We start from the raw sequence: 57,671 nt of genomic DNA, 5'->3' as shown, positions 1-57,671 counted from the left end.
TGCTGCAGCTAAGCTGGGCCCTGCAAAGATCATTGGAATACTGCTGGTCGATCCTACCGACGAGAACTGCGGCCTGTATTTCGAAGAAAAAACAGAGCGGCATTACGGAAGAATGGACTTTCTGGTTCCGCTCATTATGAAGACCGGCCTGTATAAGCTGCTCGGCAGCAGACAAGGCAAGGTCCTGCCTGCGGATGTCTATGCCGATCACAAGCGGGAGGACTTCAGCAGGCAGGCGGGTACAACCATGCTTGCCGAGGGCAAGGATTTCATCAAGGACCTGAAGGCGCTTCGCGGCAAGCAGGTTCAGCCCGGCTCGATCCCGCTGACTATTCTCTCGGGCACCTACATATCCCGTATGGAACGCAAAATGAGACCGCTGCTGCATGCTGCCCATCGTAAATCAGCTGCCGGTCACCCGGATGGACGTCTCGTAGAAGCCCCGAAATCCGGTCATATGATTATGTATACCGAGCCGCAGCTGATTGTAGAGGAGATCCAAAGAATGGCTTCCCGGACGAACGGCTAAACGGCTAATCAGCTTGCACATTTACATACAAAAAGCCCGCATCCTGTGCGGGCTCATTGCTATTCATTTAACGCTCCCGGTTAACCACATATTGAAGCAAATGCTTTAAGAAGGAGGTCTTACGGGGAATTTCTTTTAACGCGTCGCTTGCATGGCAGTAATGCTGCCACATCTCCCTGCCGGCACCGTCAATACCGAGCACCGAGACAAAATTGGACTGATTGTTAACAGCATCATTGCCGGCCGGCTTACCCAGCACCTGCGCTTCACCTTCCACATCCAGCAGATCATCCCTGATCTGAAAGGCAATGCCCATATGGTAGGCAAACCTTTTGAGCGCAGCAAGCTCATCCTCCTTAACCTCAGCCAGCATCGCCGGCATAACCAGACAGGCCTCAAAGGCAACCCCCGTCTTATAAAAGCATACCCTGTTCAGCTCCTCCAGTGTAAGGACTCTGCCTTTTGAATCCAGATCCATCATCTGCCCCATGCACATATCTTCAGCCTTTTGCGCTGAATAGCGGATCAGGGCGAGCACCGTCTCCGGCTTGAACCGGTTCAGTGAGGCCTGCTGTCCGATTGCCCGCTGGATAAGATACAGTCCGGCTAATTCAGCAACCGCGCTGCCGTGCACCTCATGCAGTGTTTCCCGTCCTCTGCGGGTAGCCGCATTATCCTGCGAGGGCAGATCATCGAAGATCAGGGATGCCGTATGCATGTACTCCAGTGACCGCAGAAGCGGGGTGATGGCCGATGACTCCAGTCCGTATTCGTTCACCCCCATTACCCAGGTCAGGATCGGGCGCACCCGCTTCCCGTCCCCCTCCAGGCTGTAGTTGGCTGCATGGATCAGCCGTTCCTGCATGGCCGGAATATGATCGGGCTTCGCAAACGGCAGCTCATCATTAATCAGGGCTCTGACCTCATGAAGAGTGTGTGTGAATGCCTCCTGCTCTCTTGCATCCTCCTTCAGCTGCTCAACCACTCCGTCCCGCAGCAGCTTATCGAAAAAGTCTACGTCATCCGCCTTGCTTACCATTCTCTGCAGCAACCGGTCGAATTCCCTGATCCCGCCTGCAAAAATCCGCATTGTCTCCTTATACTTCTCCGCTCCCGCCCGTTCCTTATACCGCTTAAGCCCGTTGATTGCACGGTCGAGAATGACCTCGCGCGCTTTGGCATCCGAATGATAGACGGTATGAATCAGATTGGATACCACCGCCCAGTAGACCTCAAACGGATTGATCAGATCCGGCCGCTGCTGATGATGCTGCAGATAATAGGTGTAAGGAGTAACTGCACCGTCCTTCAAATCCTGCTCCATATCAGCGAAATCATCGGCCAGCTGGTTATAAATCCCGAAATAAAAGGTCCGCTCTTCAAAGCCTTCATCCTGCGCAGCGCTGAGCACAGAGCGGGCAACCAGACGGGACGAAGAGGACTTCAGGATAACGGGAACGTACAGCTCCTCATTCGTATATTCTGCATGCTCCAGTGACTTGATCCGGTCAATATCCTGGGCTTCGAAGAATACATACGACTGTGCAAAAAAGCTCTGCCGGCTCCCTTCCTCCTGATGCTCGCTGATATAGATAAAAGCTTCTGTAAGCTCTGCATGGATATACCGGATCAGCGCCTTATTATCCCCCTCCCAGACACCTAACCCGGGTACTTCCCCGGTTAGCAGCGCGGTACGGATCAATGCGGAATACTGCTCCTTTTCAGCGCCTGTCAGAATGCCGGAGTCCAGCAGATCATCCACAAACGGGTAAGTGAGGCCATAGGAATAACCGAGCCTTACCGCTTCATCCAGCCGCCTGGAGCGCTCCTCCGGTGCTGCGTCTTCCCCTATTTCCTCCATTACATGCAATACAACCCCAATGATAATTTTGATCAGCTTGCGCTGGGCATGCTCAGCATTCAAGCCTTCCGGAATATTCGCCGCAACGGCCCTTAATTTCTTGAACACCCAGATTACCGCAGATTCAATGCCTTCCTTCTGTGCCCAGCGGTATACCTCTGCCGGATTCATGAACTCAGGCCGGCCTTCAGCATTTTTACCCAAGGGCTTAAGCAGATACCCTGTCACATCCGATACCGTTCTTGCAATCCGCCGCTTGGTCTGCGGACTATTCAGATCCTTGCCCAAATCCCTCATATAAATGTAGGAAACACTGCGGTCCAGATAATCATTCAGCTTGCCCGTGACCTTAAGCCATTGGATATACCGGTAAAAGTCACGGGTGTCAGGCTTGCTCCCGGCCCGTGAGAACAGGGATAATCCGGTAAACCGGCGTATATGATTTTTTTTCCACAAATGAATGTCTCCGGTCAAATCTGCCAGATACGTTTTGTCTGTTACCCGGCTATGGAGTGCAGTATAGTAGCTCACTGCCTTCAGCTCCGCTTTCCGGTACTCCCTTGCAGCTGTATTCTCAAAGTTTTCTTTCATACGATGCACAACCCCTGGATCTTATTTGTTAATACTCAGCTGTATTTTTTGCTGCAGAACGGATTCAGCTCCGGCTTTTATCCTTATACGGGCAATGCGCAGGATGGTTACGCAATCACGGTGAAGCTTCAATATTCCATATCTATGAATCCGGTTACACTAGCAGCTCAAGTATGTGAGAGTTTGAACTTTTTAAATCATTTGATATAATACAAACTAATGAGATTGAGAATCACTATCACTTGACGATATTTCCGCAGCGCTATTAACCAAAAAGGAGCTGATGATTAATCTACATATTGCGCTTGAGGAAATATCAAGATAATGATCTCCTCAATACAATATTCTGCTTGTGACTCAAGCATATCTGACTAGGGGGATAAATATGAAAACATTCAAATTCACAGCATTAACGGCTATTCTGGCAGGAAGTCTGGCATTAACAGCATGCTCCAATACAAGCAATGAGCCAGCCAATGCCGGAGCAGCAAATTCAAATACTGCTAATACCAGCGCTCCTGCGACGGTGGAAATTACGGATGCCCACGGAACGGTTACAGTTCCTGTAAATCCGAAGAAGGTCGTTGCGCTTGATAACAGAACCTTTGAGACACTGAGCTCCTGGGACATTGAATTAGCGGCTGTACCAAAGGATGTAATGCCAGCGGATTCACCATATGTAGCGGATGAGGCTGTACAAAATATCGGAAATCACCGTGAGCCCAATCTGGAGCTGCTGGCCTCTATCGAGCCTGACCTCGTCATTGTCGGCCAACGGTTCGCCGGCTTCTATGAGGATATCAAAAAGCTGGTTCCCAACGCAGCCATCATTGACCTCAATTTTGATGTTTCCGCAGAAGCAGGAACACCCGGAGCAAATCTGGTAAACGGTCTTAAGGATGCTACAACCAATCTGGGTAAAATTTTTGACAAAGAAGAGGAAGCTGTCAAGCTGACTGCTGATTTTGATAAAGCGATTGAAGCGGCTAAATCCGCCTATAACGGAACTGATAAAATTATGAGCGTTGTCGTATCTGCAGGTGAAATCGGCTTCTCGGCTCCTCATTCCGGACGTGTCTGGGGCCCTCTGTATGAAGTATTCGGCTGGACATCCGCTTTAGAGGTTAACAATGCCTCTTCTGATCATCAGGGTGATGATATCTCCGTTGAAGCTATTGCCCAAAGCAATCCTGACTGGATCTTTGTACTGGATCGTGATGCGGCCGTATCCGCTGAATCGGATTCTGTGCCTGCACAGGACGTAATTGATAATGCACCCGCTCTTAAAAACACAACGGCTATCACTAAAGGACAGATTGTTTACGCTCCGAACGACACCTATACTAATGAATCCATCGAGACGTTTATGGAGCTGTTTGACGACCTTGCGGCTGCTCTAGCTAAGCAGTAAAAAGGAGTAAACCGCAGTGCAAAATAATTTAATACCTAATGTGTCCGGGGTTGAGCATGCTCAGCCCCGGCGTCATCATTACAAAAAGCTATGGACCCTGCCTTTTATCCTTGCGATTACAGCAACCCTCGTACTAAGTATCATCTCACTGTTTACCGGAGTATATGACATAAAGGGACAAGCGGACGGAATGGAGATGTTCTTCATCACCCGTGTCCCGAGAACCCTTGCATTAATGCTTACCGGCGCAGCAATGGCTTTGTCAGGACTGGTCATGCAGCTTATTACACAGAATCGTTTAGTCGAACCTACCACAACAGGTACTATGGAATGGTCAGGCTTAGGGCTAATGTTAGTTTATCTGCTTTTCCCCGCCCCGACACTGGTGCTGAGAATGACTGGTGCGATTATTTTTTCTTTTCTGGGGACGATGATCTTCTTTATGTTTCTCAGAAAAGTTAAGCTCCGTTCATCTCTGGTTGTTCCTATCATCGGCATGATGCTTGGAGCAGTTATTTCGGCATTTTCAACCTTCGTCGGCCTGGTATTCCAAATGACGCAAAATATTGAAAGCTGGTTTGTAGGCTCCTTCTCGCCGGTTCAAATCGGCAGGTATGAGTACCTATGGATTATTGTATTGATTACTGCGCTGATTTTTATTTTTGCTGACCGGCTGACGCTGGCAGGGCTGGGGGAAGATGTAGCTACTACTCTCGGTGCAAACTATAACCGGATTGTGCTCTTGGGCACTGGTCTCATATCTTTAGCCGTTGGTATTGTTGCTGCTGTAATCGGCGGCCTGCCGTTTTTGGGATTAATCGTACCCAACATCGTGTCCATGTTCCGAGGTGACGATCTGCGGAGCAATCTGCCCTGGGTGTGCGTGTTAGGGATGGCTACCATTACCGTGTGTGACATTCTGTCCCGGGTCCTGATTATGCCTTTTGAAATACCTGTCTCGATGATACTGGGTACAGTGGGGGCAATCGTATTTATCGTCATATTGCTAAGACAAAGGAGGTCAAAAAGGAGAATAAGATGAGCGAATTAGCCAGCAGAAATCCCCTCAATGTTAAACTTGATGCCAGCCGGCCCACCAAATTAAGATCTGCCAGAGCCTTCCGCACCAGAAAAGAAGAAAAGCAATACTGGATTTTGCTCACCGCCTTAATTGTTTTTGGCGTTATTTCTTCGTGCGGGCTGCTCCTATATAACAATCCGGTCCCGGTAAGCTCTCCTTCCTTTGTCCCGGTTGTTACAAGAAGAGTTGTTGCCCTCGTCTCCATGCTGATCGCTGCCGTTTGCCAAAGCTTATCCACGGTTGCTTTTCAGTCGATTACGAATAACAGGATTATCACACCGTCCCTTTTAGGCTTTGAAGCTATTTATTCAACCATTCATACAAGTACCATCTTTTTCCTTGGTGCGACGATATTTGTTAATTTCAGCGGGGTTGATTCCTTTTTATATCAGGTTGCCGCTATGGTTGTGATGTGTCTGATTCTCTATGGGTGGCTACTATCCGGAAAATACGGCAATTTACAGCTCCTTCTGCTAGTCGGAATTATTATCGGGACCGGACTGAGAAGTGTATCCTCCTTTATGAGAAGACTGCTTGCCCCGTCTGAGTTTGATATTTTGCAGGCGAAATTGTTTGCGTCAGTCAATAATGCGGATTCCGCCTATTTCCCGGTTGCCATCCCGATTGTTATCATTGCTGCCGCCCTCCTGCTTGCTAATGCCAAGAGGCTGAATGTGCTGGCGCTGGGCAAGGATGTCTCTACCTCCCTGGGCACGAGACATCAGAGCAGTGTGATTTATACACTCGTCCTGATCTCCATTCTGATGGCCATATCAACGGCTTTGGTCGGACCACTGACCTTCTATGGCTTTCTGGTTGCCACTTTGACCTATCAGGCCGCACAAACCTATGATCACAGATATGTATTCCCCATGGCCCTTGCCATCGGCTTTGCGATCCTGACGAGCGCATACTTTGTCATGAACCATATTTTCAATGCCCAAGGGGTTGTCTCAATTATTATAGAAATGGTTGGCGGACTGACCTTTTTAATTCTGATTTTAAGAAAGGGTTCTTTATGATACAGATAGACAAAGTCAAAAAGTCCTACGGGGATGAGGTTGAAATAGGCCCTTTGAATATTACCATTCCAAAAGCCGGCCTTACTTCCTTAATTGGCCCCAACGGTGCCGGTAAGTCTACGACACTGCTGATGATCGGAAGACTGCTGGATATGGACGAAGGGCTTATTAAGGTTGCCAATCTGGATGTTACGAAATCCAAATCAAGCGACCTTGCCAAAATCGTAACTGTTCTCCGGCAGGAAAATCATTTTGTAACAAGGCTTACAGTCAGACAGCTTGCAGGATTTGGACGTTTTCCTCATTCCAAGGGGAGATTAACTCAGGAGGATGAAGCAATCATTACTAAATATATTGATTTTCTGAACCTGACTGATCTTGAGAACAGATACCTGGATGAGCTTTCCGGCGGTCAAAGACAGAGAGCCTATGTAGCGATGGTTCTGTGCCAGGAGACCGAATACGTGCTGTTGGACGAGCCCCTGAACAATCTTGATGTTGCCCGCTCTGTGCAGATGATGGAGCATCTAAAGTACGCCGCCCATGAATTCGGAAGAACCATTCTGACCGTTATGCATGACATTAATTTCGCAGCCAAATATTCGGACCGGATATGTGCTATGAAGAACGGGCAGATTGCCGCATTCGGGCCGGTGGATGAGGTTATGCAGCCGGATATTTTAACAGATATTTTCGAAACCAAAATCGAAATCATCGCCGGTCCCTACGGGCCGATAGCAATCTATTAGTTACATAGGCTAGTAAATGATTAATATTAGTCACACAAAAAAGAAGATCCCGGAGGATCTTCTTTTTTGTGTGCTTTATTTATTTCTTCAAGCTCAGCAGGTAAGCATCTGCTTCCTCGTAGGTCGGAAAGTGTACCGCAAAGCTTCCGAACAGTCTCTTCATCTGCATTTTCCAGATTGGGGAATTAGCTACATATACCCAGCCGCCAAGGCCGTTGGCTACAGCCATTTCGCCTGTAGGAGCAAGCATTGCAGCAACTTCAGGCGAAAGGATCGTCGGGGAGCCTGTTACATCCGTAATCCCGGTGAAGCCCGGCTTCAGCTGTTTCATTGCTTTTTCGAAATCGGAGATGTAAGATGGCACGTCTGCTTCAGTAAGACCCATTGCTTTTACAACCACTTGATTTTTTACTGAGTTAACTTCCATTGTGTAAGGCATGCTGATTCCTCCAAGTATAATATTAAATCATATGTACATATGATTTATATCGGTTTTTACTTACGGTTTGTTGAGAGAAAAAGGAATATAATTAATGTATTTAATAATATACAGTTCCCTGTCAGGAAGAGCTATTATTTGGTAGCTGAATAGCCACCGTCAATAAGATGAACTGTACCTGTAATGAAAGCAGCCTCGTCACTCAGCAGGAAGCAGACGAAATTCGCCACCTCTTCAGGAGTCCCGTAGCGCTTAAGTGCTGTGCCGGAGGCGATAGCCGACTGCAGACCTTCTACATCATCCGACAGCAGGCGCTCATAGCGGCCCATCATCACCGTAGGCACTGGTCCCGGTGCAAGTACATTTGCACGGATATTCAGCGGGCCTACCTCTGCTGCAACGGATTTGGTCAATCCGATGATAGCGTGCTTGCTTGCGGAATAGGCGGCATCGCCGGCCATACCGATCGTACCGTGAAGGGAAGCGCAGTTAAGAATGGATGAACCTGAAGTCATATGCGGGAGTGCATATTTCATCATCATGAACTGGCTGTTGAGATTTGTAGCGATAACCCGTTCAAACGTTTCGACAGGGTAGTCAACTACCAGCGTGTTGTCACCGGTGATGGCTGCGTTATTGTACAGGCAGTCAATTTTACCGTAGCGTTCGATGGTTTCCTTGATAATGCCCTGTACAACAGGCTCCTTAGAAACGTCGCCCTGGATAAAGAGCGCTTCTCCACCCTGTTCAGTGATTTCACGGACAGTAGCTTTTCCCGATTCGGAAATGGTCACACAGACTACTGATGCACCTTCACTGGCAAGCTTGAGAGCTGTAGCCCGTCCTATACCGCTTCCTGCTCCGGTTACGACTGCTACTTTCCCATTAAATCTGCTACTCATCTAAACACCGCTTTCTGGATGTAATTTGCTGGCTTTGCCGTTTGAATCCCCGGAATGACAAGCATAAAAAGGGCTTGCCGGGCAATCCCGGATACTTCGGTAATGAAGCGGCAGCATCCCCGCTCTCTTACAATTCGCCCTCATGCGAGCTTTTTCGACAAATTAGTTAAATTGTACCATAGATTCTGCTTATCGAATACTGTTTTTTATAAAATAATGCACTGTTATCTGATTTTTTTATTAAAAAGCGTAAAAAAAGAGAGCCGGTTAGCGGCTCCCTGCATTTTCATGAAAATTATATGTGAATTCTCTTTATTTGGCTGTGTACAGCTTGGTCTTCATTAGTGCTTCAAGGAATGAGAATTTGCTGAACGCTGTTCCGCCCTGAGCCAGCGGATCTACCAGGTTAACATACACGTTGCCGCTCTTTACAGCCTTCAGGCTCTTCCAGATGGCATTCTTCTGCAGATCCTCCAGCGCTTTCGGGTTGTCCTTGTTTTCATCTGCGGAGAATTGAACAAACAGGTAATCCGGATTGATTGCGGCGAAGGCTTCCAGCGAAATGTTCTGCTGGGCTTTCACGGTCTGGATTTCTTTTGGCACGGCTGCACCAAGATCAGCATAGATGGAACGGTTGAAGAAGACATCCTTCGGATACAGGAACAGGCTGCCGCTGCGGATACGCACTGCGACTACTGACTTGTCCTTGAATTTAGGGGCAAGCTTAGCCTTGGCTACCTTCAATTCATTCTGGTATTTCACGATCGCTGCTGTTGATTCCTTTTCTTTACCGGTCAGCTTGGCAAGCAGCTTCAGGTTGTCCATCCAGTCTGTGGCGATATGGGATACAGGAATAGTAGTTGCAATCTTCGACAGCTTCTCGGTCGTTTCAGCCGGGAACTTGGTGGTGCCCAGAATAACATCAGGCTTGAGCTTTAGAATGGCTTCAAAGTCAGGCTCTGTTTTTTCGCCGATCCCCTTTACTCCGGTTGAAATTTTAGAGAATAAGGCAGGGAATTTACCCCCGACTGTAATCATGCCCTTTGGCTTAAAGTTCAGCACCAGCGCATCTTCCATCGCTTCCAGTGCACCGGCGATAACAATATTGTCAGTCTTGGCCGGAACCGTATAGACCTTACCTTTATAAGTAATCTTTTGCGTGGCCGCTGTGGCTTTTGCAACGTTGACTGGAGCCGCATTCACACTTGCTGCCGAACCGATACTCAGTGCCAAAACGCCGGCAAGCACCAAACCCATCATTCTCTTTTTCATAGCCTACTACCACTCTCCAAAATGTATTTTGTTAATAATGAGAATCATTATCATAGTAGTTATGATAGAGAAATCTGCCGGCTTTGAACATGGATTTTTTGGGCCAATAGCATGGACGAACTGCTTAACAGCTGCTGGACGATCAGCTTTTTACCGCCAGACAATAGTTCACATTATCAAATGCACTAAGGGGATGCTCCGGCTGGCTGTCATTGTAAGCCTGAAACAGCTCTTTGGTTATTTCCGGCGGTGTCAGATGCCTGTAGATAAGGAGCCCGCAATCTTCCAGCAGCTGCTCCAGCTCCGGATAAGTATAGCTTGCCTGCATCGGCTCGCCTGCCTGTGCGGCCATCACAACCTGCTTCTGAGTCCGTTCTCCGGCTTCCGGAGTAAATGTAAGTCCGTCGGGATAATCAAACACGAAGCTGCTTCCCGCCGGAAGCATATCTGACAGGCCGGACAGCAGCTGCCTGAAGGCTGGCTTAGGCAAATAATAGCTGATGCCCAGCAGGCTGCTGAAGCTGATGCGGGACGGATCAAATTCCGGAGCCGCCAGGAGGAGCTTCTCCCACCGTGCTTCTGCCAAATCAGCAGGCACCTCATGTACATTGGCAGGCTTCGGGGGAAGAAGCTCGGCTGTTCTACGCCGCTTGTCTTCAGCAGTTGCAGGATGATCAATCTCGAAGATCTGCAGTTGACTTGCCCACTCCGGCTGGCGGTAAGCAAACGTGTCATAGCCGGCCCCAAGGATCAGATACTGGCCTGCTCCCAGCATTACCGCATTATGCAGTGACTGCTCGGCAAAGGCTGCCCGGCCAAGCGGAGTCGGAGACAGCTGAAGGTCAACAACTGCCCGCAGCGCTTCCTCCTGTGAACCTTTGAATTCCGGCAAAAAGAACCCGATTCCTTGGGACATTTGAACTCCAATGTTATGGTACTCCTCATCTGTCAGCATAGCTCTTGCAAGACTATCATTAAATACGGGATGCTGGTTATGCTCTGCATGATAGGCTCTGGCAAACGCGCTGACCAGAGCAGTTAAGCTTCTATTTTTCATCTTTTATCACCTCACTCCAGTTGTATCATCCGGCAGCCCGGGCAAACAACACTTGATTTTTTTGTTATTTTATGATATAATAGAGGTATAAATTTTATAAGTTTCACATTTTCGCCATAAATAAGGCGTTTTTTTTATGTAAAAAAGGACTGAGCACTTCCCTTTCCGGGATACTGTTCAGTCCTTTTTCTTATGATTACGTCCTTTTGGATGATACAAATCTGTCTATTTCAGGCCGCTCTGCGCTTTATTCAGCAGCTTGCCGTCAGAAAAGGTGAGCACGGCATTGCCTCCACTATAGGAGGACCCCAAATAGGAGTACACGATCATCCCTGCAGATTCACTCAGTGCCTGGCCGTCTCCGCCGATTATCGCTCGCACCTCATCATAGGTCATGCCTATGTTGAGCTGCTGATATTGCGCAAAAGTTATAATTACGCCATCACCTTGACCTGCCGGCCCATTTCCGGAAGTTTCGGCGGATGGACTGTTTGCAGGAGAAGGCTGCGGGGCTGCGCTACCCTCTGCCTGGAGCACAGCAATCCGCTGCTCCAATTCCGCAATCTGCTGCTTTTGCATGGCAAGCTCCTGTTCCAGGACAGACGTGCGTTTCTGCAGGCTGTCTAAACCGGACTGCTCCGGTTCGTTAGCGGCGGAACCGCAGGCAGTAAGTGCTAAAATCAGAACTCCCGCGAGAAGCGGTTGTCCTGCTTTCCGTAAATAAGTATGTACTGACACAGACCGATACCTCCTGTTGCTGTTATTCTAAATCTTCTGAAATAATAAGTAATCTTATACCCTCGTCACGGCTGGCTGAAACAAATTATGCAGGACAAAATAGTAACTACCTGCACCACCGCCAGCTCTCCGCCTTCATTCATACCGTGAGCGGAGAGACAAAGATAAGCGGTAAAACATAGCCCTGCTGGCCACACCGCTGTTCATTGTGAACGGCTCAATTTCTCTGCCGCTGCGCGTTATCAGCCGGCAGCTTGGCGCCACCGTCAGCTGGCTGTCGCAGCAAGAGGAGATTGCGATTAATATGAAGGAATGCAGCCTTGCTCTGTTGCAGCTAGGGGCAACAAACAATAATGTCCCCATTCGAAACAGCCCCACAGCCCGTATCCCGCCTATTGGGCCGTAATGCGGGGCTGCTTCTTGATTATAACTGCACTTTCTACAACTATACGGCTCGAAAAGAGCTGATTTTTCATTTTAACTGCAGTCTGTACAATTAAAAATCCCCATTATACTCTTTAGAGCCGAAATGAGCATAATAAGTGTACAAACTACAGCTATTCACTCCAGCTCTATGGAAAAGAACAACGTTTCTTCACGTTCATCCCTCCTCTATTTTTCATCGAAGTTATCCACATTTTGGGGATTGTTTAATTTCCTAAACAATAAAAAAGCGGAACCTGCTCCCTCATGCTCCATCCAAAAGGGCAGCCCGTTAATGGGGCTGCCCTTTTTGGCCTTTTTAAAGCATCAGCGTTCAGTGTAGCTGTCTATCACTTGGTCCAGATAAGCTGAAACCTCTTCTGTATGCTTATTTCCGGAAGCGTCCAGCAGCGGGATCAGCCTGGCAATAATATTCAGCACTGTATTGTCTCCCGGCCCCTCCAGCAGAACATCATCATAGGCTCTGCGGAGCTCAGGGTCGAGTTCGTTGGTATCATAATCGTAAGCAGGTGTATTGTTCGCCCCGATCAGTACGCTCGGGACAGTATAGGAAAGCTGCTCACGCACTGCAGCTGCCCGGTTCGAATTCGGATAATCGTCAACATAATCACTCATAATTGCTGCTCTGCCGATTAGCTCATCCCAGGTAATTACAATCGCGGCGTCGAAAGCTGACGGTCTGTTGGTCTCGGTAGCCATGATATCAAAATAGGCGGCAATATCCTTGCCGATATGGGGCTTAAATACCTTGTAGCCCTCATAATGCATTACCGGATAATACATTCCCTCGCTCGTTTCCAGCTTGTAGCCCTTATCCCAGGTCTCTTCAATAAGCTTGCGTACACCTGAGTCCTTAACCCGCTTCAGCAGCTCTGTATAGGTGAGATCATTGGTAACCTTAGCATCCATCAGCACCTTCTGCACATGCTCCGGGTAGATTTTCTCCGAGAAGCGGTCCAGCTCCGCCCTCTGGGCATTCTCCAGCTGCAGCGTCATCACGGTTGCGTACCAGGAGCCGGCTTTGCCAATATGATTGATCAGATATTTTCGGGCCTGGGCAAGGCTTGACGGATTGCTTACATATTTACTGAACTGGTTATAGACGGCCTGGGCTTCTGTTGCTGAAGCCGCAGAGGCCGGCTGTGCACCAACAGCTGCGGTACCGCCCGCAATTGCCAGAGCTGCACCCAGCAGTACGGCTCTGCCTGTTTTCGCCAAAGACTTCTGTAATTGTGTCATGTCACAGCCTCCTGATATGTGTTGTTGGCCTATTGTGACTATTGGACATATATGGGATTCATGAATCAGCGGCTTCCCTGCTCACTTGCGGGCACATGCTCACCCAGCAGCTCGAAGCGGTTGCGTGAAATCGTGATCAGCCCGTCCTGGGCCATCCGCTGCAGCTCTCTGGACAAGGCGCTGCGGTCAACTGTCAGATAATCAGCAAGGTCGCTGCGGCTGAAGGGGATTTCGAAGCTTGCGGAATTGTTCTTCTGTGCCTGCAGGCTCAAATAATGCAGCACCCTTTCCCGGAGGGACTTATGCGAGACCAGATCAAGCTTCTGGTAGACTGCCCGGTTATTCTCAAGCAGCAGCGCCATCATATTCTCAATAATCCGCGCCCGTAGCTGGCAGGTCTGATGGCCCGGCCGGATGATTTTGCTGATCTGGATGAACAGAATCCTGCAGTCAGAGCCTGCTACGGCTTCATAGCCGCTGGGCTCCTGCGCAAGGCGCAGCGCTGTCTCTCCCAGAATATCGCCGCTCTCCAGCTCTGAGAAAATCAGCCGCGCTCCCGTAATATTTTCCTTACACAGCAGTACATTGCCGTAAAGGATAATTCCTGCTGAATCCAGGAGCGCCTCCTGCTCAAAAACAACTTCCTTTCTGGCATAATCCCTGACCGTTCCCTGCAGACAATGCAGCGCAGCCAGCACTTCATGCTCCAGGAAGCCTTTGAATAACACGGTGCTGCGGATTTTATCCATATATTCCTGCATATTTATCTTCCTCCTGTTGCCATGGCAACAGAGTTAAAGTGAAAACTCTGCTACAATTCAATAAATGAGAACGATTCTCATATTTAGCTTCATTATATCAAATGCAAAAAAACTATCAACTGATACAGGAGGCCGACATGAGCGGAATCAGCGCGGGAACCCCTTTCTCGCTAAAAAATATGATTGACATCAAACCTCACCGGATTGCCAGCAGGCCGCTCAGCTTTGAGGGTCTGCCCGGCCGGGATTCAGCAGCACCTGAGTGGGTTCTTTATGCCATGGCTCAGGATGAAACGATCAGCTCCGAGACCTCTCCCTTCGCTAAGCTCATACATGTGCTTGAAGGTGAGCTCCATATGCTGGTGGACGGCAGCTTAAGCTGCCTGACAGAAGGAACCTCATTATGGGTGCAGGCAGACACCTGGCATGAATTCGCTGCTCCGGCAGGCGCCAAATTTCTGCAAATCAGACTTTAATCAGGAGGCTTAAACAGCATGGAACAAGAAATGTATATCAAAAAGCTGCCTCATGCAGAGGTTATTGATCTTCGCAGCATTATTACTATTGAAGAGCAGCAGGTGTCCAGCCTGACGCTGGTGCAGCGCCCAAGCCTTGCCATGACTCTCCTGTCACTGGACAAAGGCTCGTCGATCGGGGGGCATTCCTCTCCGGGCGACGCCATGGTCAATATTTTATCAGGACTGGCCCGCATCACCATTGCCGACAAGGAGTATGACGTAAAAGCCGGCGAGACCATTATTCTTCCGGCCAATATTCCCCACGCCCTGTATGCGGAGGAAGCGTTCCAGATGCTGCTGACGGTGGTAAAGCCAGAGAAAAAGGAGGTGCGTCTCGGTGAAAAAGGAAGTAGGGCATAATTTCCTGGCCAAGCTGGGCAAAAAAAGGCTGCGTCCCGGCGGCGTGGCTGCAACCAACTGGCTGATCGGACATGCCGGGCTGAGCAGCAGCAGCAAAGTGCTGGAGGTAGCCTGCAATATGTGCACAACCTCCATTCAGCTGGCGAAGCAGTATCAATGCCAGATCACCGGGATCGATATGGATAACCGGGCACTGGATAAAGCCAGAGGCAATATCAAGGCTGCCGGGCTTGAGGGTTATATTCAGGTGAAGCAGGGAAACGCGATGAAGCTGCCTTTTGAGGATAACAGCTTTGACGTTGTAATTAATGAAGCGATGCTGACCATGCTGAACCAGAGCGCGAAGGAAAAGGCTGTTGCCGAGTACTTCCGGGTGCTTAAGCCCGGAGGCGTGCTGCTGACGCATGATATTACCTTTGCCAAGGACAATATGGCTGATGAGCTGGCTGAGCTGCGCAGAACGATTAATGTCAATGTGGAGCCGCTGCCTGTCTCCAATTGGGAAGGCCTGTTTAATGGAGCCGGCTTCAAAAGGGTGGATCATGCAAGCGGCCGGATGTCCCTGATGAGCATTAAAGGCATGCTGCGGGATGAAGGCCTGGCGGGTACGGTGCGTATCTTCAGAAATGCGATGAAAAAGGAAAACCGCGAACAGTTCAAAAAAATGTACAGCTTCTTTAATACTACAGGCAAGGACCTGAACTATATCGCCGTGTGCAGCAGCAAGCAGTAATTCCTGTTTCCGGGATGGTCCGGATACAAAAAAAGGGTGTCTCCAGCCGCCGTTTTCACGGCTTCCGGGACACCCTTTTTGAGCGGGCTGGTTTAAGCTACAGCCTCTGTGCTTCTCCAGCGCAGCTTATACAGCTCAGGCAGCACGACACCGAGCAGGACGAGCACAACTCCGATCCACTGCAGGCCGCTCACATGCTCATTCAGCACGAAGGAGGACATCAGCACAGCTACCGGAAGCTCAACAGCGCCGAGAATACCGGCCATGCCGCCGCCGATATGCGGAACACCGATTGCGAACAGAAGCGGCGGAATGAAGGCGCCAAACAGGCCAAGCAGAAATCCGAACAGCAGCAGCGGCCCCCACAGCAGACCGTTAAAGAGGAAGTGCGGCGGGAACATGATGAACAGCAGGACCATGCCGCCGGTAACCATCCATGCGCTGCGGTAGGCCGGATGTGCTGCCGGAACGGCTTTTCCGCTGAAAATAATGAACATGGAGTAGCTGACAGCTGACAGCAGACCAAGTGCAATCCCTAGCAGGTTAAATTCCGAGGCTCCCTGGCCCAGGACACCTGCAGCCAGCAGAGTGCCGCCGAACAGCAGCAGCAGGGTCAGCATTGTAATTTTATCCGGACGCTGCCGCTTGCTCACAGACTGAATCAGCACGCTGATCCAGGTAAACTGGAACAGCAGAATGATGGCCAGCGATGCCGGAATATAGCGCAGTGACTGATAATACAGCAGCCCTGTAACGACAGTCGGAGCTCCGGCCAGCATCAGCAGGCCGCGGTGCTTCCAGGTTAAGGCCTGAAACGCAGGCTTGCCTGCAGCCGGTGTGTTACTGCTGCTTCGCAGCCTGCGGCCCGCTCTGACCTTCGTGAAGCCGGCCAGCAGCCAGGCGAGAATACAGCCGGTCAGCAGCTGTGTGCCCACAACCTCCCCAAGCTTGTAGCCCTGGCCGTAAGCCAGCACCACTATGGTTGATAAAATCCCGTAGCTCATGGCTCCGATAAGAACAGATAATAAGTATTTCATGTCTTTCATGTTGAATATGCCTCCTGAATCTTTTAAATCTGACAACTGCCGGAACACGCAAAAAATCCTAACTCCGGGATAAGGACCGCTTAGGCGGGTCTTTATCATCGTAGTTAGGAAGAATAGGCTTCCTGTAGAAACCCCCGCCCTATCCATGCCTTAACGGCTGCGGGGTTATACGAGAATATATAAGTGTTATTAGCATGACGACTTTTCATATGTTACACGGCAAGTCAGATGGTGTCAACCTTTTTCGTTCAAATTTTTAATTGTTCAGCCGTGCTTCACCGGTGGCCTTATTCCAGTCCAGGCTGATTCCGAGCAGCCTGGTGAGGTCCTCCAGAGGGAATAGCGTTGTGTCGGATAGCCTGTACAAGGTGACCGCCTGTTCCGACTTTTTGCCGTTTATGAACAGCTGTTCCGGGTCTGCCGCTTTGATCTGGACCGTGGTATTACCGTACACGAAGGACCAGACCGTGAAGCGGTAATTATTATATTTTGGATCAGGATTGGACTGGCTCATCACCGCTTTCACACCGAGAGCCTTGAACACACTGGTGTAAGGGACATATAGCTTCCCTCCGATCACACCTGAAGTTCCATAAAAGGTAACCGGCTGTCCGTTCACCGTAAACTTGAGCGGTGCCTGTACCGGAAGGGCCGCCAGGGATTCATCATTGGTTACCGTGCCGCTGCCTGCGGCAAGGCCTCCATAGAAGCCCTCACCCCAGCCTAACAAAGCACCGTCCTTACGCTGGGCCAAGCCAAAGGTCCCCGTTGTGCCCCACACCTCGGTGATACTCTGCGCATTGCTGATTTGAAACGGCTTAGCCGCCGCTTCAGCATTGTAATTCCACTGCCAAAGTGTCCCGTTGCTTCTCACCGCAAACAATTTGTTGTAGCCTGTCTGAATTTTATAGACATTTGCCAGCCCTGAGACTGCTAAGGGTGCCTACAGTGAACGGTTCCAGCGTAAAACACGGCCGGACGTATCCAGCAGAAAGGCATTATCACCCGAAGCAGCTATTTGCTTAATCCCAGAACCGGTAAGTGTATGAACGGTAACCGGATCACTCGCCCAGCGGACTCTGCCGTATACCGTGTTGTAGATGCTGAGCTGCTTTACCGCACCGGCTTCTGTAAGGAATAGGGCATCATTACCGGCAATAACGGCGGATTTGATGCCCGTTACTCCCGGAAGCGGCAGATAACGCACGCTCATCTCCGACGGCTGATCAAAGGAAGGATACCACAGCGTTGCTGTACCGTCTTTTTTGACGGCCAGTCCGGTATAGCCGTTAGTAACAATTGAACCAACATTCTGCAGCCCTTCCAGCTTACGCGGTCCGCTTTTTTGAACAGGTGCTGACGGATCATAGCTTATATAGGAGCCATAGGTTTGTCCCCAGCCCCATACTTCCCCTGCTGCATCTAAGGCAAAGGAAGCGTTAGAGCCGGCTGCCACTTGAACAATTCCGCTCAGCCCGCTGATTTGTCTGGGGACATATTGATCAATCGTTGTCCCATCCCCCACCTGGCCGGATTTATTGTAACCCCAGCCGGTCACCGTTCCGTCACTCCAGACCGCAAGCCCGTGGGCATTGCCGCCGGACACACTGACCGGACGCACTGCAGCTTCGGCACCAGCCTCTCCGCCTGCTGCCGGTACCATGAGTATGACTGCCATAAGAATTGCCATAAGCCTTACTGGTATTGTGCGCAAAACCATTGTATCCCCTCCCGATTCAACTTACGAATTTCATAAATATTCCATCCTAAGTAATGTACCCTGCTGTCCCGGATCCGAATATCCCTGTAATATCAAAATCAGATATGTTACTATTTACAGGATAAAACCCAACAGAAAGTTCGTGATGTCACCAATGAAGCCTGACCACCACTCTTTTGCTGTCCAGAAAAGGACACAATCATACAGCGAGACCGCCTGCTGGCAGCTGGATTCAGCCGCCGCAGGCCCTTCAGGGCAGCGTTACTCCCCGGCAGATCAGCGGTCCCTTGACGAAGCCGCAGCGATCCTGGCCGGCGGCGGCACGGTTGCCTTTCCGACCGAGACGGTCTACGGCCTCGGAGCGGATGCCAGGAACACCGCCGCTGTAGAAGCGGTATTCGCCGCTAAGGGACGGCCCTCCGACAATCCGCTGATCGTGCATATTGCCGCGCTGGAACAGCTTGAGGAATTTACCGCCGGCGTAAGCGAAACCGCCGGACGCCTGATGAAGGCCTTCTGGCCCGGCCCGCTGTCCATCGTGCTGCCGGTGCGCCCCGGTGTCCTGTCTCCGCGTGTAACCGCGGGACTGGACACCGTTGCCGTGCGCATGCCGGATCACCCGGCAGCGCTGGCCCTGCTGGAGCGCGCCGGCTGCCCGGTGGCAGCACCGAGCGCGAACCGCTCCGGGCGGCCGAGTCCGACGACGGCCGCCCATGTCCTGGAGGACCTCGCCGGATACATCGGCGGGGTCCTCGATAACGGGCCAACCGGAGTCGGCGTAGAGTCGACGGTTGTCCAGGTCCAGCCGGACGGGACGGTCGCCGTGCTCCGTCCGGGCGGGATTACTGCCGAGCAGCTGTCGGCAGTAACCGGCACAGCCGTGGCTCCGCCGCCGCCGGAGGCTGGCGGAGCAGGCCCTGCCGGCGGCGGAACGGACGCCGGCGGCAGGAGCCCGGCGCCGCGCTCGCCGGGCATGAAGTACACGCACTATGCGCCGCAGGGCTCGCTCGCGATCGTGAGCGGCACACCGCCGCAGCGCGTGGCGGACACAGCAGCCGCGCTGCTGCAGGAAGCGCGCGGGCGCGGCGAACAGACCGGCCTGCTGCTGTTCGAGGAGCACCGCAGCTTCTATCCGGACGGTGCGGCCGACTATATTGTTTCACTGGGCTCCTTAGAAGCCCTCGAAGAGGCTGCCCGGACGCTTTATGGTGCGCTGCGCTACTTTGACGAGGTCAAGGCAGACTATATTATCACCGAGGCTTGTCCAGAAGCCGGACTGGGCTCAGCGATCATGAACCGGCTCCGCAAGGCAGCCGGCGGCACGGTTATCAGTACGGATTAAGCGAAGCCAGGATCATGAATTCAATAGGATATCCCGCATGCCCTAACGGGCAGAGCGGGGTGTTTTTGTGTTTCAGGCAGCGGCAAATGCTGTGCATACAGCCAAGCAGCTGCATAAAAAACCGGTAAATTATGCCGGCCTCCGCCTCCTCCATCCATTAAAGACCCCGGCTCTACATTCTTAGACTAAACTTCACCTAACAAGCGAATTTTTGCTTGTAAATACGCATATTCATTGTGATTCCGGCTTAAATCCATGCATAAATATAACACCATTTGTTAGTTTTATAGAATTTATTGATTGGCTATCAAAAAAGAATTGATTGGCATTTTCATGTCAGGTTTTAGTAAAATTCTTTTAAATTCTTAATAATATCGTTGCATCTGCAGCAACCTATTCTTACAAATACATAGACAGGGAGTGTTTTAGAGTGTCAACCATTTCATCATCAGTATCGGCTTCCGCCGAGGAATATGTACAAAGAGTATATAGTGAGGTTGTCCGCCGTGATCCGCTGGAGAAGGAATTCCATCAGGCCGTGAAGGAGATTCTGGAATGTCTGGTGCCTGTGCTGGCACGCCACCCGCAATATGAGGCCAATGCCATTCTGGAGCGCCTTGTTGAACCGGAACGTACCGTATCCTTCCGCGTCCCTTGGGTTGATGATGCCGGTCAGGTCCGTGTTAACCGCGGATATCGTGTACAATTCAACAGCGCAATCGGCCCATACAAAGGCGGCCTCCGCTTCCACCCTTCTGTGTACTCGGGAATTATTAAGTTCCTCGGCTTCGAGCAGATCTTTAAAAACTCCCTGACCGGCCTGCCGATCGGCGGCGGCAAAGGCGGCTCTGACTTTGATCCAAAGGGCAAGACTGACCGTGAGGTTATGGCGTTTACCCAAAGCTTTATGACTGAGCTGTACCGGCACATCGGCCAGGACACGGACATCCCGGCAGGGGATATCGGAGTCGGCGCCCGGGAGATCGGCTTTATGTTCGGGCAATACAAGCGGATCCGCGGCGGCCATGAAGGCGGAGTCCTTACAGGTAAAGGCCTGCTCTACGGCGGAAGCCTTGCACGCAAGGAAGCAACAGGCTATGGTCTTGTCTACTTCGTGCAGGAGATGCTGGCCTCCCGGGGACTTGATTTCCAGGGCCAGACGGTCGTCGTTTCCGGCTCAGGCAATGTATCCATCTATGCCATTGAAAAGCTGCAGCAGCTTGGTGCACTGGTCGTAGCCTGCAGTGATTCCGGCGGTTATATCTATGATCCGCAGGGCATCAATCTGGAAACGGTGAAGCGCCTTAAAGAGCAGGAGCGCGCCCGGATCAGTGAATATGTAAATGTGCATCCGCATGCGGAATACACCGAGGGCAGCACCGGTATTTGGACGGTCCCTTGCCAGATCGCCCTGCCGTGCGCCACACAGAACGAGCTTGACGAGGAAGCAGCCCGGATGCTGGTTTCAGCCGGTGTAATCGCAGTCGGCGAAGGCGCCAATATGCCATCCACCCTGCCGGCGATCAACTACTTCCTGCAGCAGGGAGTTCTGTTTGCTCCGGCCAAGGCTGCCAATGCCGGCGGTGTTGCAGTGTCTGGACTTGAGATGAGCCAGAACGGCATGCGGCTTTCCTGGTCGTTTGAAGAGGTGGATGAGCGGCTGCGTATGATCATGAAGAACATCTACCGCAGCAGCGTTCAGGCTGCCGAGGAGTATGATCTGCCGGGCAACCTGGTTGCAGGCTCGAACATCGCCGGGTTCCTGAAGGTTGCCGATGCCATGCTGGCTCAGGGTGTTGTTTAAAGCCCTTTATTGAGCGTAGTACCGGTCACCCCATGTGCCGGTGCATCACTACCGATCCATTTAGTTGGAAATTAGACAGCTAATTTTAAGTGCTGCTGCCCGGTTGAGGCTGTTAGTTGGAAAAAGGTATCTTAATTCCAGCGATTTGAGCCTATGAGGGCTTAACACTCTAAATTAGGTGTCACTTTTCCAGCTAAATGACAGAAATACCGGAATTTCAGCGATTTAGCTGTCCAAAATCAAACTAATTGCCCGGGACCCCATCGTCCCGGCCTTAATATAAAAAACGCGCCGCAGAGTTACTGACGGCGCGTTTTTTTGTGCAGCTATTCATTCTATACATCCCCTGCAGTATTTAGCTCCTACAGCAGGTCACGGCGCAGCTCTTCCGGCGATTTCGGAGACAGATGCCCGAGCGGAATATCAAATACTGTCTTGGCTCCGGCAACGCCCTCTGCACTGAGACGGGCAGCTGCTCTTGTATAGGCAATCAGCACGCTGGCGGTAAATTCAGGGTTGCTGTCCAGCTTCAGTCCGAACTCGGCGATCTGTCTGTTCCCGTTGCCGGTTACTCCGCTGCGGATGACGAATCCGCCATGCGGCATTCCGGAATGCTCGCTGGCAAGCTCCTCTTCCGAAATAAAGGTCACTGTAGTATTGTAGTCGGCAAAATAATCCGGCATATTAACAATGGTCTCGCGGATGGCAGCCTGATCAGCTCCGGCTTCTGCTACAACAAAGCAATTACGGTTGTGCTTTTCCCGGGTTGCCAGCTCAGGGGTTTCACCCGAACGGATACGCTCAATAACTTCCTCAACCGGAACGGTGTACTGTACTCCTGCTTTGACTCCAGGCACCCGGCGGATCGCATCGGAGTGGCCTTGGCTGACTCCCTTGCCCCAGAAGGTGTAATCATGTCCTTCAGCCAGTACAGACTGCATCAGCAGGCGGTTCATGGAGAACAGGCCCGGGTCCCAGCCGGTTGAAATAACGCTGACCTTGCCGCCTTCCAGCGCAGCTGCATTCACCTTTTCATAGAACTCCGGAATCTTGGCATGGGTATCAAAGCTGTCTACGGTATTAAACAGCTTGGCCAGCTGCGGAGTCTGCTCAGGCAGATCAGTAGCCGAACCGCCGCACAGAATCATTACATCAATCTTATCTATGTATTCCTTGGCATCAGCCAGACGCTCCACCTTAAGGCCTGTCTCCCTGGCAAGCTCTTCCGGATCTCTGCGTGTAAATACAGCAACCAGCTCCATATCCGGATTCTGCTTCACCGCCTGCTGTACTCCCTTACCCAAGTTTCCGTAACCTGCAATCCCTACTCTAATACGACTGTTCATGTTGTTCCTCCCTGGCCGGAAGCTTCCGGTTAATTGTAGTGTCTTAAATTATAAGTATATATACATCACATGAAATGTAAACATTTTTTAATAAAAACAAGCCGATATAATCGCGAAATCCGGTAACCCGATGTGATTCTGTCCGCAGGCAACGGGGCTAACCATGCTCCTTTTTTTATAGGATTACCGCATTACAGCCAAATATTACGAAACATCTCCACTTCTGCCAACGTAATGAAAATTAAGCTATCTTTATTCACCGTAGTTTTTTGGCGGTTTTGGTAATATTATGGAGCCTTCCGGAATGTTCTCTGATAAAATGAATCAAATGGCGCAATAGCCAAATATACTCAAATGAGGGAGGTGTAAATGCTGAAATCAAACCCCTTTAAGCTCCTTGGCATTATAGCCGGCGTTGTCATGCTTAATATTGCTGTGCTGTCACCGGGACTGCTCGCTGTCCAGATCGGCGGGGATAGCGCTTTGGAAACAGCTGCAGGCATCACCCTGCTGTTCATCAGTCTGCTCGTTGTCCTTTATGCCACTTATACTTTACTGCTTACGCCTCCTTCGGCCCGGACCATCCGTCCCATAGCTTCTCCTGAAGATTATGTAACCCGGCTGGAGCAATACCAAAAGGTGAAGCTGCTAAAAAGCGACTCAGCCCTCGCCCTTGACCAGCTGGAGCGGATGGAGAAGAAGAAAGCTGTCCTGTCCCGTGTGCTTGGCCAAAGATTTGATCCTGAAGAGCTAAGCTACCGGAAATTCAGCAATGTCATCACCGAGGTTGAAAAGCTTTTGTTCCTCAATATCAGGGGACTTCTTAATAAGCTGAGTTTATTCGATTCTGATGAATTCTCCCTTTTTACCGGCTCCCGCAAGCCGTCCCAGTTCTCCGAAAAGCTTATTCAAAAGAAAACCGCGCATTATAACGAATTTTTCGCTTCAGTAAAAGGCTACCTGGGCGCTAATGAAGAGATTCTGCTGAAGCTTGACCAGCTGCTGCTCGAAATCTCTGAGCTGGACAGCACGAACGTCCGGAGCATTGAGGATATCCCCTGCATGCAGGAGCTGAATGCTCTGATCGCCCAGACCAAACTCTATCAATAAAGGAGGAAGCTGCCTATGGCCAGGAAAGGTAAAACGTTTATGATACTGGCGGTCATTACCGCTGCTGTGTTTGCATTAGTCTATTTCGGCATTACCCTGACTGCTAATTTGGGCAAGTCCACCGGAGAAATTACGGCGGAGGATGCAGATAAGAAGCTGGGCAAGCTCTACAAGGAGATTAGGGTCAACCAGGCTGAGCCTTTAAAGGGGCAAATCGATCTGGACCCTGCGGACGTCGGGGAAGCACTGCCTGACATCTCCAAATTCGCGGTTTCTGTGGAGAACACAACCGGTAATTATGTTGAAATCTTCTCCTCCACCGAGAAATCCGGCACAGGGAATGACGGCTGGCTTAATGAAGTGGCATCCGCTTTTAATGAAGCTAATATTATGGTGGAAGGCACACCATCATCGGTTAAAATCCGTAATATCGCCTCCGGTACTGCTGCCGATTACATAAGATCCGGCAAGTATGTCCCGGATGCCTATACCCCGTCCAATGAGCTGTGGGGCGAAATGGTAAAAGCAGGCGGAATCCAGGCTGAGCTTATATCCGACCGGATTACCGGAAATGTTGCAGGTGTGGTGACCGCCCGGAAGAAATACGATGAGCTGATCGAAAAGTACGGCGCTATCAACCTCAAAACCATTACCGACGCTATCTCCGCAAACGAACTGGCGATGGGCTACACGGACCCTTTTGCCAGCTCGACCGGCCTTAACTTCCTGGTTACTGCGCTTGGAACGTTCGACAGCTCGGATCTGCTGGGTGATAAGGCGGTACAGGGCTTTGAGAAATTCCAGGCTAACGTACCTTTTACCGCGTCAACCACCCTGCAAATGCGGGATGCGGCCAAGACCGGTATGCTTGATGCCTTTGTACTGGAATATCAGACCTTTGTTAATGCTGCCGATCTCAAAAGCGGCTACGTCTTCACTCCGTTCGGCGTAAGGCATGACAGTCCGCTTTATGCACTCGGGGATCTGCCGGAGCAGAAGCGTGAGATTCTCCGGAAATTTGCTGATTTTGCCGGTCAGGATAAATATCAGCAGCTGGCGTCTGAGAAAGGCTTCAACGGCCTGGATGATTATACTTCCGAGCTGGCACCGGTTGACGGCTCCCTGCTCACCTCCGCCCAGAAGCTGTGGAAGGAAAAGAAGAACGGCAGCACTCCGCTCGCAGCGGTGTTTGTGGCCGACGTCTCGGGCAGCATGGCCGGCGAGCCGCTGAACCGGCTCAAGGAGTCGCTTTTGAAGGGCCAAAAGAATCTCGGAAAGGACAACAGCATCGGCTTTGTCTCCTACTCCAGTGACGTTACGATCAACCTGCCGGTCGGTAAATACGATACGAATCAGCAGTCTATGTTCGTCGGGGCGGTCAACAGCCTGCAGGCTGCCGGGGGTACGGCTACGTTTGACGGAATGGTGGTCGCGATGAAAATGCTGCAGGATGAGCTGGCTGCCAATCCCGGAGTGAAGCCTGTGATCTTCCTGCTCAGCGACGGGGAGACCAATGAGGGCCATTCCCTTGATGATATCAGAAGTCTTATCGAAACCTACAAAATCCCCGTCTACACGATCGGCTATAACGCCAATATCAAAGCGCTGGAGAGCATTTCCGGCATCAACGAGGCAGCGAGCATCAATGCGGATACGGACGATGTGGTCTACAAAATCAGCAATCTGCTGAACGTTCAAATGTAAGGATGATAACATCAAAAGGAGGTCTGTTATGTCTTTTACCATGGAAATTCCGAGTACTGAGAAGCTGAGGTCTGTCATTGCCGAGGAGGTAAAGCCTGAGCCTGAAGAGGTTACCCAATTAAAGGAGCTGGCCAGGAGCAATGTCTCCAGCATTCTGGAGCTTGATCTGGAATCTCTTGAGAAGCGCAAGGCGGTTCTCCAATCCATTGACAGCTTCGGAATGGGCACCATGCGTTCATCCTCTGACAAGAATGCCCTCCTCCAGGTATCTGTAGGCAATCTCTCCAAAACCGGTGATGAAGGCGGCCAGGTCGCCAAAGGCCTGACGGAGCTGCATATGCAGCTGAAGGACCTCGATCCGAGTGCCGTTGATTTTGCCAAAAGCGGGCTGTTAGGCAAATTTTTTAATCCGCTGCGCCATTATTTTGCCAAATACCAGAAGGCTGACGCAGTCATCTCCGATATTATTGTGTCACTGGATAAAGGGAAGACGGTTCTCAGAAACGATAATACAACACTTGAAATTGAACAGCAGACCCTGCGTGAGCTGACCAAACGGCTGCAAAAGGAAATTCAGCTCGGCCTGCTCATGGACCAGGAGATCGAGACACAGATTGAAGCAGCGAAGGTACGCGGGGAAGATGAAGATAAGGTCCGGTTTATTACCGAGGAGGTACTCTTCCCGCTCCGCCAGCGGGTAATGGATCTGCAGCAGATGCTGGTGGTGAACCAGCAGGGCATTATGGCGATTGAGGTGGTCATCCGCAACAACAAGGAGCTGATCCGCGGTGTGGACAGAGCCAGAAACGTGACGGTCTCCGCGCTAAAAATCTCGGTTACGGTCGCAAGCGCCCTCTATAACCAAAAAATCGTCCTGAAAAAAATCGAGCTGCTAAACCAGACGACCGATAACCTGATCAGCGGCACTTCAAGAATGCTGAAGGAGCAGGGCGCTGCCATTCATAAGCAGTCTCTGGAAACAAGCATCTCCGCTGACACGCTGAAGCAGGCTTTCTCTGATGTGCTATCGGCGCTAGATTCCATCAGCAGCTACAAGCAGGAAGCCCTCCCCAAAATGCGGGATACCATCAGCCAGTTCCGTGAGCTTGCCGACCAGGGCGAGCAGCAGATCAAGCGGCTGGAAAAAGGCTCCTCTCTCGGCCTGTAACCTTATTTGAAGAGTCCTGCGCCCTAGACGCACGGACTTTTTTTTGCGCCTTCAGTGCAGCCTATGCAGATTCCCTCCGTCCTCCCTGAGGTAATAAGCTCTAAGGGAGGTTATACATATGCACAATACTTTGTATACACACAGACGCAATCTTCATGCTTTCCTGTTTCTGCTGCTGATGCTGCTGCCGGTTGCCTTATTATTTCGTAATCCGCAGCCGGCTTCAGCGGCCGGATTTATGGCTTCATGGCCTTACAAAGCTGACCGCCTGGAATCCAAACAGATGGTTGTGGTAACGGCTGCCTCCGCCCGCTCCCAGAAAGGTGTCTTATCCCTGAGGGAAAAGCGTGAGGGCAAGTGGGTCACGGTTCTCTCCGGCATACCGGTAACCCTCGGCTCAGGCGGCATAGGTAAAACCAAGGAAGGCGATAAGCGCACCCCCTCCGGGGTCTATCCGCTTGGCGGGGCTTTCGGCTCTGCAGCCGGACCCGACGGGCTTAGCATCCCATACACCCGGACAGGCAGCTATGACTATTGGATAGATGATCCTTCATCCGCAGAGTATAACCAGCAGGTAACCTATACAGGTGACCCGAACAGGCGCTGGAGCTCTTATGAACGCCTCCTTCATCCGCTGTACAAATATGCAATTGTCCTCAAGTATAACGAAGACCCGGTCGTTCCCGGCAAAGGCAGTGCTATCTTTCTGCATGTGTGGAAGGGTGCAGACCAGCCGACTGCAGGCTGTATCGCCATGTCAGAGGGCAATCTGCTGAAGCTGATGAAGCAGCTTGATGCTTCGTTGTCACCCGCTATTGCGATCGGAACCGCGGACTCAGCATGAATGTACTGTAACCTAAGCTTTTAACGCAAAAAAGGAGCTGACCCCGGGCAGCTTGCACCGCTTTTGAGTCAGCCCCTTTCTATTCACATTTAGCTTTACTAATTATAGTACAGTTATAGCCTCCATAGTGTAGCACAGCTGGTAATTCCCGCACCTACCGACCATAAGAAGAATAAGTCGCCAGGTACAATGGTGCCGTTCTTCCTGGCATGATGCAGGGCGATGAACGGGCTGCTGGTGCCGGTATAGCCGTAAATATCCCCGATGTATGGGAATTTGGCGGTATCCTCTCCGAGGATTCCGGCAATCTCCCTAATGACGGTCAGATTCAGCTGGCTCAGAATATAATGCTTAACCTCGCTTTTGGCATACCCCTGCTCTTCCAGCAGCTTCTCCATTCCGGTAACCGCAGTCGGAAATGCCACATTGACGTTATATTCCGGATGCAGATAAATCTTCTTCTCCTCCAGCGACAGGCTGTCATCGAACATCCGGGCTAACCCGCCGGACGGGAACAGCATATCTTCCGCCTTATGTGTATTGGTATAATACACTGAATCAATCAGGCCGGACTCGCCGTCCTCCACCCGTTCCAGCAGAACGGCGCAGGCCGCATCCCCGCAAAGCCCTTTTGAAGCCAAATCCCCTTCTTTATAAAAGCGGGCGATCTGCTCCGAGCCGACAACCAGCGCATACCTCACCCGCGGATTCGTCATCATTGCACGAGCCGCCTGATCGGCAGCAACCACCATCCCCACACAATTCGCATTGCTGTCATAGACGATGCAGGAATGCTTACCGCCGATTGCCTGGTGCAGGAGCGCTGCGTCAGTCGGAGCACTGTACTCATGCGTGCCCGAGGAGACGACGATCATGTCGAGGTCTTCGGGTCTTAGCCCGCTGCTCCGCAGCAGTGCCTTAGAGGCTTCTATTGCCATGTACAGCGTGTTTTCTTCATTCGTAGCTGCATAATAACGATCCTTGCGGCCAAAATACTCCCAAATACCAATAAGCTTATCCGCAGCCTCGCCAGCCTGTTCAGCCAATTGTTCATTGCTAACTTTAAATGGCGGATGGTACACTTCAGTCCCTGCAATCCTTACGTTAACCATAACGGCCCACCTTTGTTAGTGTATTTGTGCTTTTGGCTAAACTTTTACAATAGCCCATGCTTCATCTACTGTATCAACAAACTTCCCTTCAAATCCGGCTTTCGGCGCCACACGCTGTAATTGTGATTTCGCCACCACCTTGACCGGGTTAACCAGTACGGCATGCTTAAAGCTGTTATACAACACGTAGCAGCGTTCCAGCACCGGCAGGATTTCCGGCTTGAAAGGCGCCATATCCGAGCAGTCAATAATCAGCGACATCTCTTTAAGCGGCAGATGGGGCATTTGGGCTTCAAAAATATCCACCTCTTTAATGGTCTCCGTTACTTCGGCAAAGCCGTGCAGGCTGATAAAAATAGTGTTGAATTCCGGGTGCATCGTAGTTTCTGCGATCATATAAGTACAACTCCAATTCTGTTGGTTTGATTTTTTTGAGCAGTCCGTTTTATGTATTACATGTCCGCAACTCTCCCTTGGCCTATTTAGACAGCAAAAAAACCAAACTATATGAGCGTCCCCGCTATCATGCCGCTGTAACAGCGGTTTAGACCGGTGGCTTTGCGTCTTCCGCCTTTCGGCGGAGTTGCCTTTGTTCATCAGCTGGCGCCTCAGAATTACAAACATATTTGGTATTTAGTGTCTAGCTTTTATTTATAATTCGACATGAAACCGCAATCCCCTTCTTTTTTAAGGAATAACTATCCAAAAGCGGCGTTCCCGTATAAACCCAAATATAAAAAAGTGCCCCCTGGAGGACACTTTTTTGAGAGCAGCTCTTATATTATGAACAGCTTATTCCATCAGTCCGGCTGTTTATTGCGCAATCATTCCGCCGTCAACAGTGTAGAGTGAAGCCGTTACGAAGGAAGCCTCTTCGGAGAGCAGGAAGTTCATTACGGCTGCAACCTCCTCCGGTTCCCCGTAGCGTCCCATTGGTGTTGCCGCCTCGTTGGCTGCTTTGAAGCCGTCGGCACTGCCGGAATTGTTCTCGATCTTGCGCATCATTTGCGTATTAATAGTTCCGGGCAGTACAGCATTGACGCGGATACCGAACGGTGCCAGCTCATTGGCGGTTACACGGGTCAGGCCGATCACCGCATGCTTGGACATAATATATGGAGACATTCCCGGAGCACCCATAAGGCCTGCCAGCGAGGAGGTGTTGAGGATCGCGCCGGATTTTTGCTTTTTCATTACAGGAATGACATATTGCAGCCCGAGAAATACCCCGCGGACATTGACGTTATAGACCAGGTCAAGCGACTTCACATTCAGCTCTTCCACAAGCCCGGTAGGACCTTCAATCCCGGCATTATTGGCAAAATAATCAATCGTTCCGAATTTTGCTACCGCCTGATTCACATAATTCTGCACATCTTCCTCTTTGGAAACATCGGCTGTAACAGCCAGTGAATTAGAATCGTTTAAGCCAAGCTCCTGAATAACTGCATGAATCGCTTCCTCATTCAAATCGACCAGAACCAGATTCAGCTTACGTTCGGCCAGACGGCGGGCAAGCTCTTTTCCGATACCCCCTGCGGCACCAGTGATGACGGCTGTTTTGACTTGTGATTGGCTCATTATACATTCGCTTCCTTTGTTTTGTAGTGGGTGAGTAAGAGGATTTTGTAACAAAATCGCCTTATCTCTTGAAACAAGCTTACACCGCATTTAGTTGTTGTGACAATAATCAAAATATAAGATAATGTTGACTAGGCAACAGTTTAAACTCGATTGTTGCTCCCTGGTCAGCATTTTGAACATTTCGGGCGAATTTGTAGCTTGTGGTAATACTAAAACGATACAGACATTATGGAGGAAGATAGCTTTGGAGCATGAAGAGGATTTGAGCAGAGGGGTCAGACGTACCCGGCAGGCACTGAAGACAGCGTTTGTCGATCTGATTCTGGAAAAGGGCTATGAGGCTGTGACCATTATGGATATTGCCATCCGTGCGGACTATAACCGCGGAACCTTTTACAAGCATTTTGTAAGTAAGGAGGATTTGCTGCGGGATATCCACGACGATTTTCTGCGGAATATTTCGGAGCTGCTGCTGCAGCCTTATGAGGGTATGGAGAAGATTGACGCTGCGGGGGGTTATCCCTCCCTGCTGCAGCTTTTCCAGCACATTGAGCAGCACAAAAGGGACTACCTTGCCTTAAGCTCCGCACAGCGCGGAAAAACCTCTGTCGAGCTTTACGATACACTGCGGAGGTCCATGCGTGAGGATATGCATATCGAGATGGAGGGGGGCAGCCCCCCGCTCGATTACGAAATTCTGCTGAGCTATCAGCTGTCTGCCACTGTCGGGGTCATTGATTACTGGGCGGAAACCCACTTTAAATACTCTGCGGAATATATGGCCGGGCAATTAATAGCGCTTGTTAACAGCAGAATGGATCATATTGTGTTCACAAGAAACTGAGCTTACCGCTAAAAAGCGGCGCAGGCCCGCCTGTACTCCGATTAGGAAGTACATGCTGACCTGCGCCGCTTATTCTATTGTTACATATAAATATCTATGATTGTTCTCTCTGTACCTGCGTGGCGCTGAAGCTCTTCACGCGCGATCCGCAGACCGCCAAGCCGGTAAGGATTATTAAGCCGGACAGCCTGTACCTCCCGGCCGTTCACGGCAGCAGACTGCAGCCGGCCCTCTTTGCAGTGATACACAAAGGTCACCGGGGAGCCTCCGTACTCGAACTCAAAACGCGTGCCGTCCAGCTCAGCAGGCAGTACAGGGTCCAGAATCAGGTCTCCGCCCTCTTCGCGGATGCCCAGTACATTCGAGATCAGCTGGTTCATGTAGATTCCCGGGCCGCTGGAATAGATTTTCCAGCCGCCTTTGACCGGAACAGAGCCGTCACGCAGCTCATGGAAACGCTCCTGTGCTTCATAGCGGTTGTCAAATTTACCGTCCGAGCTGCTGAAGTAGGCATTGCTCTGGCGCAGCTCGGCATTCGGTACGGCCTCGCGGATGCCGACCGGATTAATGGTCGCAAGCCCCTTCCAGACCTGCTCAGTCTTGCCGGTTTTGGCCATCGCCTCGACGAAGCGGATGTGGGCATGCACATACTGCAGCCCGATTTCCCGTCCGAAATTAGCCGCCTGCTCGGCACGTTTGAAATGGGTGCTGACACCGCCGGCATACTGTGCCGGGTGGTTCATCAGCCGCACGCCGTCCGGGCACAGGAACTGCTCCTGAATCAGCGTGTAGTGCGCCTCCATCTGCTCAGGGGTAAGCAGCTCGCCGATCATGCTGCGGGTCATCGGCAGCAGGCGGTACTGAATGCCGGTCTCCTTGTCCTCCGGATGCAGCATCAGCTTGGCCTGCTCAGGATCCTCGAAGTACAGGAAGCCCGGTATTACCTCAGTGCCCAGCATATAACGGTTAAAGTCGGCTTTGATGCCTTCAGCCATCTGCTTCAGCTCTCCGGACCAGGAAGCATCTGCATCCTTCAGTACAGCAGACAGACCCAGAACCGTCTGATACGTCAGGGCCACAGTCCAGCTGCTGACCATGTACTGCTTGAGCTGGGCATTCGCCGGCTGCAGCGTATCATCCCAGTCCCCGTCTCCATAAGAGGACAGGAAGGTGTCATGCAGGAAGTGGGCTTTGATATATTCCAGCTCCTTAAGTGCATGCTCCCTCAAGGTGCAGACAGTCTCTGTGAAGTCGAAGCTGTGCTTGCGCGTGTATGGAATCTGCTCGTCCAGCACCGCAAAATCACGGGTTGCCCGCAGATAATCGCCCAGTATCTTAAGCGGCCAGACGATAATATCGCCATGGCTCTCTTCCTGCTGGATTGAGGTGTACCTGTCGAACATAAACCACTGCGGCCAGTTGCCGTCATCCTCATACTGATGGGCAAAGACGGTCAGCAGAATCTCCCTTACCTGTTCGTATTTGTGGGTAGCCAGGAAATATTCCACCGGTCCCTGGCACACATCCCGCGTTCCCCAGGCTGCGCCGCCGTACTGCTCCAGTCCATGAGGAACAGAATAGTGGACCAGCATATTATGGGTGTACCACCAGGCCAGGGCATTTACCTTGAACAGCTCCGCCTGCTCCCCGCTCTCCTTCTTCAGCTGGAAGCCGTTCATGACTCCGGCCAGGAATTCACGGTAATTCTTTGCTTCCTCCTCAAATCCGGCTCCCGCGGCCGGACGGAATTCTCCGTCCAGCATCCCTTGGAAGGTAAGCGTCCATTCGCTGCTTGAATCCAGCTCAAGCACGGTCAGGGAAGCGCTGCTGGGTGCTGCTCCTGCCGCCAGCAGCGCTTCATCTCCGGTTCTGAAGGCCGCACCTTCCACAGTGATTTTGTAGGCCAGCTCAGGGTATACAGCTGCACTTAATCCCTTGTCACTGGCCCGGAAGACCAGTCCGCCGTCAGCAGCCTGCTCCATCTGATAAGGAAGCTCATATTCAGCCACATTCATGGTGATCTGGCTGCTGACGAGGTAGCGGTACGCTTTTCCGCTTGCCGATGCGACATGCAGTCGGATTTCCGGAGCCTTTACCGCTGTGTAGTTCGTAATAATGAGGGTGTCCTCAGCCGTTTTATAATGCCAACGGACATAGTTGAAGCCGATTTCGAACATTGACGGCATTGTCAGAAGACGGAACTGCCCTTCCAGCTCTACATAGATCCGCTGGCCTGAGATTTTATTGACGTTCAGCGCATTGCGGGCATTGGACAGCATTTTATTGAAATTGGTATTGCCCACAACCACTTGGGAATTAAAGATTCCGTACATATACGAAGTAGTAGTCATCACCTCTGCGTCCAGCCGGGCATTATCTCCGCTCATCAGAATATGCCCGTGCGGCCGTTCTACAAGCAGCTCCTTGCTTTTCAGGACAACATGCTCATAGGTGCCGGTAAAGAAGGCTAGCAGCTCACCATTCTCCCGTTCCTCCTGGAACCGCTGCGGGAATAGGGTATCCAGCTCGGCTTCGGACAACGCCACAGTCTGTAGTGGAGTTCCTATTCTGGCAGCTGCCGGCTCCTGTGCATGCTGTCTGCTGCCTTCCGGCTTCATGGTCGGGAGCTTTTGCACGCTGCTCCAGGCCGTCTGCAGCTCACGGGCATATTCCAGCCCGCTTACTGCCGCAGGATGATCCTCGCGGAACAAGCCGTAGAACGTAAATACAGCTTCGCCGTTCAGCTCAGTCTTTGGCGACTGCAGTGCTGTATAGGCGAATTCATACTGATACACCTTATTTGCGAGACTTTCCTGATACAGTGCTTCCGGTCTGTCGGTTTCCTTATAGGACAAGCCGAAGAACTGGAAGCCGTCAGTGGAGTAACCGGCGGCTCCGCCGATCAGCCCCTGCTGCAGATACGGGAACTTCCCGCCCTGCGGCTGGTTCTGTCTCGAGCAGACGACATATCCGCCCGTCTGATCTGTAAAAACGGAATGATCGATATATTGGGACAAATAGGCTTCATTACTGGTGACGGCACCCGCCGCAGCAATACCGACGTCCTGGGTATAGATAACGTCCAGCATGGCCGCCCTGCCTTCAACCCGGACATTCCAGAACCATGTATCCGCCTCTGCCAGAGTAAAGGTCACCTGATAGGCAAGCTTCTCTGCGCTGCCAGCGGCTCCGGTACCCGCAGGAAGCTCTCCCTGCCATAGCAGCCGCTCCCCGTCCCGGTGGAACGTGCTGCCTGACTTCACGCCAAGCAGCGGATAGGCCCGGATGCCGTCAGGCTGATGCAGGCGGATATACAGATTGCCTGCAGCCCCGTCCACACTGTTGGCCAGCAGCTGGTTAATCATCATCTGGCCGCCTGATGCCTGGTACAGGTCCCCGCTCTCCAGAAAAGTAAATGTAAGACCGCCTTTTTGCAGATTCAGCTTAGTACCGGTTGCAGTTGTCATTTCTCTTCACTTCCTTATCTGATACGGCTTTATACCGTTATTATGTCTGTTAGGTTATTTGAGCAGAGTAAATCCGGCAGACAGCACATCACGGCTGTTAGGGCCTACATATACATTAAACCTGCCGCTGTCGCTGACGACGCTGAGATCACTGTGATGATAACGCAACTGTTCCTCCCCGATACGGAAGGCTACTTCCGCACTTTCGCCGGGGGCCAGCCCGATCTGCCGGAATGCCTTCAGCTCCTTGACAGGACGGACAACCTCACCGGAGATATCGCGTACATACAGCTGGACTGTTTCGGTTCCTGTTACACTGCCGGTATTGGTAAGTGTCACCTTCACCTCAAGCGGCTGATCCGCTGCCAGCGTATCAGTGGAGAGTGTCAGCCCTTCATAACTAAAGGTGGTATAGCTAAGTCCATATCCGAACGGCAGCAGCGGTTCATTAGGGGCATCGATATATTTGGAGATATAACGGTTGCCGTCTTCTACCTCCGGCTTAGGCCGGCCGGTATTGAAATGGTTATAATAGACCGGAATCTGGCCTGCTGATGCAGGGAACGACATCGTCAGCCGGCCGGAGGGATTCACCCTGCCGTACAGCAGATCTGCCAGGGCGGCTCCGCCTTCACTACCCGGGAACCAGGCCTCCAGCACAGCGTCCGCCTGGTCGTATACACCGTGCAGATCAAGCGGACGGCCGTTGAACAGGACGGCGACCACCGGCTTCCCGAGCTCCTTCAGCAGCGTGAGCAATTCCAGCTGCGCCTCAGGCAGCCTGATATTGGTGCGGCTTCCGCCCTCGCCGCTCATGCCTGACGCTTCGCCGACGGCCAGCACAATTACATCGGCTGCCTCGGCTGCACTCCTTGCCGCTGCCCTCTGCTCTGCGGTAATGGTCTCAATGCCTGAGCCTTCAGCTACTGTTACAAGATCAGGATTGCCAACTACTGAGCGCATGGCATCACTGAGCTTCACCGCATGTTCCTTGGAGCCGGTCCACGACCACCAGCCCAGAATATCGCCGCTGTCCGCAAAAGGTCCGATTAAGGCTATCCGCTGCTCCGGCCGGAGCGGCAGGACGCCCTCATTCTTCAGCAGTACGCTTGATTTCTCAGCCAGCTGCCGTGCCGCCTGACGGTGCCCGGCGGAGAATACGATTTCCTTCTCCAGCACAGGATCAGCCCCGCGCATCGGGTTCTCGAACAAGCCGAGCTTCTCTTTGAGCTGCAGGATGCGCAGCACTGCTTCATCTATCAGGGCTTCCCCGACCAGTCCTTCCTCCACCAGCTGAGGCAGCTGATGCAGATAGCTGGTTGTCATCATATCAATGTCCACCCCGGCCCGGAGCGCCTTGTATGCCGCTTCCTTATCATCCTCTGCAGCGCCGTGTGCAACCATCTCCTTGATGGATGCCCAGTCGGAGATGATGACCCCGTCAAAGCCCCATTCTGTACGCAGCAGGTCACGCAGCAGCTTACGGTTACCGGTTGCCGGAATGCCGTCCACAATGTTGAACGAGGTCATGACCATCTGTGCTCCGGCATCAATGGCCGCTTTATACGCAGGGAGATAATATTCACGCAGCTGCCGTTCGGACAGGTCTACCGTGTTATAGTCCCTTCCGCCTTCAGCAGCGCCGTAAGCGGCAAAGTGCTTAACGCATGCAGCTACACGGGAGTCATCACTTGCAAGGTCTTCTCCCTGAAAGCCCTTAACGAAGGCTTCCGCGAACACACCATTCAGGTACGGATCTTCGCCGGTCGATTCCATTACCCGGCCCCAGCGCGGATCACGGGTCAGATCGACCATCGGCGCAAAGGTTACGTGCAGGCCGGAGACTGCGGCTTCCCTTGCTGCAATCTCCGCGCTCTTCTCAGCCAGCTCCGGATTCCAGGAGCTGCCGATCGCAAGCGGTATCGGAAAAATAGTCTTAAAGCCGTGAACGATATCGGCCATGAACAGCAGCGGAATGCCCAGCCTGTTATTCTCCAGATGTGCCTTTTGCACGGCCATCATTTTATCGGCACCCGCTATGCCCAGCACAGAACCGGCATTACGGACAGCCTCACTGCTGATGCCGAGCTCCTCCATCGGACCGGTAATCTCTGATTCGTCACCCGGCTCATCATAGAACGGGGCGGCCAGCTGCAGCAGCTGGGCTATTTTTTCGTCAAGGGTCATTTGCTTCACATATTTGTTGTATAAATGCTCTGACATTGCTGAATCCCTCCATCAAAACGATTAATAATCGAATCGTTTCTATCCAATAAATCCTTTTATTTATAGGTTTATTATAATTATTTATTAACACTTTTCATAAACGTTTCTATTTATTTCGATGAGACTGCGCCTCCCGCTGTGATGCACAGGAGCTGCACAATGAAAATTATAGAGGAAGCCAGTCCAGCATTCTTGTTAACTGCCGCTCCCAATACTCCCATTCATGTCCGCCCGGACCCTCTTCATAGGCAATATCCAGCCCCGCTGTCACGGCCTGGTCGAGAAAGGCGCGGTTTCCGCCATACAGGAAATCCTCTGTTCCGCAGCACTGGTACAGCCTCGGCCGGAATTCACCTGAAGCCGCCTTGCCGGCAAGCGCGAGCAGATCATTCCCGCTGCCGCTCAGCTCTTCCGGTGAGCCGAAGATCCGCTCAGCCTCACCCGGCCGGAAGCCGTTCGGGCCGGTTACACGGCGGACAATATCCAGGCCGCCGGACAGGCTAGCTGCTGCCGCATAATGCTCCGGACAGCGCAGGGCCAGCTTAAAGGCCCCGTACCCGCCCATCGAGATGCCGGCCGCGAACGTATCCTCACGGCGCCCTGAGACAGCAAATCCCCGCTGGATTAGCCGGGGCAGCTCCTCGCTCAGATAAGTGAAGTAAGCACCGCCCTGCTTCATATCCGTATAATAGCTGCGGTCAGCCCGGGGCAATACAAGCGCCAGGCCTCTGCTCTCTGCATAACGCTCGACCGCCGAATTCCGTGTCCACTCTGAATGGTCGCCGCCAAGCCCGTGCAGGAGATACAGTACCGGGTATTTCCCGTCCCGCATGGCAGAAGGCGGAGTGCTAAGCGGAAGCATGACTCCGGCTTCTGTAGACATTCCGAGAGTTTCGGAATAGAAAGACATCTGCATGTACACCAAGGTCTCACACTCCGATCAACCCTGTATTTTAACCGATTTCCGCTCCATCAGCTCGATCTTAAGCTTATAGAAATCATTCACCGCATCCCCGTTCAGCATCTGGAACAGTAAATGGCCTGCCAGAGAGCCGGATTCATACATCGGCTGGCGGATCGTCGTCAGCGCAGGCTGAATGTATTCAGCCAGCTGGATATCGTCGAATCCAATGACTGAAATATCCCCCGGCACCGTTACCTTCGCTTCTTCAAAGGCCTTCATTCCCCCGACAGCCATCTCATCATTTGCATAAAAGACTGCCGTCGGCAGCTCCCCCTGCATCAGCATCATTTTAGTCGCTTTATAGCCGCCCTCACGGATAAAATTGCCGCTGAGCTTCCATTTGGCTTTTTCCGTCAATCCGGCTTCATTCATTGCCCGCAGATACCCCTGGTAACGCAGCGCATTATCATAGGAATCCGCCGGCCCGCTGATATAAGCAATCGAGCTATGGCCGTTCTCAATCAGGTGCCGGGTGGCACTGTAGCCTCCCTGCTCCCCGTCAACAACCACATTGATCAGACCTTCGCCGGCAATCAGCCGGTCCATGACGATGATCGGAAACCGCGGTCCGGCAGCAGCATGCAGGATCTCATCTGAAATGTTATGGGCCAGCACAATGGCGCCGTCTACCCGCTTTTCCATCATATAACGTACAGCTGTCGAGCCTTTCCCGCCCATCGAGCTGCAGGCAATCAGATCATAGGAATTCGATAAGGCCACGTCCTGAATACTGCGGATTAATTCCGAATAATAGGGTCCGGACAAGTCCCGTAAAATAAGGGCAATCGTATTGGTCCGGCTCCGCTTCAAATCCATGGCAAAGCCGTTTTTCTGATAATTGAGCTGCCGTGCCGCTTCCAGCACCTTTTCTCTAGTTTTGGCGCTGACCCTGCTGTCACCGCTCATGGCATAGGAGGCTGTAGAAAGCGCAACCCCTGCCAGCTTAGCCACGTCCTTGATTGTTGCCATCTTTGTTCAATCCTTCCTGAGCACTGCAATTGGTTAATTATACTATTTCATACCGGATATCGTATATCCTTCTATGATATGTTTCTGGAAGAAGACAAATATGATAATAATCGGAATGACCATGAAGGCAGCGCCTGCCATCTGCAGCCCGAACTCTGTTCCATACTGCCCCTTGAGCAGCGACAGTCCCACAGAAAGCGTATAGAGGCGTTCGTCATTGGCAATAATCAGCGGCCAGAGGAAGCTGTTCCACGCCCCGATAAAGGTCAGAATACCCTGAACGGCAAATACAGGCTTAACAATCGGCACAATCAGCTGGAAAAAGATTCTCAGCTCACCCGCACCGTCCAGTCTTGCCGCTTCCAGCAGATCCATCGGAATGGTCGTCATGAACTGGCGGAACAGGAAGATCGCGAATGCTCCGACCAGACCCGGCAGGACAATCCCTGCCATTGTGTTGACCAGCCCCATCTGATTGATGATCAGATAGGTCGGAATCATGGTAACCTGTCCCGGAATCATCATCGTTGCCAGTATAATATAGAAAAATTTGTTTCTGCCCGGAAAATCAAATTTGGCAAAGGCATACCCGGCCATCGCATTAAGGAACAGCCCGGCAAAGGAGCATAAAACGATAATCAGCGTATTTTTTAAATAGACGAGAAAGTCCATTTTTACAAACAGATCCCGGTAGTTATTAAATGTAGGGTTACTCGGAAACAGCGACGGCGGGATCATCGTGAACTCATTCTCCGGTTTAAAGGATGAACCGATCATCCAGATGAACGGCACCATCATCAGAAGCCCCCCGACGACGAGCAGCGTAATCATAATTGTTTTTTCCAGTCTCTTCATTCTGAGAGCCATGCCCGTTTCCTCCTTCTTAAGCCTGCGGTGTCAGCCGGTGCTTAATATTCCACTTCTTTCTTTTTGACCGCGAATTGAATCAGTGTCGCAATGATAATGATGATGAACAGCACGAATGAGCCGGAGGCCGCATAACCGAATTTGCTGAGCTGGAACCCGTTATTGTATATAAAGAGCGCCATCGACATCGTCGCATTCAGCGGTCCGCCCTTGGTCATTACCAGCGGCTCCTCGAAGAATTGAATCCAGCCGATCAAGGTCGTAATGGTCACAAAGAAAGTAGCGAATCCAAGCAGAGGCACTGTGATATAGCGCAGCTTTTTCCAGCCTGTTGCCCCGTCTATTTCAGCAGCTTCATAATAAGAACGGGGAATACCCTGCAATGCCGCCAGGAAAATAATCATATTCAAACCGAGCGATTTCCAGAAGGCCAGCAGAATCAGAGAGAACTTCGCCAGGACAGGGTCCTGAAGCCACTGCTGCGCCGGTAAACCGAACCAGGAAAGGACATAGTTGAATAACCCGTAAGACCCGTTATACAAATAGCCCCATACAACCGCTACCGCCACAATGTTGGTAATGGAAGGCATATAGTAGATGACCCGGAAGCTTTTGAACAGCCAGCCTGTACCGTAGTTTAGCAGAAGCGCTACTCCCATGGAGGCAAGTACAACCATCGGAACACCGACCACTACATAAATGAGGGTATTGTACATTGCTTTCAGGAAAATAGGATCCTTAAATATATCAATATAGTTACTGATGCCGACCCCGCTGATGTTCGAATAATCCGCAAGACCGACCAGGTCCATATCCGTAAAGCTGATTACCAGTGCAATGATGATCGGAATGATCGAAAACAGCGTCAGCAGGATGACTGCCGGAGCGATAAATAAATATGGAACCTTATGCTTGTTGATTTGCTTTACCAATGAGCTCACTTGCCACACATCCTTTCCCTTTCATTCACATCCCCTTCATCCCGAAGAGTAACAGGCGGACAGCCGGAACCTCAGCCTCAAGAGAGATCCCGGCAGTCCGCCTGAAGGTGAAGTCTTTACTTATTTATTGCCAAGCAGCTCATTCGCCTTATCGTTCAGCTTGTCCAGCTCGGTCTGCGTATCAGCACCGCCGATCGTGATCTGTTCGAAGGCTGCCATAGCGGCCTGGGCAATTTCTTCATATTCTCTGACAGTCGGCGCAGGACGGGAATTCTCCAGCTGCTTACCGAAAGCGGCAATCATCGGATCGCTCAGTGCCTCATTAGACCAGGCTGCCTTCAGCGCAGGCATGGAATTTGAAGTTTCATAGTACTTCAGCTGTGCTTCCTGCTCTGCCATAAAAGCAATAAACTTGGCCGCTTCGTCAGGGTTTTTGCTGTAATTGAAAATGGACAGGTCCGCACCGCCGATGGAAGAGGTGTTGCTTACTTTGGCCGGCAGGGTAGTTACCGCCCACTTACCGTCGATTTCCGGCGCTTTATCCTTTACGGTCTGGATCATCCAAGGTCCGCTGATGAACATAGCCATTGTGCCGTCTTTAAATGCGGCTACAGTGTCGAGATCGGTGCCTTTAGGGGACAGCCCTTCATCGTAGAAGCTTTTCAGGAAGTCAACCGTTTCGACATAAGCCGGCTGATTGAACTGCGGCTGACGGTCTGCGTCAATGATGTCACTGCCGTTCTGCCAGGCAAAGATAACAGGATAGATCGAGTCTTTACCTTCAATCGGCAGGGCGTAATGGCCGGTGCCGCCTTTTTCAACCAGCTTGCGGCTGGCATCCTTCAGCTCATCCCATGTCTTCGGACCTTCAGGGTAGCCTACCTCGCCTAGCAGATCCGTCCGGTAGAACATCGCGCGGGTCTCAACATAGAATGGAATTCCTACTGTTGTATCTTCATATTTAGTGGTTTCAACAGCACCGTCGAAGAAGTTCTCCGGCGCCATGCTCGGATACTGCTCAATATACGGGGACAAGTCCTTTAGCGCTCCGGCAGCGGCAAATTCAGGAATCCAGGTTGTCCCCATCTGTACAACGTCCGGGCCGCTCTTGGAGGCTACGGCAGTCAGCAGCTTATCATGTGCAGTATCCCAGGGAATGGCTTGGACATCTACTGTAATGCCGGGATTGGCAGCTTCATACATATCTGCGATCGGCTCTACCGTATCCGCTGTTCCCATGAACCAGACCTTCAGCGTCTTGTTATCTCCGGAAGCTGCATTGTTTGAATTGCCGCAGCCCGCCGCAACCATGGAGAAGCTCAGTAAAAGTGCTGCTGTTGTTAACCCTTTATTCTTTGTCATTGTTCTTTCACCCCTGTAGTAGTGTGTGCCAAGCTTGGAATTACTATGAAATAAAGCCCTTTCATCGAAACGTTTCGATTAATATCGAAAAAAAATTCGAGTTACCACACATCATTTCTCGCCTAAACAACGCATTCAGGATATTATTAACCCGTTTTTCAGTCATTGAAACGAGATTAATAACGCTTTCACTCCAATCCGCCCCTATCAGGCTTCGAGACAGTGTTTGTTCTTTCATCTTTTACTCGAATCGTTTCGATAACCATATTATAAAACTATGTGTTAGCGATTTCAAGTGCCTTACACAAAAAAAGCCGGAAGCTGCTTCATTTGCGGTTTACGCATTTGAAACAGCCTCCGGCCTTAGTCTATATAAATCAGCTGGTGTAAATAAACGAAACTACCCCGTTGGTGAAGGTCACATAATCATAGCCGACGTACTGCCAGGTCTCTACGCGGATGCCGCCTCCTACGGCAGCAGACTTGCTCTCCGGTGTCCCCCAGCTTAACTCGACCTGCTGCTTTGTCATACCAGTCCTTACGTATCCTGCCTTAATATCTTCCCACACTTTACTTGACCACTTGTAGGTTTTGTAAGGATCAGCTGTCAGAAACTCCTCTTTATCAGCCAGCGTACTTATAATTTCCGCCCCGGTCATCTCATACGTTTTCAGTGCTTTTCCTGAAGCAAGCTTCATGGCAAGAGCGAAGTTCCCGTTATAATCAGGAAGTACATCAACGATGGTTACTTTTTGAAACCTATAATTGACATCAAAAAAGTTGACCCAATAGCTTTTGCCTATCAGCTTCGCCAGGTTTCCCTGGGCTTTTTTCTTATAGATAAGGGCGGTTTGCTTTGTCTGTACCTGCATTTCAGCCTTGCCGAAGGTTACCCTCATGCTTTGAATAGAAGAATTCCAATCAAGGCCGGCTCCGAACGCCGACTTTAGCAGCGCTGCCGGAAACACCGTTACGCCATCAACAGTCTGTACTTTACCGCTCATTTTAACCTTCTCGCCGTTCACCATTGCCGTATCACTGCCGAGCTGGAGCTGAACTGGCGTGGAATTCAATTTAATGCTGAAGCTTTTGGTACCGGCATTGTATTGAACCGAAGCACCAAGCTGCTGGAACACCTCCTGAACCGGCAGATACATTGAGCCGCTGATCAGTGCTCCGGTTGTAATGATATCGTCTGAACTAATGGATACCTCCAGCGTTTTCGAGACTGATCCTGATTTCACAGTAACTTTGGTAACTCCGACCGCCAGTGCCTTTAAGGTTCCATCGTTCAGCTTCTGCAAAAGGGCCGGTTTTTCAACCGTCAAATCAGCATCCTTCAGTGGTACTTTTCGTGTAGATTCGCCTGTCCAGGTCTCCGAAATCTGCACGGGGACCTTGTCCCCGACCGTAAGGCTGGTCTTCTCCATCGTGAAGGATACACCGGTGACAACTGGAAGGGTCAGCATCTCCAGACGGTCCGCCTGTACGTCATAACTCGCTACGCTGCCATCCTGCGTTTTTACATACATGCCTTGACTATAGACAGAGATTAGTCCAGTTACACCTTTAAGACCCGGGAATGATTGCGTGAGCTTATAACGGTCAGCTTCAGAAGATCCCGTTCTCCAGACGGTACCGTCCTTCATTCGTACAACCAGATTACCCTCGTCATCGAATCTGGCTTCTGCTGCATTTTCGGTGATAGTTACGGGAATATATTTTGAGAGATCATTCCTGTCAAAATTAAACCGGTTGTACAGCAGCACTTTTCCGGATTGTAGGACCACTGCCACATCGTCGACAGAACTGTAGGAATCAGAATAACTATCTATTGCCGTAACCTCTGCACTGCTGCCGAATTGATCAATTTTGTCGCTGAACCCCTCTGCCTTCAAGACTCCGGACCGGGTAAGCAATGCCAAACCTTTTTCGGAATCATCAAATTTCACAATATCTGTATAACTCGTAGTATCGCCGTAGCCGAGGTAACGAATGGTTCCTGTATTATCCAGATAATAGTTCCCGGAAATGTGCACCACCCCGGTCATGTTCTTCAGTATTTGGGGAGCTCCCTTCCCCTGCAATTGAACCAGAGTTCCTGACGTGGTAATCCCATAGCCTTCCTCAATCTCGGTCAGATTGAAATCAAGCTGTTTATATCCTCCGTTGTCAACATCCTGCTTCCATACTGTACCGTCACTAAGCAGGTAACTCCCCCTGTCAAAATCAATGATCGCCGGTCCAGCCGCATGCAGCACACCGCCGGTTTGACCAAACATGCCTGCTGAGACTACCGCTGCAAGCACCCATTTTAAACCTTTCATCTTCCAAAATCCCCCTTTGTGTTTGACGCACTCATTAATGTATCACAAATTCAAAGATATTCCAGAGGAATTTTGATACGTCCAAGCAGCAAAAAACTGCCTGCAATCCGCTAAGATTGCAGGCAGTTCCATTTGAACACTGTAACTCTACTTTTCGTAAACCTTGCCCTCTTTAACCTTTTGTACCTCATACATATTGACAGCCGTACTCAGGATGTATGCCGGCTTCTCCTGTCCTCTGCTGTTGCGGTGGCCCTGGAGGTGGGCATCACTCTTCTCCCAGTTTTTCCAGGCATCTTCGGACTCCCAGCGGATCACGATCAGAACCTCTTCATTATCCTTGCCTTTTTTGTTAAGTGCAACGCTGATATCAATCAGCCCCGGCATTTCCTCAAGCGGACCCGGTGCGCTGAATCTTTCTATGATTTGGGCGCTGTGTCCTTTTTCCACTACGATGGATCTTGTCTGAATAAGCATCAATGATTCCTCCTGTGTATAGGGTGTGCTGGCAGGCTCTGCACCGTTTATCCCTGCTATTTTAGTTGAATATGCAGCTATCTTATATTCTAATTGATAATCGTTATCATTTCCAGTCCGCCTTTATCCTGTAGCGTTTATTCTAAAACAAACTTTACCTTGCGCGGGGATTGAATAGATGATTATTCTGGAACAAATTAACGAAACCCTATACTTTTATGAAAGCAGGCTTAATATGAATCTGACAGTGAAGCTCGCTGAACCCCATGAAGCGCATATTATCAAAAACCTATATCCGCTTTACCTGCATGATCTATCCGGACATTACGGGCTGAACGACGGCCTGGTCCTTAATGAGCATGGCATTTATGAGGACGATCACGACATTCAGACTCTGGCGCAGCAATATGATGTCCAGAATATCTGGTGGGAGAAGCCGGGCTGCCTGTATCCTTTTCTGTTTAGAGCAGATTTGGTGCCTGCCGGCTTTGCCTTGATTGCAACGCCGCCGCATTGTGCACCGGGGGTTGATTATTTTGTAAATGAGTTTTTTGTGCTTCAGCCGTTCCGCGGAACCGGCCTTGCCGGACAGGCTGCTGTCCAGGTGTTCGAACAATTTAAAGGAGTATGGGAGCTGCATACGAACCGGGCCGCCAAAAATATTACCGGGCAGAAATTCTGGCGCAAGACAGTAGCAGGCTATACGGGCCAAAATTACCACGAAGCGCTTGAAGATACGTTTAACGGGAGCAAGCTGGTCTTCCGGTTTAACAACAACATTTAGGTAAGGGGGCAGTGCAATGGAGATTACCGGTGAACGAATCTTATTAAGAGATTTATCTGAGGCTGACCGGGAATTTTGGGCTGAGCTGGAGGGCCATGAGCTGACATCCAAATACGAAAACAGCCGCCCGGATGCTGCGCAGATTGCGGAGGATTTCGGTAAGGCATTAGCTTATGCCGCCTCTGTTCCCCGTGAATCCTTCAAGCTGGCTGTTTGCCTTGCTGCGGATGAGACTCCGCTTGGAGTGATCAGCATCAAGCTTAATTGGGAGGACATCCGGGAATGGGAAATCGGCTGGGCGCTTCTTCCCCGGTATTGGGGAGAGGGATATGCAACAGAAGCGGTCAGGCTGCTGATCGGCTATGCCTTTGCACAGCTGAACGCGCACCGGATCGTCGCCTATGCCAATGCCGCTAACCAGCGCTCTGAGCGACTAATGCAGCGGGCCGGCATGACCAGGGACGGAGTCCTGCGTGAAACCAGATACTGCAACCAGGAATGGTGCGATGAGCTGATCTACTCTATTCTCGAGAAGGAGTGGCCGAAGGAGGTGGCTAGTCAAAGGGATTAATTCCGTTGATTACCCTGCGCGGTCTACTTTCCAGTAAAACAACGGGACTTTTACCGTTATTTCCACCATTCGCTCCACTTTCCAGTAAAACAACGGGACTTTTACCTTTATTTCCACCATACGCTCCACTTTCCAGCAAAACAACGGGACTTTTACCGTTATTTCCACTCATCCACCCGCCCCTCGAATATTTACCGTTGAAATTAGGTACCGTAGCTTTCCTTGGGCTAAACACACTATACTGCTCCAAGCATAAGCCCCCCGCTTACAAGCGGGGGGCTTGGCTTTTGACTATTCTAGCAGCTCAAACTGGTTAACCGACATACCGATTCCTTGGCCTGCTTTGAGCTCCAGTACGAGGGAATCAGGATCATCAAGCAGGTTACTGGAAAATATATGCTCATAGCCGTCCGCCAGTCCTGCTCCAATACTCATAGGCAGCTGCACTGTTCCGGCACCGGAGCGGGCTGTTACCATTCCAGAGAAGTATTCAAAGACTTTCCGCCGAATCTCCCACTCATAATCCGCTTCATTCTTCAATTCATACCTGGCCTTAATCAGCAAGGGTGAGATTTCCACGCGGCTCAGCACAACCTCATGTCCTTCTATCTGAAAATTCTTATCGGGATATAAAACTTCCGTCTTCGTCTCCTTGAACTTCTGATCCAGCTTAATAGCAAGCTTGATTCTTGGAGAATAGTGAATATCCGCCATAATGGTGCCCGTCTTGGGGTCATCCATTTTGCCCGGATCGACCGAAGCAATCAGGAAGTCTGCCTCCAGCTGCTCCGGAAAAGGCTTGCTGCGGTCCAGCTCAAACTCGCTTTTTCCGTAATATTTGTGATAATCGTCCTCACCGTTTATTTTGGCGTGTGCCCCGATCCCTCCGGTACGGTTAAGCAGGCTCCCGGTCTGAACATCCAGCATTCTGCTGCTGCTGAAGCCGTAAATTTCCTGATCGTTCGAGGTTTCTGCCGTGTATAACAGAATAATCCGGTTCTCATCGGCAGTTACCGCATTCAGGGTAATCTGATATCCGTCCGCTTCCGCCACGTTGTCCAGCAGCTGAACATAATCATTGCGTACCGCTGATTCAAAGGTGGCCGCATTGATGTCATAATTGTTGAATTCCCTGTACGGCTCAAGCACTCCCCAGTCCACCGGCCCGGTATTTACAGGAGTCTGCTGACCGGCGTGCCATACTGGAATGAGGTACAGCACGAATGCAACCGCCGCAGCCGCAGCCAGCCCGTACACAGTCCCTTTCATCAGTGAAGTCCGCTTACTGCCGCTTTTTCCGCTTTCCATGCCTTTTTGAACCGCCAGCCTGATATAAGGGGTGTCCGTCTCTCCCTGAAGCTGTTGCCGCATCTGGCCCGCTTCCTCCAGCATAATCTGCTCTTCCCTGCTGTTAATCATTCCACTCCCCCCGATCCTTTATAATTGCCCGAAGCTGCTTCAGCCCTTTATGCTGCCAGGTTTTAACCGTGCCCTCAGGCTTGTCCAGCAGCACCGCAATCTCCCCGAGTGTCATGTCGTTATAGTATTTGAGGAGCAGCACATGCCGGTACTTCGGCTTGACCTGTTCAAGCGCCCAGCGCATCTCCAGCCGCCCGTTGTCCTGAACCATGACCGGCTCCTGCATCCGCTCGTCCGGTGTCGGCACGCTCCGCTTCCTTCTGCGCTGCTCATCGATACAGACGTAGATCAGAATACGGATAATCCATGCTTTAAAAGCCCCCGGCTCCTTCAGCGTCTTCCGCTTGATCCAGGCCCGGCAGGTGCTTTCCTGCACCGCTTCCAGTGCATCGTTGCGGTTCCCCAGATAGCTGTAGGCAATCTGGTACAGCTGCGCGCTGTGCTCCATTACGGCTTCATAGAACCTCATCTCCTCGCCGGTGGCAGCGCCGGTTAATCTTTTCATCTCTATGCCAGACATTGTCATCCAGCCCCCTCCTCTCTCCAGCCTTACATAATATAAGACGGAGAGCACCCGTAAACAGTTTTCCCTGCAGACAAATTCAAAAGAGCCTCCGACATGGAGGCTCTTCTTATTATAATAAATACACATTACAAACCTGCGTTACAGCACCCAGTTCCCTTTGCGGAATACCGGCTCGACAGTTCCGTCAGCCAGCTCCCCGTCGATCTCAAGCTCGGCCGAGCCGATCATAAAGTCAACATGGGTCAGGCTGACATTAGCACCGCGCTTAATCAGCTCCTCGCTGCTGAGGCCCACGCCGCCTTCGATATTTACCGGATACGCGCTGCCCAGCGCGAAATGGCAGGAGGCATTTTCGTCAATACCGGTGTTATAGAACACTCTGTTCAGGCGGGAAATCGGCGAATCATGCTGCACCAGGGCGACCTCGCCCAGATAGGAGGCACCTTCATCCGTTTCCAGCAGGGTGGTCAGATGCTCACGGCCGGAGGCCGCATCATAAGACGTTACCTTTCCGTCCGTGAAGGTGAACGAAATGCCGTCGACCAGACGCCCGTTGAGGTTCAGCGGAAGCGTACTGGCAACCGTTCCGTTTACACCTGTCCGCAGCGGCATCGTATAGATCTCTTCAGTCGGCATATTCGCCACAAAATAAACCCCGCTGCCGTTCTCGCCGCCGCCGCCGCGCCACAGATGTCCTTCAGGCAGCTCTACATGGAGATCCGTGCCGGGTGCGCGGTAGTGCAGGCTTTTGTAGCGCTTAGCGTTCATCCGGTCCTGGCTCAGCTTCAGCTCTGCAATATGCTCGCGCCAGGCTGCTACCGGGTCCTCGCTGCCTACACGGTTCATCTGGAATACCGCTTCCCACATAGCATTGATCCGCTGCTCCTGCGGCAGATCGGCGAACACCTTATCCGCCCAGGCACGGGTCGGCGCCTTGATCAGCGACCAGCTGATTTTGCTGCTGCGGGTGTAATTCTGGTAGTTCCTGCGGGCAATAGCAGCTGCTTTGACAGCCGTTGAGACCTTGGCAGACTCAATACCGTTGAACAGCTCAGGGTCTGGTACTTTAATATGTAAAATCGCTCCGCCCTCTTCAGCAAAGCCTTCCAGCATATCGGCATGCCACTGCGGATAATAGCTGAACGAATCCTCAGGCGCCTTCTCATAACGGATGCGCGTAACCGCCTCGTCATCCCAATCCACCATTACATATTTAGCGCCGGCTTCGTACGCCTTGCCTACGATCAGACGGGTAAGCTCTGCTGTTTCAAGCGGTGCATGCACCATCAGTACCTGACCGGGCTGCACGTTAACTCCGACCTTAACCACCAGCTCGGCATATTTCTCCAGCATGATCTCAAAATCCTTCATATTCCCTTTTCCTCCATCTCTGTCTGTTCTGTTATCATTTCTCGATAAAAGCTCCAGTAGTTATTTTAACGCAAAAAGCACAGGATGGCGATTACTGTTGTTGCGGGTACCGGATTTGATGCTGTGTAAAATAAAAGACGGCCCCAGGTCAGGAGCCGCCTTCCGCTAAATTCTGGGCTGCAGGCCTTATTGCTTATCCACCTGCAGCAATGTAATTTCCTTTACGGAATAGGTGTCTGCGAGCTTCTCCTCTGCGATCACCTTCAGCTTCGCCAGACTGGCCACCTTGGCAGGATCAGCCTTGGACAGCAGCCGCCATACCTGGGGATCTGCCAGCGTATTATACAGCTTTTCATCATCGTATTCCTTACGGTTCTGTGTAACCAGTTTGACCCTGTAGCTGCCGATCAGCGCCTCGGTCTCCCCCAAAGCGGCACAGTGGGCGATAATCTCCTGCCTGAGCTCTGTAAGCTCCTTCTCGATCTCCTTATACTTCGTTTTGAGCTTATAGTATTGCTGCACCTTCTTTTCCATTCAGCTCACGCTCCTCTCCTAACATATGTATGCCGCAGAGAATCACTATAATGAATAAATCCATGGAAAGCGCTACGGGCAAAATTTATAATAGATAAGCCGGCTTACTGTTCTCTGCAGTGAATCCTAACCATTCCAGCGTCTAACTCCCGGGAGGGCTTCTGTCCGGAAGCTCCTTAGGCTTTGTGCATCCTTATTACCAGCTATGTTTTAGCTCCCTGCTGATTATTCCGGCCGGGAGACTGGTAAGTATAGGTATGCGTGAAGCAAATTTTCAAACGGCAGGTGGACTATGTTTCAATCCTATCTATTTCCGATTTCCTATGCATTCTTATCCTTTCCGGCTGCAGCCTTGCTGTTTACCCTGCCCTTTCTGATTGTCCAGTACCGGCGGCACGGGTATATTCATAAGCTCCGCGGACTCCTTCTGTATCTGCTGCTGCTCTATTTATTGAATGCCTTGTTTCTGATTATGCTGCCATTTCCCGCTACCAGACACAATCTGGCTCCAACGGGCGGGAGCCTGCAGCTTGCTCCCCTTCAGTTCATTGAGGAGATTCTGCACAGCCGCAGCTTTACTGCAGATGCCCCGTCCACCTATGTGAATGTACTGGGCGAGCCTGCATTTTATCAGGCTGTATTTAATGTGCTGCTGACTGTACCGTTCGGTATGTTTCTCGGCTATTATTTCCGCACGAGATGGGTAGTCTGCATCCTGCTCTCCTTCAGCCTGTCCCTGCTGTTCGAGATTACGCAGATTACCGGAATATACGGCATCTTCGATCACCCCTACCGGGTGTTTGATGTAGATGATCTGATTACCAACACACTTGGCGGGATCATCGGGTACCGTGTCGCCCTCTGGATCTCCGGTCTGCTCCCGCAGATCGAACAGCTAGATGCCAAGGAGGATTTAAGTGCAAAACGGGTTACCTTTACCCGCCGCGGTATCGCCTTTTTACTGGATGCCTGTATATGGATGCCTGCTGCCGGGCTGCTCAGCCTGCTGCCTGTACCGGCACCCTTCTGGATTACACTGATCACCTATTTTCTGCTGATTCCCTGCCTGACCCGAGGCCGGACTCCGGGCAAATGGGTGGTGCGCATTACCGTGCAGGGCAAGCCGGATACACCGCGGCTGTGGCGGCTGACCGTAAGATACGGACTGCTGTATGGCGTGCTGCCGGGTATGAACATCATCCTGTTTGATTCAGCATTGGCTGCAGCGCTGGACCAGGAGCTGGCCGCAACTGCCCGGGGCGTGGTGCTGATAGCGGATTTCCTGTTTCTCGTCCATATCATCATCAGCATATTCCGCAAGAAAGAGCTGTTCTATGAGCGTCTGAGCGGAACACGAAATGTGATAACCTGGCCGGAAAGACAGCTGCAGGCGGAGCCGGAGCTCCGGTCGCAGACTATTGAATAGTAAGGAGCGGATGTCCTTTGGAACAAAAGAATTCTCCTGTTAATAACCCGGTCCTGGACTGGAGCAAATGGATTATAGAAGCGGATATTGCCTCCATGCAGGCGGAGATGGCCCGCGGCCCGTTGACTTCGGTACAGCTGGTTCAGCTATACCTTGAGCGGATCGGAAGGCACGACAATGTAATTAATGCTGTGCTTGAGCTGAATCCTGATGCGCTGGAGACCGCCGGACAGCTGGACCAGGAGCGGCTGGTTACAGGCCCCCGCAGCAGCCTGCATGGAATCCCATTGCTGGTCAAGGACAATATTGATACCGCAGATCAGCTTCATACCAGTGCAGGCTCCATTGCTTTGGCAAATTCCTTTGCCTCTGCGGATGCAGCGGTTATCAGCCGTCTGCGGGATGCCGGTGCCGTTATTCTCGGCAAGGCGAACATGACCGAATGGGCCAATTTCATGGCTCCCGGGATGTGGGCAGGCTACAGCTCCCGCGGCGGCCTGGTCCTGAATCCTTATGGCCCCGGCGAGCTGTTTGTCGGCGGCTCAAGCTCAGGCAGTGCGGCCTCCGTAGCTGCCAATCTGGTTGCTGCTGCCGTTGGAACCGAGACCTCCGGCTCCATCATCGGTCCGGCCAGCCAGAACAGTGTAGTCGGCATCAAGCCGACTGCCGGATTAGTCAGCATGGCCGGAATCATCCCCGGCATCAGCAGTCAGGATACAGCCGGTCCGCTGGCCAGAACTGTTGCTGATGCCGCCTTGCTGCTGGGAGCTATGGCCGGTCCTGCCGCTTCCCCGGCAGCGGATCAGGGCACCGGCCAAGTACCGGTGCCGGCTGATTATACAGCTTTTCTTGATCCGCAGGGTCTGCAGGGTATGCGCATCGGCATTCCCGGAGCCGTCTATCAGGAGCTGCATCCGGATGTACTGGAGATTATGAACGGCGCAATCGCCACATTGGCTGCTAACGGCGCTGTAATCATTGATCCTGTAGAGCTGCCTTGTCTTAACAGCGATTGGAGTCCGGTTATGCTGCAATATGAATTCAAAAGAGGCCTGAACCAGTATTTGTCCGGACTTGCCGGGCATGTTCCCGTACATAGCTTGAGTGAGCTAATTAAATATAATCTCGAGCACAGTGACAAAGCGCTGAAATACGGCCAGGGAACTCTGGAATGGCTGGAACAGTCCGGTGACGGCATTACAGAGGAGCAGTACCTGAAGGAGCTTCAGATATCCCGCGGCTTGGCAAGGGAACAGGGAATTGATTATGCCATATCCAGGCACCAGCTGGACGCTTTGATGTTCCCCGGCTTCCATGGGACAGATATTGCGGCCAGGGCCGGTTATCCGCTCATCACCGTCCCTGCCGGTTATGCAGCAGAGGGAGGTGTGACTCCCGGTGGCTATACTACAAAAGGCCCGCACGGAGTAACCTTCTGCGGTACCGCCTTCAGTGAGCCGGTCCTGATCCGGATTGCATCAGGTTTCGAGCAGGCCGCACAGCGGCGTTATCCGCCCCGCCTGTTTTCATAAAAGGGCCTAGTCTTTTCTAGACCAGAGGCTAGCTCCAGCCGTAAGCAGCCTGCCCTGAACTGAATGCTCACAATAAAAGCGGCCATGACAACCCTTTCCGGGAGGCATGGCCGCTTTTACACGTAATAGATTATTTGGCTAACTCGTTTATCTTAAGGACAACCGGACAATGATCGCTGCCCAGCACATTACAATCGATAGAGGCATCGATCAGCTGCGGAGCAAGCCGTGAGGAAGCCAGGAAATAATCTATCCGCCAGCCGACATTCCGCTCCCTCACTTTTGGCATATAGGACCACCATGTATACGCACCTTCTGTCTCCGGATAAAAGAACCGGAACGTATCAATGAAGCCTGCCTCCAGCAATGTGGTCATTTTGGCGCGTTCTTCATCGGTAAAGCCTGAATTTCCGCGGTTGGCTTTGGCATTTTTCAGATCAATATCAGCATGGGCAACATTAAGGTCTCCGCAGACCAGCACCGGCTTCAGCCTGTCCAGCTCCAGAAGATAGCCGCGGAAGCGTTCCTCCCATTCCATCCGGTAATCGAGGCGTGTCAGATCACGCTTGGCGTTGGGCGTATAGACATTAACCAGATAAAAGCCGTCAAATTCCAGCGTTATAACACGGCCTTCGGGTTCTGAGTCCTCCTCCAGCCCGTATCTTACCGAAAGCGGCTTGATTCTGGTAAAAACCGCTGTTCCCGAGTATCCCTTTTTCTGCGCATAATTCCAGAACTGATAGTATTCCTCTCCCTGATCCAGAGAAATCTGGCCTTCCTGCAGCTTCGTCTCCTGTACACAAAAAATATCTGCAGCACTTTCCTTAAAATATTCATTAAAGCCCTTGCCGACACAGGCTCTCAGGCCGTTTACATTCCAGGATACCAGCTTAATCATGCTCATTCTCCTTATATTTAAATATATGAATTAGAAATAGATTATGAATAGTTGAACTAATACAGTGTACCATATTATCGGCTGTCAGAGATTACGGAGGCATGATACAATAACTGGGCTATTGCTTTTCAATTCAGAGAAATGTGAGGATCGTTAATCTATGAATACTCCAGGAATGCTCAGGAGCTTTAACTTTTTGTACTTTGCCCTGCTGGCGATGTTTATTCCCTTCCTGCCCGTCTTTCTGGATATGCAGGGCCTGACTCCGGGACAGACCGGCCTCGTTATCGGCACAGGCGGCTTCATAACCATTATTGCCCAGCCGCTCTGGGGAATGATCAGTGACAGAACCCGGACAATCCGCAAGGTACTGCTGCTGCTTCTCTTGTGCTCAGCGGTGACCGGTTACTTTTTATACGCTTCCGGCAGTTACATCCTGCTGGTGCTGTTTGCAATGCTGCTGTATTTCTTCCTGATGCCCATTGATCCGCTGACCGAAAGCCTGAATTTCCGGATTGCTGAGGCACACGGTATAAGCTACGGCTCCATCCGTACCTATGGTGCTCTCGGCTATGGAATCATGGCGCTTCTTACCGGCTATGTCTTAAATTCCTTTGGCGCGCACGGCCTGGGACTGCTGTTCGCCGGCAGCTGTATCGCAGGCTTTGCAATCAGCTGGAGGATACCGGACGCCCCTGTCTCAGGTAAGCCCGTGACACTTGGCAGCCTTAAGCAGTTCCTCAAAAACAAGGAGACCCTGCTGTTTCTGCTGCTTATCTTTATCTGCTCTGTACCGGCCAGAATGAATGATACCTTTCTGGGTGTACATATTTTGGAGCTGGGCGGAGGCTCCGCGCTCGTCGGCCAGTCGTTTTTTCTGGCGGCCATCAGTGAAATTGTAGTATTCGCCCTCAGCTTCCGGTGGCTGCGCCAGGGTAAAGAGCTGATTATAATCACATTTGCCGGATTCTTTTACTTTGTCCGCTTCTTCCTTTCAGCCTGGATATCAGACCCACAGGTGCTGGCTTATCTGCAGATTTTGCAGGTGCTGACCTTTCCGGTATTTTATTCCGCTGCCATTCAATATCTGTACAGCATCGTCCCCGAGGAATGGCGGGCTACAGGACAGACCGTACTCGCACTGCTGTTCTTTGGTGTCTCGGGCATCCTGGCCTCCTATGCCGGCGGTGCGCTTTACGGGACTTTTGGCGGCAAAATCTTTTTCCTGAGTGTAGCGGCAATGTCCCTTCTCGGTACAGCCTTCGGCTTTGCCCTTCACTATAAGAATGTGCGAACCTCCTAAGACATCCGTATCAGCATTTAATAGATTCGTTGAATATGATAATCTATCAAATGCAAAAGGAGGTCATGAACATGGCTATTTTATTGCCGCAACAATTCTTCAACCTGCCGGCGGGAGTCGGCAAATCGTACTATGAAAATTTAAACGGCGGGGCAAATGCTGCTGTTACAGTCCAGAATAACTCCGCTTTTCCGGTTGATCTGGTGCTGTACGCTGTCAACGCTCCTATTGTAACCTACACGATCCCGCCGTTTGACAGTCTCACCATCCAGCTGGCGCATCTGCTTGTTGCTGCATTGCGAAGCACTGCTGCCGGCGCAACCTTTGGCTTTATCCAAGTTGCAACATCAGATTTCTAACTTTCAGTATTTAAAATAATATGACCAGAGTATCCGCCATACTCGCTCATAATCCTCCTCCTTCAAAAAAAGACCCCTGTCCGCTTAAGCGGCCAGGGGTTTCGTGTTGTTATAGCAGGCTGATCCGTTATACAACCTCGGCTTCTGTCTCCGGCATAGGCCCTGTGTATACGGATTGCGGGCGGAAAATCCGGTTGCTTGCAGCCTGCTCCAGAATATGCGAGGTCCAGCCGACGATTCTGCCCGCCGTAAAGGTCGGCGTAAAAATATCCGGGTCCAGCTGGAGCGCCTTGAGAATGGCCGCCGCGTAGAACTCAACATTGGTGTACAGCCGGCGGCCCGGCTTGTATTCCTCCAGCAGCCGGATGGCTGTATGCTCCACATGGATAGCCAGATCGAAGGAAGCGTCCTTGCCGATCATCTCCTGTGTCGCAATCATCAGCGCTTCTGCCCGCGGGTCCTTTGTCTTGTAGATCCGGTGGCCGAAGCCCATAATTTTGCCCCGGCTCTCAAGCACGCTGCGGATCCAAGGCTCAGCCCGGTCCATCGTGCCGATCTCCTCCAGCATGGTGATAACCTCTGAAGGTGCGCCTCCGTGCAGCGGCCCCTTCATCGCCCCGATTGCCCCGCAGACGGCAGCGCACATATCCGATTCTGTTGACAGGACGACTCTGGAGGCAAAGGTTGAGGCATTCATCCCGTGCTCCATGCAGAGGATCTGGTAGGCGCTGAGCGCTTGTACATGTGCCTGCTCAGGAATGCTTCCGTTCAGCATATACAGGTAGTTCGCCGCATGCCCCAGCTTTGCTGACGGTTCCACTTCAGGCAGGTTATTTAAGCTGCGGTATCTGTAGGCAATGATCGTCGGCAGAACCGAGGTCAGGCGGATTGCCTGCTTCAGTGTCGGCGGCCATGTTGCGTTGTCCTTGTCCCCCAGAGCTGCCACTGCACTCTGCAGGACGAGCATCATCGGAATAGACGGCGGAAGCAAATCTATCATTTTTTTCAAATAATCCGGGATCGCTCTGGCTGCCGACATCTCCTGCTTAAGCTGGGCCAGCTCCTCTGCATCCGGCAGACGGCTGTTCCACAGCAGGTATGCAACCTCCTCATAGCTCTTGCTTACAGCAAGCTCCTTCGCCCAATATCCGCGGTAGACCAGATATCCCTTCTCGCCGTCCACCAGCCCGATATCTGTTTCACCAGCTACTACACCTTCTAATCCGGTTACCTTTGCCATTGTTACATACTCCTTTTCCGGTCGTACTAAAGTTAACATCATATAAGGAGTATATGCCGGATTTACGATATTGCATATTTATAGTTTTTTATGAATGCATTAATTTTTTTTATCACTGAAAAATGGATTAACCCATCAGCTGCCGGAGCTTGGCCTCCGTATTGGAATCAGCTGCCGGCGTATAGATGCTGCAGCGTAAGTCTGTAGTCCCATGAACCTGCAGAGAGGTGAGCTGGAACAGCATTTTTCCGGCTTTAGCATGGCGGAATTCAAGCACTACATCCGGCGCACTGCTGACCCTGCTCTCCTCCCACAGCTCCTGAAACCGGGGATGCCGCAGCTTCATGTCCGCGATGAAATCATCATACCAGCGGTCCTCCACATACTGGCCGTAATATGCCCGGAAAATAGACAGATACCCCCTGACAAACTGCTCCCAGTTCACCGCCAGCCGCTGAAATTCCTTGCGGACGAACAGGAGGGAAATCATGTTGCGCCCTTCCGCCGGTAGTGCAGCGAAGTCAAGAAACACATGGGCTGCGGCCTCATTCCAGCCGACAATATTGCAGTGACGGTCTGATATGATGGTCGGGCAGGTAGTAAGCTCCTGCAGGATTTTGTGCAGGGAGGGGCTGATTACCGTTGACTCTTCCAGCTGATAGGCTGCCGGACCCGGACCGTTGTCGAGTGCCAGAGCAAACAGATAATTCCGCTCATCCTTGGTAAGCTTAAGTGCCGCAGCAATGCAATCCAGGACGGATGGCGATACCTTAATAT

At 51.4% G+C, this 57,671-nt stretch carries 54 protein-coding genes and 2 riboswitches (2 of these 56 only partly in view); of the genes, 22 read left to right on the top strand and 32 right to left on the bottom strand.

The annotated features are described in order from the left end of the window. On the top strand, nucleotides 1-529 hold the 3' portion of the coding sequence (locus R70723_RS13875; protein ID WP_052421311.1) for an alpha/beta fold hydrolase. Its footprint begins 341 nt before the window's first position; 529 of the gene's 870 nt are visible here — the last part of the coding sequence; its start codon lies beyond the left edge, outside the window; it ends in the stop codon at nucleotides 527-529. A gap of 67 nt (nucleotides 530-596) precedes the next feature. On the opposite strand, the gene R70723_RS13870 is transcribed toward R70723_RS13875, so the two are convergent. Beyond that, nucleotides 597-2,981, bottom strand: coding sequence for a polyprenyl synthetase family protein (locus R70723_RS13870; protein WP_144026938.1), 2,385 nt, complete (start codon nucleotides 2,979-2,981; stop codon nucleotides 597-599). A 385-nt stretch (nucleotides 2,982-3,366) separates the two neighbouring features. Here R70723_RS13870 and R70723_RS13865 point away from each other — a divergent pair, with 385 nt between their 5' ends. From R70723_RS13865 to R70723_RS13850, 4 genes are read left to right on the top strand one after another with little or no spacing between them, the layout of a single operon-like run. After that, complete coding sequence (locus R70723_RS13865; protein WP_039872845.1) at nucleotides 3,367-4,392, top strand: siderophore ABC transporter substrate-binding protein; 1,026 nt, start codon at nucleotides 3,367-3,369, stop codon at nucleotides 4,390-4,392. 31 nt (nucleotides 4,393-4,423) lie between these two features. Next, entirely contained in the window at nucleotides 4,424-5,434 is a 1,011-nt protein-coding gene (locus R70723_RS13860) for an ABC transporter permease (RefSeq protein ID WP_231574918.1), read from the top strand. Next, nucleotides 5,431-6,495: an iron chelate uptake ABC transporter family permease subunit gene (locus R70723_RS13855; protein ID WP_039872842.1), complete on the top strand. Its 1,065-nt coding sequence runs from the start codon at nucleotides 5,431-5,433 to the stop codon at nucleotides 6,493-6,495. The genes R70723_RS13860 and R70723_RS13855 overlap by 4 nt, the downstream gene beginning before the upstream one ends. After that, nucleotides 6,492-7,244: an iron ABC transporter ATP-binding protein gene (locus tag R70723_RS13850; RefSeq protein WP_039872841.1), complete on the top strand. Its 753-nt coding sequence runs from the start codon at nucleotides 6,492-6,494 to the stop codon at nucleotides 7,242-7,244. The genes R70723_RS13855 and R70723_RS13850 overlap by 4 nt, the downstream gene beginning before the upstream one ends. A 79-nt stretch (nucleotides 7,245-7,323) precedes the next feature. Here the strand turns inward: R70723_RS13850 and R70723_RS13845 are convergent, their stop codons facing one another. From R70723_RS13845 to R70723_RS13825, 5 genes are all read right to left on the bottom strand, one after another. After that, nucleotides 7,324-7,683, bottom strand: a complete 360-nt coding sequence (locus tag R70723_RS13845) for a hypothetical protein (RefSeq protein WP_052421310.1) — start codon at nucleotides 7,681-7,683, stop codon at nucleotides 7,324-7,326. Nucleotides 7,684-7,817: 134 nt separating this feature from the next. After that, nucleotides 7,818-8,585 carry an SDR family NAD(P)-dependent oxidoreductase gene (locus R70723_RS13840; RefSeq protein WP_039872840.1) on the bottom strand — a complete coding sequence of 256 codons (768 nt, stop codon included), beginning with the start codon at nucleotides 8,583-8,585 and terminating at the stop codon, nucleotides 7,818-7,820. Nucleotides 8,586-8,897: 312 nt separating this feature from the next. Then, entirely contained in the window at nucleotides 8,898-9,857 is a 960-nt protein-coding gene (locus tag R70723_RS13835) for an ABC transporter substrate-binding protein (RefSeq protein WP_039872839.1), read from the bottom strand. 142 nt (nucleotides 9,858-9,999) lie between these two features. Continuing rightward, entirely contained in the window at nucleotides 10,000-10,914 is a 915-nt protein-coding gene (locus tag R70723_RS13830; protein ID WP_039872838.1) for a class I SAM-dependent methyltransferase, read from the bottom strand. A 225-nt stretch (nucleotides 10,915-11,139) separates the two neighbouring features. Beyond that, the gene (locus R70723_RS13825; protein WP_039872836.1) at nucleotides 11,140-11,652 is read right to left on the bottom strand and encodes a hypothetical protein; all 513 of its coding nucleotides are present in this window, start codon (nucleotides 11,650-11,652) and stop codon (nucleotides 11,140-11,142) included. Between the two features lie 178 nt (nucleotides 11,653-11,830). Between R70723_RS13825 and R70723_RS34390 the strand changes: the two genes are divergently transcribed. Continuing rightward, the gene (locus tag R70723_RS34390) at nucleotides 11,831-12,058 is read left to right on the top strand and encodes a stalk domain-containing protein (RefSeq protein ID WP_144026940.1); all 228 of its coding nucleotides are present in this window, start codon (nucleotides 11,831-11,833) and stop codon (nucleotides 12,056-12,058) included. A gap of 344 nt (nucleotides 12,059-12,402) precedes the next feature. Here R70723_RS34390 and R70723_RS13820 read toward each other — a convergent pair whose 3' ends face one another. Both R70723_RS13820 and R70723_RS13815 read right to left on the bottom strand, forming a co-directional pair. Then, nucleotides 12,403-13,335 carry a hypothetical protein gene (locus tag R70723_RS13820; protein ID WP_039872834.1) on the bottom strand — a complete coding sequence of 311 codons (933 nt, stop codon included), beginning with the start codon at nucleotides 13,333-13,335 and terminating at the stop codon, nucleotides 12,403-12,405. A gap of 65 nt (nucleotides 13,336-13,400) precedes the next feature. Continuing rightward, nucleotides 13,401-14,096: a Crp/Fnr family transcriptional regulator gene (locus R70723_RS13815; protein ID WP_039872833.1), complete on the bottom strand. Its 696-nt coding sequence runs from the start codon at nucleotides 14,094-14,096 to the stop codon at nucleotides 13,401-13,403. A gap of 137 nt (nucleotides 14,097-14,233) precedes the next feature. Here R70723_RS13815 and R70723_RS13810 point away from each other — a divergent pair, with 137 nt between their 5' ends. The 3 genes from R70723_RS13810 to R70723_RS13800 are packed head-to-tail and all read left to right on the top strand — an operon-like array spanning nucleotide 14,234 to nucleotide 15,707. Continuing rightward, the gene (locus R70723_RS13810; RefSeq protein ID WP_039872831.1) at nucleotides 14,234-14,572 is read left to right on the top strand and encodes a cupin domain-containing protein; all 339 of its coding nucleotides are present in this window, start codon (nucleotides 14,234-14,236) and stop codon (nucleotides 14,570-14,572) included. Nucleotides 14,573-14,590: 18 nt separating this feature from the next. Continuing rightward, nucleotides 14,591-14,974, top strand: coding sequence for a cupin domain-containing protein (locus R70723_RS13805; RefSeq protein ID WP_081957375.1), 384 nt, complete (start codon nucleotides 14,591-14,593; stop codon nucleotides 14,972-14,974). Further along, complete coding sequence (locus R70723_RS13800; protein ID WP_039872830.1) at nucleotides 14,952-15,707, top strand: class I SAM-dependent methyltransferase; 756 nt, start codon at nucleotides 14,952-14,954, stop codon at nucleotides 15,705-15,707. The genes R70723_RS13805 and R70723_RS13800 overlap by 23 nt, the downstream gene beginning before the upstream one ends. Nucleotides 15,708-15,799: 92 nt before the next feature. Here the strand turns inward: R70723_RS13800 and R70723_RS13795 are convergent, their stop codons facing one another. From R70723_RS13795 to R70723_RS32920, 3 genes are all read right to left on the bottom strand, one after another. Continuing rightward, a complete protein-coding gene (locus R70723_RS13795; protein WP_039878742.1) occupies nucleotides 15,800-16,744 on the bottom strand; it encodes an EamA family transporter in 945 nt (314 codons plus the stop codon). Nucleotides 16,745-16,834: 90 nt separating this feature from the next. Next, a riboswitch (purine riboswitch) is annotated at nucleotides 16,835-16,946 on the bottom strand. A gap of 63 nt (nucleotides 16,947-17,009) precedes the next feature. Continuing rightward, complete coding sequence (locus R70723_RS32925; RefSeq protein WP_331281988.1) at nucleotides 17,010-17,627, bottom strand: stalk domain-containing protein; 618 nt, start codon at nucleotides 17,625-17,627, stop codon at nucleotides 17,010-17,012. A gap of 69 nt (nucleotides 17,628-17,696) precedes the next feature. Beyond that, the gene (locus tag R70723_RS32920; RefSeq protein WP_052421308.1) at nucleotides 17,697-18,473 is read right to left on the bottom strand and encodes an RCC1 domain-containing protein; all 777 of its coding nucleotides are present in this window, start codon (nucleotides 18,471-18,473) and stop codon (nucleotides 17,697-17,699) included. Between the two features lie 154 nt (nucleotides 18,474-18,627). On the opposite strand from R70723_RS32920, the gene R70723_RS13785 reads away from it, so the two are divergent. Beyond that, nucleotides 18,628-19,815 (top strand): L-threonylcarbamoyladenylate synthase, encoded by a 1,188-nt coding sequence (locus R70723_RS13785; RefSeq protein WP_039872829.1) that lies wholly within the window; start codon nucleotides 18,628-18,630, stop codon nucleotides 19,813-19,815. A 430-nt stretch (nucleotides 19,816-20,245) separates the two neighbouring features. Continuing rightward, complete coding sequence (gdhA, locus tag R70723_RS13780) at nucleotides 20,246-21,619, top strand: NADP-specific glutamate dehydrogenase (RefSeq protein WP_039872828.1); 1,374 nt, start codon at nucleotides 20,246-20,248, stop codon at nucleotides 21,617-21,619. Between the two features lie 362 nt (nucleotides 21,620-21,981). Here the strand turns inward: gdhA and R70723_RS13775 are convergent, their stop codons facing one another. After that, nucleotides 21,982-22,965 carry a diaminopimelate dehydrogenase gene (locus tag R70723_RS13775; protein WP_039872827.1) on the bottom strand — a complete coding sequence of 328 codons (984 nt, stop codon included), beginning with the start codon at nucleotides 22,963-22,965 and terminating at the stop codon, nucleotides 21,982-21,984. A gap of 369 nt (nucleotides 22,966-23,334) precedes the next feature. Here R70723_RS13775 and R70723_RS13770 point away from each other — a divergent pair, with 369 nt between their 5' ends. The 4 genes from R70723_RS13770 (at nucleotide 23,335) to R70723_RS13755 (ending at nucleotide 27,791) form a co-directional block, all read left to right on the top strand. Further along, on the top strand, nucleotides 23,335-24,075 hold the full coding sequence (locus R70723_RS13770; protein WP_039872826.1) for a hypothetical protein: 741 nt from the start codon (nucleotides 23,335-23,337) through the stop codon (nucleotides 24,073-24,075). Nucleotides 24,076-24,090: 15 nt separating this feature from the next. After that, complete coding sequence (locus R70723_RS13765; RefSeq protein WP_039872825.1) at nucleotides 24,091-25,779, top strand: VWA domain-containing protein; 1,689 nt, start codon at nucleotides 24,091-24,093, stop codon at nucleotides 25,777-25,779. A gap of 28 nt (nucleotides 25,780-25,807) precedes the next feature. Further along, nucleotides 25,808-26,947, top strand: a complete 1,140-nt coding sequence (locus R70723_RS13760) for a toxic anion resistance protein (RefSeq protein ID WP_039872824.1) — start codon at nucleotides 25,808-25,810, stop codon at nucleotides 26,945-26,947. A 118-nt stretch (nucleotides 26,948-27,065) separates the two neighbouring features. Next, nucleotides 27,066-27,791, top strand: coding sequence for a L,D-transpeptidase family protein (locus R70723_RS13755; protein WP_231574882.1), 726 nt, complete (start codon nucleotides 27,066-27,068; stop codon nucleotides 27,789-27,791). 113 nt (nucleotides 27,792-27,904) lie between these two features. Here the strand turns inward: R70723_RS13755 and R70723_RS13750 are convergent, their stop codons facing one another. From R70723_RS13750 to R70723_RS13740, 3 genes are all read right to left on the bottom strand, one after another. Beyond that, nucleotides 27,905-28,903 (bottom strand): ketoacyl-ACP synthase III, encoded by a 999-nt coding sequence (locus R70723_RS13750; RefSeq protein WP_039872823.1) that lies wholly within the window; start codon nucleotides 28,901-28,903, stop codon nucleotides 27,905-27,907. 36 nt (nucleotides 28,904-28,939) lie between these two features. Beyond that, a complete protein-coding gene (locus R70723_RS13745; RefSeq protein ID WP_052421307.1) occupies nucleotides 28,940-29,299 on the bottom strand; it encodes a hypothetical protein in 360 nt (119 codons plus the stop codon). Between the two features lie 111 nt (nucleotides 29,300-29,410). After that, a riboswitch (cyclic di-GMP riboswitch) is annotated at nucleotides 29,411-29,501 on the bottom strand. A gap of 215 nt (nucleotides 29,502-29,716) precedes the next feature. Then, on the bottom strand, nucleotides 29,717-30,484 hold the full coding sequence (locus tag R70723_RS13740) for an SDR family NAD(P)-dependent oxidoreductase (protein WP_039872821.1): 768 nt from the start codon (nucleotides 30,482-30,484) through the stop codon (nucleotides 29,717-29,719). Between the two features lie 247 nt (nucleotides 30,485-30,731). Here R70723_RS13740 and R70723_RS32060 point away from each other — a divergent pair, with 247 nt between their 5' ends. Further along, complete coding sequence (locus R70723_RS32060) at nucleotides 30,732-31,331, top strand: TetR/AcrR family transcriptional regulator (protein WP_052421306.1); 600 nt, start codon at nucleotides 30,732-30,734, stop codon at nucleotides 31,329-31,331. An 80-nt stretch (nucleotides 31,332-31,411) separates the two neighbouring features. Here the strand turns inward: R70723_RS32060 and R70723_RS13730 are convergent, their stop codons facing one another. The 9 genes from R70723_RS13730 to R70723_RS13690 form a co-directional block, all read right to left on the bottom strand. After that, on the bottom strand, nucleotides 31,412-34,798 hold the full coding sequence (locus R70723_RS13730) for a GH36-type glycosyl hydrolase domain-containing protein (protein ID WP_039872820.1): 3,387 nt from the start codon (nucleotides 34,796-34,798) through the stop codon (nucleotides 31,412-31,414). Nucleotides 34,799-34,852: 54 nt separating this feature from the next. After that, on the bottom strand, nucleotides 34,853-37,021 hold the full coding sequence (gene bglX / locus R70723_RS13725; protein WP_039872819.1) for a beta-glucosidase BglX: 2,169 nt from the start codon (nucleotides 37,019-37,021) through the stop codon (nucleotides 34,853-34,855). 169 nt (nucleotides 37,022-37,190) lie between these two features. Then, nucleotides 37,191-37,949, bottom strand: a complete 759-nt coding sequence (locus tag R70723_RS13720; protein ID WP_039872818.1) for an alpha/beta hydrolase — start codon at nucleotides 37,947-37,949, stop codon at nucleotides 37,191-37,193. 15 nt (nucleotides 37,950-37,964) lie between these two features. Continuing rightward, nucleotides 37,965-38,957 carry a LacI family DNA-binding transcriptional regulator gene (locus tag R70723_RS13715; protein ID WP_039872817.1) on the bottom strand — a complete coding sequence of 331 codons (993 nt, stop codon included), beginning with the start codon at nucleotides 38,955-38,957 and terminating at the stop codon, nucleotides 37,965-37,967. Between the two features lie 42 nt (nucleotides 38,958-38,999). Beyond that, the gene (locus R70723_RS13710; protein WP_039872816.1) at nucleotides 39,000-39,824 is read right to left on the bottom strand and encodes a carbohydrate ABC transporter permease; all 825 of its coding nucleotides are present in this window, start codon (nucleotides 39,822-39,824) and stop codon (nucleotides 39,000-39,002) included. Between the two features lie 41 nt (nucleotides 39,825-39,865). Continuing rightward, nucleotides 39,866-40,765, bottom strand: a complete 900-nt coding sequence (locus R70723_RS13705) for a carbohydrate ABC transporter permease (RefSeq protein ID WP_039872815.1) — start codon at nucleotides 40,763-40,765, stop codon at nucleotides 39,866-39,868. A 120-nt stretch (nucleotides 40,766-40,885) separates the two neighbouring features. Next, on the bottom strand, nucleotides 40,886-42,127 hold the full coding sequence (locus R70723_RS13700; RefSeq protein WP_039872814.1) for a sugar ABC transporter substrate-binding protein: 1,242 nt from the start codon (nucleotides 42,125-42,127) through the stop codon (nucleotides 40,886-40,888). A gap of 377 nt (nucleotides 42,128-42,504) precedes the next feature. After that, nucleotides 42,505-44,454 (bottom strand): copper amine oxidase N-terminal domain-containing protein, encoded by a 1,950-nt coding sequence (locus R70723_RS13695; protein WP_039872813.1) that lies wholly within the window; start codon nucleotides 44,452-44,454, stop codon nucleotides 42,505-42,507. Between the two features lie 147 nt (nucleotides 44,455-44,601). After that, nucleotides 44,602-44,931 carry an antibiotic biosynthesis monooxygenase gene (locus R70723_RS13690; RefSeq protein WP_039872812.1) on the bottom strand — a complete coding sequence of 110 codons (330 nt, stop codon included), beginning with the start codon at nucleotides 44,929-44,931 and terminating at the stop codon, nucleotides 44,602-44,604. Nucleotides 44,932-45,166: 235 nt separating this feature from the next. On the opposite strand from R70723_RS13690, the gene R70723_RS13685 reads away from it, so the two are divergent. Together R70723_RS13685 and R70723_RS13680 are read left to right on the top strand one after the other, a co-directional pair. Next, nucleotides 45,167-45,715, top strand: a complete 549-nt coding sequence (locus R70723_RS13685; protein WP_039878738.1) for a hypothetical protein — start codon at nucleotides 45,167-45,169, stop codon at nucleotides 45,713-45,715. A gap of 16 nt (nucleotides 45,716-45,731) precedes the next feature. Next, entirely contained in the window at nucleotides 45,732-46,286 is a 555-nt protein-coding gene (locus tag R70723_RS13680) for a GNAT family N-acetyltransferase (RefSeq protein ID WP_039872811.1), read from the top strand. On the opposite strand, the gene R70723_RS33395 is transcribed toward R70723_RS13680, so the two are convergent. The 5 genes from R70723_RS33395 to R70723_RS13660 form a co-directional block, all read right to left on the bottom strand. Beyond that, nucleotides 46,270-46,536 (bottom strand): hypothetical protein, encoded by a 267-nt coding sequence (locus tag R70723_RS33395; RefSeq protein ID WP_144026942.1) that lies wholly within the window; start codon nucleotides 46,534-46,536, stop codon nucleotides 46,270-46,272. The genes R70723_RS13680 and R70723_RS33395 overlap by 17 nt on opposite strands. A 41-nt stretch (nucleotides 46,537-46,577) precedes the next feature. Continuing rightward, on the bottom strand, nucleotides 46,578-47,705 hold the full coding sequence (locus tag R70723_RS13675) for a DUF4179 domain-containing protein (protein WP_039872810.1): 1,128 nt from the start codon (nucleotides 47,703-47,705) through the stop codon (nucleotides 46,578-46,580). Further along, nucleotides 47,698-48,231, bottom strand: a complete 534-nt coding sequence (locus tag R70723_RS13670) for a sigma-70 family RNA polymerase sigma factor (protein WP_047171124.1) — start codon at nucleotides 48,229-48,231, stop codon at nucleotides 47,698-47,700. The genes R70723_RS13675 and R70723_RS13670 overlap by 8 nt, the downstream gene beginning before the upstream one ends. A 138-nt stretch (nucleotides 48,232-48,369) precedes the next feature. Further along, nucleotides 48,370-49,602, bottom strand: a complete 1,233-nt coding sequence (locus tag R70723_RS13665; RefSeq protein WP_039872809.1) for an aminopeptidase — start codon at nucleotides 49,600-49,602, stop codon at nucleotides 48,370-48,372. A 186-nt stretch (nucleotides 49,603-49,788) separates the two neighbouring features. Beyond that, nucleotides 49,789-50,136 (bottom strand): hypothetical protein, encoded by a 348-nt coding sequence (locus tag R70723_RS13660; RefSeq protein WP_039872808.1) that lies wholly within the window; start codon nucleotides 50,134-50,136, stop codon nucleotides 49,789-49,791. A 292-nt stretch (nucleotides 50,137-50,428) separates the two neighbouring features. Here R70723_RS13660 and R70723_RS13655 point away from each other — a divergent pair, with 292 nt between their 5' ends. After that, a complete protein-coding gene (locus R70723_RS13655) occupies nucleotides 50,429-51,562 on the top strand; it encodes a VanZ family protein (RefSeq protein WP_039872807.1) in 1,134 nt (377 codons plus the stop codon). Nucleotides 51,563-51,579: 17 nt separating this feature from the next. Beyond that, entirely contained in the window at nucleotides 51,580-53,094 is a 1,515-nt protein-coding gene (locus tag R70723_RS13650; RefSeq protein WP_256704555.1) for an amidase family protein, read from the top strand. Between the two features lie 130 nt (nucleotides 53,095-53,224). On the opposite strand, the gene R70723_RS13645 is transcribed toward R70723_RS13650, so the two are convergent. Then, on the bottom strand, nucleotides 53,225-53,989 hold the full coding sequence (locus R70723_RS13645; protein ID WP_039878732.1) for an exodeoxyribonuclease III: 765 nt from the start codon (nucleotides 53,987-53,989) through the stop codon (nucleotides 53,225-53,227). A gap of 163 nt (nucleotides 53,990-54,152) precedes the next feature. On the opposite strand from R70723_RS13645, the gene R70723_RS13640 reads away from it, so the two are divergent. Together R70723_RS13640 and R70723_RS13635 are read left to right on the top strand one after the other, a co-directional pair. After that, on the top strand, nucleotides 54,153-55,295 hold the full coding sequence (locus R70723_RS13640) for an MFS transporter (protein WP_039872806.1): 1,143 nt from the start codon (nucleotides 54,153-54,155) through the stop codon (nucleotides 55,293-55,295). 71 nt (nucleotides 55,296-55,366) lie between these two features. Beyond that, nucleotides 55,367-55,654, top strand: coding sequence for a hypothetical protein (locus R70723_RS13635; protein WP_039872805.1), 288 nt, complete (start codon nucleotides 55,367-55,369; stop codon nucleotides 55,652-55,654). Between the two features lie 127 nt (nucleotides 55,655-55,781). On the opposite strand, the gene R70723_RS13630 is transcribed toward R70723_RS13635, so the two are convergent. Continuing rightward, nucleotides 55,782-56,894: a citrate synthase/methylcitrate synthase gene (locus R70723_RS13630; RefSeq protein WP_039872804.1), complete on the bottom strand. Its 1,113-nt coding sequence runs from the start codon at nucleotides 56,892-56,894 to the stop codon at nucleotides 55,782-55,784. A 127-nt stretch (nucleotides 56,895-57,021) separates the two neighbouring features. Next, nucleotides 57,022-57,671, bottom strand: the 3' portion of a protein-coding gene (locus tag R70723_RS13625) for a helix-turn-helix transcriptional regulator (protein WP_039878730.1). The gene runs 187 nt beyond the window's last position; 650 of the gene's 837 nt are visible here — the last part of the coding sequence; the start codon falls outside the window, past its right edge; it ends in the stop codon at nucleotides 57,022-57,024.

It is taken from the genome of Paenibacillus sp. FSL R7-0273, from assembly GCF_000758625.1.
Classification (GTDB): Bacteria; Bacillota; Bacilli; order Paenibacillales; family Paenibacillaceae; genus Paenibacillus_AQ.
This window is presented reverse-complemented; position numbering and strand designations above follow the sequence as displayed.

Excerpts from the sequence above, each read along its gene's own strand:
- R70723_RS13870 (WP_144026938.1), bottom strand. The coding sequence starts at position 2,981 with ATGAAAGAAAACTTTGAGAATACAGCTGCAAGGGAGTACCGGAAAGCG.
- R70723_RS13865 (WP_039872845.1), top strand. The coding sequence starts at position 3,367 with ATGAAAACATTCAAATTCACAGCATTAACGGCTATTCTGGCAGGAAGT.
- R70723_RS13855 (WP_039872842.1), top strand. The coding sequence starts at position 5,431 with ATGAGCGAATTAGCCAGCAGAAATCCCCTCAATGTTAAACTTGATGCC.
- R70723_RS13850 (WP_039872841.1), top strand. The coding sequence starts at position 6,492 with ATGATACAGATAGACAAAGTCAAAAAGTCCTACGGGGATGAGGTTGAA.
- R70723_RS13845 (WP_052421310.1), bottom strand. The coding sequence starts at position 7,683 with ATGCCTTACACAATGGAAGTTAACTCAGTAAAAAATCAAGTGGTTGTA.
- R70723_RS13840 (WP_039872840.1), bottom strand. The coding sequence starts at position 8,585 with ATGAGTAGCAGATTTAATGGGAAAGTAGCAGTCGTAACCGGAGCAGGA.
- R70723_RS13835 (WP_039872839.1), bottom strand. The coding sequence starts at position 9,857 with ATGAAAAAGAGAATGATGGGTTTGGTGCTTGCCGGCGTTTTGGCACTG.
- R70723_RS13830 (WP_039872838.1), bottom strand. The coding sequence starts at position 10,914 with ATGAAAAATAGAAGCTTAACTGCTCTGGTCAGCGCGTTTGCCAGAGCC.
- R70723_RS13820 (WP_039872834.1), bottom strand. The coding sequence starts at position 13,335 with ATGACACAATTACAGAAGTCTTTGGCGAAAACAGGCAGAGCCGTACTG.
- R70723_RS13815 (WP_039872833.1), bottom strand. The coding sequence starts at position 14,096 with ATGCAGGAATATATGGATAAAATCCGCAGCACCGTGTTATTCAAAGGC.
- R70723_RS13810 (WP_039872831.1), top strand. The coding sequence starts at position 14,234 with ATGAGCGGAATCAGCGCGGGAACCCCTTTCTCGCTAAAAAATATGATT.
- R70723_RS13805 (WP_081957375.1), top strand. The coding sequence starts at position 14,591 with ATGGAACAAGAAATGTATATCAAAAAGCTGCCTCATGCAGAGGTTATT.
- R70723_RS13795 (WP_039878742.1), bottom strand. The coding sequence starts at position 16,744 with ATGAAATACTTATTATCTGTTCTTATCGGAGCCATGAGCTACGGGATT.
- R70723_RS32920 (WP_052421308.1), bottom strand. The coding sequence starts at position 18,473 with ATGGTTTTGCGCACAATACCAGTAAGGCTTATGGCAATTCTTATGGCA.
- R70723_RS13785 (WP_039872829.1), top strand. The coding sequence starts at position 18,628 with ATGAAGCCTGACCACCACTCTTTTGCTGTCCAGAAAAGGACACAATCA.
- R70723_RS13775 (WP_039872827.1), bottom strand. The coding sequence starts at position 22,965 with ATGAACAGTCGTATTAGAGTAGGGATTGCAGGTTACGGAAACTTGGGT.
- R70723_RS13770 (WP_039872826.1), top strand. The coding sequence starts at position 23,335 with ATGCTGAAATCAAACCCCTTTAAGCTCCTTGGCATTATAGCCGGCGTT.
- R70723_RS13765 (WP_039872825.1), top strand. The coding sequence starts at position 24,091 with ATGGCCAGGAAAGGTAAAACGTTTATGATACTGGCGGTCATTACCGCT.
- R70723_RS13760 (WP_039872824.1), top strand. The coding sequence starts at position 25,808 with ATGTCTTTTACCATGGAAATTCCGAGTACTGAGAAGCTGAGGTCTGTC.
- R70723_RS13755 (WP_231574882.1), top strand. The coding sequence starts at position 27,066 with ATGCACAATACTTTGTATACACACAGACGCAATCTTCATGCTTTCCTG.
- R70723_RS13750 (WP_039872823.1), bottom strand. The coding sequence starts at position 28,903 with ATGGTTAACGTAAGGATTGCAGGGACTGAAGTGTACCATCCGCCATTT.
- R70723_RS13745 (WP_052421307.1), bottom strand. The coding sequence starts at position 29,299 with ATGATCGCAGAAACTACGATGCACCCGGAATTCAACACTATTTTTATC.
- R70723_RS13740 (WP_039872821.1), bottom strand. The coding sequence starts at position 30,484 with ATGAGCCAATCACAAGTCAAAACAGCCGTCATCACTGGTGCCGCAGGG.
- R70723_RS13730 (WP_039872820.1), bottom strand. The coding sequence starts at position 34,798 with ATGACAACTGCAACCGGTACTAAGCTGAATCTGCAAAAAGGCGGTCTT.
- bglX (WP_039872819.1), bottom strand. The coding sequence starts at position 37,021 with ATGTCAGAGCATTTATACAACAAATATGTGAAGCAAATGACCCTTGAC.
- R70723_RS13715 (WP_039872817.1), bottom strand. The coding sequence starts at position 38,957 with ATGGCAACAATCAAGGACGTGGCTAAGCTGGCAGGGGTTGCGCTTTCT.
- R70723_RS13710 (WP_039872816.1), bottom strand. The coding sequence starts at position 39,824 with ATGGCTCTCAGAATGAAGAGACTGGAAAAAACAATTATGATTACGCTG.
- R70723_RS13700 (WP_039872814.1), bottom strand. The coding sequence starts at position 42,127 with ATGACAAAGAATAAAGGGTTAACAACAGCAGCACTTTTACTGAGCTTC.
- R70723_RS13695 (WP_039872813.1), bottom strand. The coding sequence starts at position 44,454 with ATGAAAGGTTTAAAATGGGTGCTTGCAGCGGTAGTCTCAGCAGGCATG.
- R70723_RS13690 (WP_039872812.1), bottom strand. The coding sequence starts at position 44,931 with ATGCTTATTCAGACAAGATCCATCGTAGTGGAAAAAGGACACAGCGCC.
- R70723_RS13685 (WP_039878738.1), top strand. The coding sequence starts at position 45,167 with ATGAATCTGACAGTGAAGCTCGCTGAACCCCATGAAGCGCATATTATC.
- R70723_RS13680 (WP_039872811.1), top strand. The coding sequence starts at position 45,732 with ATGGAGATTACCGGTGAACGAATCTTATTAAGAGATTTATCTGAGGCT.
- R70723_RS13675 (WP_039872810.1), bottom strand. The coding sequence starts at position 47,705 with ATGATTAACAGCAGGGAAGAGCAGATTATGCTGGAGGAAGCGGGCCAG.
- R70723_RS13670 (WP_047171124.1), bottom strand. The coding sequence starts at position 48,231 with ATGACAATGTCTGGCATAGAGATGAAAAGATTAACCGGCGCTGCCACC.
- R70723_RS13665 (WP_039872809.1), bottom strand. The coding sequence starts at position 49,602 with ATGAAGGATTTTGAGATCATGCTGGAGAAATATGCCGAGCTGGTGGTT.
- R70723_RS13660 (WP_039872808.1), bottom strand. The coding sequence starts at position 50,136 with ATGGAAAAGAAGGTGCAGCAATACTATAAGCTCAAAACGAAGTATAAG.
- R70723_RS13655 (WP_039872807.1), top strand. The coding sequence starts at position 50,429 with ATGTTTCAATCCTATCTATTTCCGATTTCCTATGCATTCTTATCCTTT.
- R70723_RS13640 (WP_039872806.1), top strand. The coding sequence starts at position 54,153 with ATGAATACTCCAGGAATGCTCAGGAGCTTTAACTTTTTGTACTTTGCC.
- R70723_RS13635 (WP_039872805.1), top strand. The coding sequence starts at position 55,367 with ATGGCTATTTTATTGCCGCAACAATTCTTCAACCTGCCGGCGGGAGTC.
- R70723_RS13630 (WP_039872804.1), bottom strand. The coding sequence starts at position 56,894 with ATGGCAAAGGTAACCGGATTAGAAGGTGTAGTAGCTGGTGAAACAGAT.